This is a genomic window from Streptomyces sporangiiformans (assembly GCF_005768555.2).
GTDB lineage: Bacteria > Actinomycetota > Actinomycetes > Streptomycetales > Streptomycetaceae > Streptomyces > Streptomyces sporangiiformans.
Map to the genome: position 1 here is coordinate 1 of NZ_VCHX02000175.1, position 55358 is coordinate 55358.

57 protein-coding genes, 2 pseudogenes and 1 riboswitch (1 of these 60 running past the window's edge) are annotated in these 55358 nt (G+C 70.5%); of the genes and pseudogenes, 23 read left to right on the plus strand and 36 right to left on the minus strand.

Going from position 1 to position 55358, the window contains the following annotated elements; genetic code table 11:
* Positions 1-90: 90 nt before the first annotated feature.
* Positions 91-1545, minus strand: coding sequence for a MocR-like pyridoxine biosynthesis transcription factor PdxR (gene pdxR, locus FGD71_RS30610; protein WP_119103793.1), 1455 nt, complete (start codon positions 1543-1545; stop codon positions 91-93).
* A 95-nt stretch (positions 1546-1640) separates the two neighbouring features.
* On the opposite strand from pdxR, the pseudogene FGD71_RS30615 reads away from it, so the two are divergent.
* Positions 1641-2414 (plus strand): annotated as a pseudogene (locus tag FGD71_RS30615) (DMT family transporter); the annotation flags it as partial.
* A gap of 93 nt (positions 2415-2507) precedes the next feature.
* Here FGD71_RS30615 and FGD71_RS30620 read toward each other — a convergent pair.
* Positions 2508-3338, minus strand: a complete 831-nt coding sequence (locus FGD71_RS30620) for an alpha/beta fold hydrolase (protein WP_119103794.1) — start codon at positions 3336-3338, stop codon at positions 2508-2510.
* A 242-nt stretch (positions 3339-3580) separates the two neighbouring features.
* On the opposite strand from FGD71_RS30620, the gene FGD71_RS30625 reads away from it, so the two are divergent.
* Positions 3581-4471: an RNA polymerase sigma-70 factor gene (locus tag FGD71_RS30625; RefSeq protein WP_276147167.1), complete on the plus strand. Its 891-nt coding sequence runs from the start codon at positions 3581-3583 to the stop codon at positions 4469-4471.
* Positions 4472-4660: 189 nt separating this feature from the next.
* On the plus strand, positions 4661-5422 hold the full coding sequence (locus FGD71_RS30630; RefSeq protein ID WP_119103796.1) for a GntR family transcriptional regulator: 762 nt from the start codon (positions 4661-4663) through the stop codon (positions 5420-5422).
* 138 nt (positions 5423-5560) lie between these two features.
* Here the strand turns inward: FGD71_RS30630 and FGD71_RS30635 are convergent, their stop codons facing one another.
* The 3 genes from FGD71_RS30635 to FGD71_RS30645 form a co-directional block, all read right to left on the minus strand.
* The gene (locus FGD71_RS30635) at positions 5561-6718 is read right to left on the minus strand and encodes an ROK family transcriptional regulator (RefSeq protein ID WP_119103861.1); all 1158 of its coding nucleotides are present in this window, start codon (positions 6716-6718) and stop codon (positions 5561-5563) included.
* 101 nt (positions 6719-6819) lie between these two features.
* Positions 6820-7488 carry a response regulator transcription factor gene (locus FGD71_RS30640; RefSeq protein ID WP_119103797.1) on the minus strand — a complete coding sequence of 223 codons (669 nt, stop codon included), beginning with the start codon at positions 7486-7488 and terminating at the stop codon, positions 6820-6822.
* Between the two features lie 14 nt (positions 7489-7502).
* Positions 7503-8666: a sensor histidine kinase gene (locus tag FGD71_RS30645; RefSeq protein WP_119103798.1), complete on the minus strand. Its 1164-nt coding sequence runs from the start codon at positions 8664-8666 to the stop codon at positions 7503-7505.
* A 108-nt stretch (positions 8667-8774) separates the two neighbouring features.
* Here FGD71_RS30645 and FGD71_RS30650 point away from each other — a divergent pair, with 108 nt between their 5' ends.
* From FGD71_RS30650 to FGD71_RS30660, 3 genes are all read left to right on the plus strand, one after another.
* A complete protein-coding gene (locus tag FGD71_RS30650) occupies positions 8775-9737 on the plus strand; it encodes an ABC transporter ATP-binding protein (RefSeq protein WP_119103799.1) in 963 nt (320 codons plus the stop codon).
* A gap of 2 nt (positions 9738-9739) precedes the next feature.
* A complete protein-coding gene (locus FGD71_RS30655; protein WP_119103800.1) occupies positions 9740-10462 on the plus strand; it encodes an ABC transporter permease subunit in 723 nt (240 codons plus the stop codon).
* A 61-nt stretch (positions 10463-10523) separates the two neighbouring features.
* Entirely contained in the window at positions 10524-10967 is a 444-nt protein-coding gene (locus tag FGD71_RS30660) for a hypothetical protein (RefSeq protein ID WP_119103801.1), read from the plus strand.
* Between the two features lie 29 nt (positions 10968-10996).
* On the opposite strand, the gene mug is transcribed toward FGD71_RS30660, so the two are convergent.
* From mug to FGD71_RS30720, 13 genes are all read right to left on the minus strand, one after another.
* A complete protein-coding gene (gene mug / locus FGD71_RS30665) occupies positions 10997-11494 on the minus strand; it encodes a G/U mismatch-specific DNA glycosylase (protein WP_119103802.1) in 498 nt (165 codons plus the stop codon).
* Between the two features lie 44 nt (positions 11495-11538).
* Complete coding sequence (purB, locus tag FGD71_RS30670; RefSeq protein WP_119103862.1) at positions 11539-12981, minus strand: adenylosuccinate lyase; 1443 nt, start codon at positions 12979-12981, stop codon at positions 11539-11541.
* A gap of 134 nt (positions 12982-13115) precedes the next feature.
* Positions 13116-13622, minus strand: a complete 507-nt coding sequence (locus FGD71_RS30675; RefSeq protein ID WP_119103863.1) for a DUF6624 domain-containing protein — start codon at positions 13620-13622, stop codon at positions 13116-13118.
* Positions 13623-13669: 47 nt separating this feature from the next.
* Positions 13670-14008, minus strand: coding sequence for a DUF4326 domain-containing protein (locus FGD71_RS30680; protein ID WP_119103803.1), 339 nt, complete (start codon positions 14006-14008; stop codon positions 13670-13672).
* A gap of 128 nt (positions 14009-14136) precedes the next feature.
* Entirely contained in the window at positions 14137-14919 is a 783-nt protein-coding gene (locus FGD71_RS30685) for an SGNH/GDSL hydrolase family protein (protein WP_119103804.1), read from the minus strand.
* An 83-nt stretch (positions 14920-15002) separates the two neighbouring features.
* Positions 15003-16016 carry a hemolysin family protein gene (locus tag FGD71_RS30690; protein ID WP_119103805.1) on the minus strand — a complete coding sequence of 338 codons (1014 nt, stop codon included), beginning with the start codon at positions 16014-16016 and terminating at the stop codon, positions 15003-15005.
* Positions 16013-17416 carry a hemolysin family protein gene (locus tag FGD71_RS30695; protein ID WP_119103806.1) on the minus strand — a complete coding sequence of 468 codons (1404 nt, stop codon included), beginning with the start codon at positions 17414-17416 and terminating at the stop codon, positions 16013-16015. Before FGD71_RS30695 ends, FGD71_RS30690 begins: the two co-directional genes overlap by 4 nt.
* Positions 17417-17548: 132 nt before the next feature.
* Entirely contained in the window at positions 17549-17974 is a 426-nt protein-coding gene (locus FGD71_RS30700; RefSeq protein ID WP_119103807.1) for a GNAT family N-acetyltransferase, read from the minus strand.
* Between the two features lie 190 nt (positions 17975-18164).
* Positions 18165-19769: a solute symporter family protein gene (locus tag FGD71_RS30705; protein WP_162931269.1), complete on the minus strand. Its 1605-nt coding sequence runs from the start codon at positions 19767-19769 to the stop codon at positions 18165-18167.
* Positions 19766-20047, minus strand: a complete 282-nt coding sequence (locus FGD71_RS47585) for a DUF485 domain-containing protein (RefSeq protein WP_162931270.1) — start codon at positions 20045-20047, stop codon at positions 19766-19768. Before FGD71_RS47585 ends, FGD71_RS30705 begins: the two co-directional genes overlap by 4 nt.
* Positions 20044-20457: a hypothetical protein gene (locus FGD71_RS30710; protein WP_119103809.1), complete on the minus strand. Its 414-nt coding sequence runs from the start codon at positions 20455-20457 to the stop codon at positions 20044-20046. Before FGD71_RS30710 ends, FGD71_RS47585 begins: the two co-directional genes overlap by 4 nt.
* 425 nt (positions 20458-20882) lie before the next feature.
* A complete protein-coding gene (locus tag FGD71_RS30715; protein WP_119103810.1) occupies positions 20883-23450 on the minus strand; it encodes an ABC transporter permease in 2568 nt (855 codons plus the stop codon).
* An 11-nt stretch (positions 23451-23461) separates the two neighbouring features.
* Positions 23462-24333, minus strand: an 872-nt coding sequence (locus tag FGD71_RS30720; protein WP_244951227.1) for an ABC transporter ATP-binding protein, incomplete at its 5' end; no start/stop codon positions are given.
* 321 nt (positions 24334-24654) lie between these two features.
* On the opposite strand from FGD71_RS30720, the gene FGD71_RS30725 reads away from it, so the two are divergent.
* Positions 24655-24882 carry an antitoxin gene (locus FGD71_RS30725; RefSeq protein WP_119103811.1) on the plus strand — a complete coding sequence of 76 codons (228 nt, stop codon included), beginning with the start codon at positions 24655-24657 and terminating at the stop codon, positions 24880-24882.
* Positions 24883-24919: 37 nt separating this feature from the next.
* Complete coding sequence (locus FGD71_RS30730) at positions 24920-25258, plus strand: fic family toxin-antitoxin system, toxin component (RefSeq protein ID WP_119103865.1); 339 nt, start codon at positions 24920-24922, stop codon at positions 25256-25258.
* A 60-nt stretch (positions 25259-25318) separates the two neighbouring features.
* Here the strand turns inward: FGD71_RS30730 and FGD71_RS30735 are convergent, their stop codons facing one another.
* The 4 genes from FGD71_RS30735 to bioB are packed head-to-tail and all read right to left on the minus strand — an operon-like array spanning position 25319 to position 29375.
* The gene (locus FGD71_RS30735) at positions 25319-26068 is read right to left on the minus strand and encodes a class I SAM-dependent methyltransferase (RefSeq protein ID WP_119103812.1); all 750 of its coding nucleotides are present in this window, start codon (positions 26066-26068) and stop codon (positions 25319-25321) included.
* Between the two features lie 56 nt (positions 26069-26124).
* Entirely contained in the window at positions 26125-26910 is a 786-nt protein-coding gene (bioD, locus tag FGD71_RS30740; protein WP_119103813.1) for a dethiobiotin synthase, read from the minus strand.
* 1 nt (position 26911) lies between these two features.
* Complete coding sequence (locus tag FGD71_RS30745; protein ID WP_119103814.1) at positions 26912-28216, minus strand: adenosylmethionine--8-amino-7-oxononanoate transaminase; 1305 nt, start codon at positions 28214-28216, stop codon at positions 26912-26914.
* On the minus strand, positions 28209-29375 hold the full coding sequence (bioB, locus tag FGD71_RS30750; protein WP_119103815.1) for a biotin synthase BioB: 1167 nt from the start codon (positions 29373-29375) through the stop codon (positions 28209-28211). Before bioB ends, FGD71_RS30745 begins: the two co-directional genes overlap by 8 nt.
* A gap of 160 nt (positions 29376-29535) precedes the next feature.
* Here bioB and FGD71_RS30755 point away from each other — a divergent pair, with 160 nt between their 5' ends.
* The gene (locus FGD71_RS30755; protein WP_119103816.1) at positions 29536-30672 is read left to right on the plus strand and encodes an 8-amino-7-oxononanoate synthase; all 1137 of its coding nucleotides are present in this window, start codon (positions 29536-29538) and stop codon (positions 30670-30672) included.
* Here the strand turns inward: FGD71_RS30755 and FGD71_RS30760 are convergent.
* Positions 30653-30877 carry a DUF397 domain-containing protein gene (locus FGD71_RS30760; protein ID WP_119103817.1) on the minus strand — a complete coding sequence of 75 codons (225 nt, stop codon included), beginning with the start codon at positions 30875-30877 and terminating at the stop codon, positions 30653-30655. The genes FGD71_RS30755 and FGD71_RS30760 overlap by 20 nt on opposite strands.
* 10 nt (positions 30878-30887) lie before the next feature.
* A complete protein-coding gene (locus FGD71_RS30765; RefSeq protein WP_119103818.1) occupies positions 30888-31745 on the minus strand; it encodes a helix-turn-helix domain-containing protein in 858 nt (285 codons plus the stop codon).
* 288 nt (positions 31746-32033) lie between these two features.
* Here FGD71_RS30765 and FGD71_RS30770 point away from each other — a divergent pair, with 288 nt between their 5' ends.
* On the plus strand, positions 32034-32477 hold the full coding sequence (locus FGD71_RS30770; RefSeq protein ID WP_119103819.1) for an ATP-binding protein: 444 nt from the start codon (positions 32034-32036) through the stop codon (positions 32475-32477).
* Between the two features lie 59 nt (positions 32478-32536).
* Here FGD71_RS30770 and FGD71_RS30775 read toward each other — a convergent pair whose 3' ends face one another.
* From FGD71_RS30775 to FGD71_RS30790, 4 genes are all read right to left on the minus strand, one after another.
* Positions 32537-32959 (minus strand): DUF6328 family protein, encoded by a 423-nt coding sequence (locus FGD71_RS30775; RefSeq protein ID WP_119103866.1) that lies wholly within the window; start codon positions 32957-32959, stop codon positions 32537-32539.
* 247 nt (positions 32960-33206) lie between these two features.
* Entirely contained in the window at positions 33207-33680 is a 474-nt protein-coding gene (locus FGD71_RS30780; RefSeq protein WP_119103820.1) for a C40 family peptidase, read from the minus strand.
* A gap of 3 nt (positions 33681-33683) precedes the next feature.
* Positions 33684-33848, minus strand: a riboswitch (cyclic di-AMP (ydaO/yuaA leader).
* Positions 33849-34217: 369 nt separating this feature from the next.
* Entirely contained in the window at positions 34218-34526 is a 309-nt protein-coding gene (locus tag FGD71_RS30785) for a hypothetical protein (protein ID WP_119103821.1), read from the minus strand.
* A 7-nt stretch (positions 34527-34533) separates the two neighbouring features.
* Entirely contained in the window at positions 34534-35169 is a 636-nt protein-coding gene (locus tag FGD71_RS30790) for an ATP-dependent Clp protease proteolytic subunit (RefSeq protein ID WP_119103822.1), read from the minus strand.
* A gap of 330 nt (positions 35170-35499) precedes the next feature.
* On the opposite strand from FGD71_RS30790, the pseudogene FGD71_RS30795 reads away from it, so the two are divergent.
* The 9 genes and pseudogenes from FGD71_RS30795 to FGD71_RS30835 all read left to right on the plus strand — a co-directional run bounded on the left by FGD71_RS30795 (position 35500) and on the right by FGD71_RS30835 (position 43246).
* Positions 35500-36005 (plus strand): annotated as a pseudogene (locus FGD71_RS30795) (CatB-related O-acetyltransferase).
* Positions 36006-36152: 147 nt separating this feature from the next.
* A complete protein-coding gene (locus FGD71_RS30800; RefSeq protein WP_119103823.1) occupies positions 36153-36431 on the plus strand; it encodes a type II toxin-antitoxin system Phd/YefM family antitoxin in 279 nt (92 codons plus the stop codon).
* 387 nt (positions 36432-36818) lie between these two features.
* A complete protein-coding gene (locus FGD71_RS30805) occupies positions 36819-37121 on the plus strand; it encodes an urease subunit gamma (RefSeq protein WP_055614092.1) in 303 nt (100 codons plus the stop codon).
* Positions 37122-37137: 16 nt separating this feature from the next.
* Complete coding sequence (locus FGD71_RS30810) at positions 37138-37449, plus strand: urease subunit beta (RefSeq protein WP_054228979.1); 312 nt, start codon at positions 37138-37140, stop codon at positions 37447-37449.
* Positions 37442-39163: an urease subunit alpha gene (locus FGD71_RS30815; RefSeq protein WP_119103824.1), complete on the plus strand. Its 1722-nt coding sequence runs from the start codon at positions 37442-37444 to the stop codon at positions 39161-39163. Before FGD71_RS30810 ends, FGD71_RS30815 begins: the two co-directional genes overlap by 8 nt.
* 19 nt (positions 39164-39182) lie before the next feature.
* Positions 39183-39857 carry an urease accessory protein UreF gene (locus FGD71_RS30820; RefSeq protein ID WP_119103825.1) on the plus strand — a complete coding sequence of 225 codons (675 nt, stop codon included), beginning with the start codon at positions 39183-39185 and terminating at the stop codon, positions 39855-39857.
* A 210-nt stretch (positions 39858-40067) separates the two neighbouring features.
* A complete protein-coding gene (ureG, locus tag FGD71_RS30825; RefSeq protein ID WP_119103826.1) occupies positions 40068-40745 on the plus strand; it encodes an urease accessory protein UreG in 678 nt (225 codons plus the stop codon).
* Entirely contained in the window at positions 40742-41515 is a 774-nt protein-coding gene (locus FGD71_RS30830; protein WP_119103867.1) for an urease accessory protein UreD, read from the plus strand. The genes ureG and FGD71_RS30830 overlap by 4 nt, the downstream gene beginning before the upstream one ends.
* A gap of 144 nt (positions 41516-41659) precedes the next feature.
* Positions 41660-43246 (plus strand): alpha/beta hydrolase, encoded by a 1587-nt coding sequence (locus FGD71_RS30835; RefSeq protein WP_119103827.1) that lies wholly within the window; start codon positions 41660-41662, stop codon positions 43244-43246.
* A gap of 40 nt (positions 43247-43286) precedes the next feature.
* Here the strand turns inward: FGD71_RS30835 and FGD71_RS30840 are convergent, their stop codons facing one another.
* The 6 genes from FGD71_RS30840 to FGD71_RS30865 form a co-directional block, all read right to left on the minus strand.
* The gene (locus FGD71_RS30840; protein WP_162931272.1) at positions 43287-44336 is read right to left on the minus strand and encodes an NAD-dependent epimerase/dehydratase family protein; all 1050 of its coding nucleotides are present in this window, start codon (positions 44334-44336) and stop codon (positions 43287-43289) included.
* A 142-nt stretch (positions 44337-44478) separates the two neighbouring features.
* The gene (locus tag FGD71_RS30845; protein WP_119103829.1) at positions 44479-45204 is read right to left on the minus strand and encodes a lysophospholipid acyltransferase family protein; all 726 of its coding nucleotides are present in this window, start codon (positions 45202-45204) and stop codon (positions 44479-44481) included.
* 133 nt (positions 45205-45337) lie between these two features.
* Positions 45338-46162 carry an SAM-dependent methyltransferase gene (locus tag FGD71_RS30850; RefSeq protein ID WP_119103830.1) on the minus strand — a complete coding sequence of 275 codons (825 nt, stop codon included), beginning with the start codon at positions 46160-46162 and terminating at the stop codon, positions 45338-45340.
* A 173-nt stretch (positions 46163-46335) separates the two neighbouring features.
* A complete protein-coding gene (rocD, locus tag FGD71_RS30855) occupies positions 46336-47598 on the minus strand; it encodes an ornithine--oxo-acid transaminase (protein ID WP_119103831.1) in 1263 nt (420 codons plus the stop codon).
* Entirely contained in the window at positions 47595-48416 is an 822-nt protein-coding gene (gene ddaH, locus FGD71_RS30860; protein WP_119103832.1) for a dimethylargininase, read from the minus strand. The genes rocD and ddaH overlap by 4 nt, the downstream gene beginning before the upstream one ends.
* Positions 48417-48581: 165 nt before the next feature.
* On the minus strand, positions 48582-49076 hold the full coding sequence (locus FGD71_RS30865) for an Lrp/AsnC family transcriptional regulator (protein ID WP_119103833.1): 495 nt from the start codon (positions 49074-49076) through the stop codon (positions 48582-48584).
* 134 nt (positions 49077-49210) lie between these two features.
* Between FGD71_RS30865 and FGD71_RS30870 the strand changes: the two genes are divergently transcribed.
* Genes FGD71_RS30870 through FGD71_RS30885 form a run of 4 tightly spaced genes read left to right on the plus strand, consistent with a single transcriptional unit; the run spans position 49211 to position 53373 of the window.
* Positions 49211-49966 (plus strand): LytR/AlgR family response regulator transcription factor, encoded by a 756-nt coding sequence (locus tag FGD71_RS30870; protein ID WP_119103834.1) that lies wholly within the window; start codon positions 49211-49213, stop codon positions 49964-49966.
* 12 nt (positions 49967-49978) lie between these two features.
* Positions 49979-50335 carry a hypothetical protein gene (locus FGD71_RS30875; RefSeq protein ID WP_119103835.1) on the plus strand — a complete coding sequence of 119 codons (357 nt, stop codon included), beginning with the start codon at positions 49979-49981 and terminating at the stop codon, positions 50333-50335.
* Between the two features lie 40 nt (positions 50336-50375).
* On the plus strand, positions 50376-52118 hold the full coding sequence (locus FGD71_RS30880) for a sodium/solute symporter (RefSeq protein ID WP_119103836.1): 1743 nt from the start codon (positions 50376-50378) through the stop codon (positions 52116-52118).
* Positions 52119-52134: 16 nt separating this feature from the next.
* Complete coding sequence (locus FGD71_RS30885; protein WP_119103837.1) at positions 52135-53373, plus strand: sensor histidine kinase; 1239 nt, start codon at positions 52135-52137, stop codon at positions 53371-53373.
* 42 nt (positions 53374-53415) lie between these two features.
* Here FGD71_RS30885 and FGD71_RS30890 read toward each other — a convergent pair whose 3' ends face one another.
* On the minus strand, positions 53416-53574 hold the full coding sequence (locus FGD71_RS30890; protein ID WP_119103838.1) for a hypothetical protein: 159 nt from the start codon (positions 53572-53574) through the stop codon (positions 53416-53418).
* A gap of 13 nt (positions 53575-53587) precedes the next feature.
* Positions 53588-55358: the 3' portion of a serine/threonine-protein kinase gene (locus FGD71_RS30895; protein ID WP_240436850.1), read on the minus strand. The gene runs 143 nt beyond the window's last position; the window shows 1771 of its 1914 coding nt (coding positions 144-1914); its start codon lies beyond the right edge, outside the window; its stop codon occupies positions 53588-53590.

The window sequence follows — 55358 nt, forward strand, 5'->3', positions numbered from 1 at the left end:
GAGGCCGTTCAGGCCGATAGCGGGGGTCTGGGGGCGCAGCCCCCAGGAACGGGATGGGACGGGTAGGGGCGGCGGGGGCGAAAAAACCCGTCAACCGCCCGCCCGTCGACCACCAACCGCCTCAGCCATCAGCCGCACCCCCTCCCTGATCCGCGCAGGCGACACATGCGCGTACCCCAGTACCAGCCGCACCGACTCCTCCTCGGCAGGCGTCTGCGTGAAGTCCCTCAGAGGGCGTACGGCGACACCGGCCGCGGCCACGCGTTCCAGGAAAAGGTCCGGTGGGCCGTACCGGAGGGGCAGCGCGGCGATGGCATGCAGCCCGGCGGCGATCCCGGACACCCGGGTGCCGGGAAAGTGCTCCTCCAGTGCGGCTACGAGGGTGTCACGCCGTTCCCTGTAGGCGCGTTGGCAGCGGCGCAGCTGGCGGTCGTAGTCGCCGCGTTCCATGAAGCGGGCGAGGAGCGCCTGGTCGACGACCGGATTGCCGAGGTCCATAGTGCGCTTGCGTTCGACGACCTCCTCGGTGAGCGACGCGGGCACCAGCAGCCAGCCGAGCCGCAGCCCTGGCGCCAGCGACTTGCTGACGGACCCCGTGTACGCCACGTGCTCGGGGTCGAGCCCCTGGAGGGCGCCCACCGGCGCCCGGTCGTACCGGAAGTCGCCGTCGTAGTCGTCCTCGATGACGATTCCGTCCGCGGAGCGCGCCCAGTCGAGGAGTTCCGCCCGCCGCCGCGCCGAGTACGCGATCCCCGACGGGAACTGGTGCGCGGGCGTCGTCACGACCGCCCGTACACCCGAGTCCCGAAGCGGCCCGGTCGCCAGCCCCTCGTCGTCCAGGGGCAGCGGCACGGTGCCGATGCCGGCCGACGTGTACAGGGAGTCGTGCTCGGGGCTTCCGGGGTCCTCCACGCCGATGGTGCGCATCCCGCGCGCGTGGAGCACGAATCCGAGCAGCGTCGTCGCCTGCGCCACGCCCGAGACGACCAGGACCCGTTCCGGGTCCGCGACCACGCCCCGGCGTCGGACCAGCAGTTCCGCGAGGGCCGTACGCAACCGGGGCAGCCCGCGCGGATCGGGATAACCCAGCGTGTGGTGCGGCAGTTCGGCGAGCACTCCGCGCTGCGCGGCCGCCCAGGCCGCGCGCGGGAACAGCGACAGGTCCGGGGTGCCGGGAAGGAAGTCGGCACGGGTGCCCAGGGAGCGGGGCGCGCGATCACGCGCGCGCGGATGGGCGGCCCGCACGGCGCCGCCCACCCAGGTTCCGGCGCCCCGGCCGCTGCGCAGATAGCCCTCCGCGGTCAACTGCTCGTACGCCTCCGTGACCAGCCCCCTGGACACCCCCAGATCGGCGGCGAGTTCACGGCTGGACGGAAGCCGGGTGCCGGGCACCAGTCGCCCGGAGCGCACCGCCTCGCGCAGCGCCGCCTGCAGGGAACGGCCACGCGCGCGTGCCGGTGCCGCGGCGGCCGGCAGGAGCAACTCCCAGGCGGCGGCCCAGGCCGCTGATCCGGACGCGGCCGGATTGGTCCCCGATGGCGTCATGAAAGTGGACCTTAAACCGGACCGGTGTCCTTCATAGCGTCGCCTCCATGAACGCCACCACCACCAGCGCCACGAGTGGCTCCGCGAGCGGGAGAATGAGCGGGTCGCTGCTCGCGGCCACCGCCTGTCTCCTCGTCGGAGGCTCCTTCACGGCCAACAGCGTCCTGGTCCACTACCCGTACGCGGGCGGTCAGTTCCTGCGCTACGCGGTGGCCTGCCTGCTGCTCCTGCCCGTGGTCGGACGAGGCGGCGCGGCTCCGCTGCGGGAGCTGACCCGGCGCCAGTGGATACGGCTCGCGCTGCTCGCGGCTGTCGGCATGGTCGGCTTCAACCTCGCCGTGCTCGCGGCCGAACGCACCGCGGAGCCCGCGGTTCCGGGGGTTTTCGTGGGCTGTGCACCGGTGGTTGTGGCCGTTCTCGTGCCTCTCATGGACGGTCGTCGGCCCCAACGCCTGGTTCTGTACGGCGCGTTGCTCGTCGCGGTCGGCGCTTTCGCGATCCAGGGGTGGGGGCGCACCGACGGGATGGGCATCACCTTCTCCTTGTGCGCGCTCTTCGGAGAGGTGGGCTTCGCGGTTCTGGCCGTGCCCGTGCTGCGGCCGCTCGGACCACGGCTGATGTCGGCCACGGTGTGCGGACTCGCGGCGGCCGAATCGGCGGTGGCCGGGGTGATCGTCGACGGCCGCGCCTGGCTGCGTACGCCGGACACCGGCGAACTCGCCGCGCTGCTGTGGCAGGCGGCGGTTGTCACGGTCATCGGCTTCGTCTGCTGGTACATGGGCATGCAGCGGATCGGCGCGGAGCGCGCCACGCTCTTCTCCGGCCTCATCCCCGTCGCCGCGGCCTGCACCGCCCCGCTCGTCGGAACCGGCTCCTACGGGGTGGCACAGGCCGCGGGCAGCGCGCTGGTGGGCGCCGGAGTCGCCCTGGGATCGGGTGCGTCGACCCTGCGGGCGCGGAGGTCAGCGGCTGCCGTCCAGGATGACCCGCGCGACGAGCGCCGGGTCGTCGTTCATCGGGACGTGCCCGCAGTCGGGCAGCCGGACCAGCCGGGCGTGCGGGATGACGTACTTGGCACGGACCCCCTGGCGGCGCACCAGGATCCGGTCCCGAGTGCCCCACGCCACCGTGACCGGCAGCCCGGGGATGTCCTCCGTGAACTGGACGGCAGTGCCCGTCCTCAGCGTCTCGGAGAATCCCTCGGCCCTGGCCAGCGCGAGCGTCTCGGCGACGACCGCCTCCGGTGAACGCCGCCCGGGGCGGGCGTAGATGGTGCTGGTCAGCATCGCGCGCCCGGCCGCCGAACGCGACAACCGCTCGACCACCGGCAGCGGCATGTTCCGCGCGGCCTGTCGCATCGCCACCAGGACGCCGAAGGCGTACCGCCGCTCGACCGGCGACCAGAAGCCCGCGGGCGCCAGCGCGGTGACGGACCGTACGAGCTTCTCGCGGCCCAGCGACAGGGCCAGCAGCCCACCCAGGGAGTTGCCCGCGACATGCGGGCGTTCCAGCTCCAGGGCCTCGCACAACGCACCGAGCACGGTGTTCATCGTCGGCAGATCGTGGGCGAAGTCGTCGGGGAGGGCGGGGGAGTCGCCGCAGCCGGGCAGGTCCACCGCGATCACGTCGCGCTCGGCCGCCAGGATGTCCACGACCGGGTCCCAGGCCTGACGGTGGTGGCCTATCCCGTGCAGCAGCAGAAGCGGTTCGCCGGTCCCCACGCGCGCGTACGAGAGAGGCAAGGACCGCGGGCCGCGCGGGGAAGGGACGGTGAGGGTGACCGTGGCGGACATGGAACTGCTCCTAGTCTGGGGACAGGGCCGAGTTGTAGACAGCTTGTCAGCAATTGCTACCGGCGGGTAGCCCCAGGGGTCGTCGACCTGATGGCCGTTCGCACTCAACGCGTCCTGCGCACACCCAGGTTGCCCTCGGTTCGACCCGCGTACGGCCGGAGTTGGACCTGCTTACGGCCGGATCCGCCGGGCGCGGCCGGTATCGCCTGGACACGACCGGTCTCGTCGGATGGGATGGTGCCGTGGCTCCCGACATCGACACCGCGACCGAGGTCTTCGAAAAGCACCGTCCCGTCCTGATGGGCGTCGCCTACCGCATGCTCGGCCGGGTGGCCGACGCGGAGGACGTGGTCCAGGACGCGTGGCTGCGCTGGTCGGGCGCCGACCGTACCGAGGTGCGCGAGCCCCGCGGCTACCTGGTGCGCGTCACCACCCGGCTCGCCATCGACCGGCTGCGTCAGATCCAGTCGCGCAACGAGTCCTATGTGGGGCCGTGGCTGCCGGAGCCGTACGTCACCGACTTCGGCGACGCCGTGCCGGACGCGGCGGAGCGGACCGTGCTCGCCGACTCCGTCTCGCTGGCGGTGCTCGTCGTCCTGGAGTCCCTGTCGCCACTGGAGCGCGCGGTATTCGTGCTCCGGGAGGCCTTCGGGTATCCGTACGCGGACATCGCCGCCATCCTGGAACGCGGTGAGCCCGCGGTGCGGCAGTTGGCCGGGCGGGCCCGCAGGCACGTCGACGAGAAGCGGCCGCGCTACGAGGTCGACCCCTCCCTGCAGCGCGACCTCACCGAGCGGTTCCTCGCCGCGGCGCTCGAGGGCGACCTGGAGGGGCTGATGTCCCTGCTGGCCCCGGACGCGAGGCTGGTGGGCGACAGCGGCGGCCGTGCCAAGGCTCCGCTGCACGTCATCGAGTCGGCAGACAAGGTGGGCCGGTTCCTTCTGGGTGTCTCCCGCAAGCGCATCCCGGACATGTCGTTCCGCTTCCTGGAGATCAACGGCGGCGCCGCGCTGCTGACCCTGTCCGCGGGCAAGCCCGACAGCGTGTTCCAGGTGGCCGTCGTCGACGGCCGGATCCAGTGCGTCTACATCGTGCGCAACCCGGAGAAGCTGTTGGCCCTCGCCGACGCCTGATCCGTCGTTTCGTAAGCAGCCGCATGAACGCTCAGCGGCACCGCTCCTGTGCGATCCGTAACGGGTGGGATCGTGGATTGGTCTTGACCAAGGGTGGGGGCCGTCCTATGGTCGCAAGGCATAGTGCAGGAACCTTTAATAAATAAGGCCTTTAAAAACAGCCGAGTTACGGGGATTGCGGAGGACAGGGTGGGGACCACGCAGTTGGATACGGTGCCGGAGCCGAAGTACTGGCATCTCAGGACCGTGCTCAGTGAGGCGCTGGACTCCGAGTTCTCGGTGGGCGAGATCCTTCCCAATGAGCGTGATCTCGCCGCACGCTTCGGAGTCGCCCGAGCCACGCTCCGTCAGGCTCTGGAGCAGCTCGAACTCGAAGGCCGGCTGCAGCGCCGTCGCGGTGTCGGCACGACCGTGGCCCCGCCGCGCATGGGCGTGGCCGTGGAATCCGAGCAGCACGCGTGGCCGGGCGCGTTCGGCGACGCCTGGCAGCCCATCGACTGCACGGCGGCGGTTCCGCCCACGGCGGTGGCCGACATCCTGGAGACCGTCCACGACGAGCAGGTACTCACCGTGCGCCGCTCCCGGGTGACGCACGGCCAGCCCGTCGCCGCCGAACTGCTCTACATCCCGGCCTCGTCGGTGCCCGAGCTCTCCGGCATCGACGCGCCCTCGGGAGTGGCACGCGCGCGTGCCGTGCTCCGCGAACTCCAGCGGCTGGAGTTGGAGGGCCAGGACCGTGCGGTGGAACTCGGCTCGGCCCGCGCGGAGGACGCCAAGGAACTCGACCGGCTCCCGGGCGCCCCCGTCCTCGTCGTCACCACCCGCTTCCTCGCTCAGGGACACACCGCGGCGCTCTCCGTCGCCACGTACCGCGCCGACACCTGCCGACTGACCTTCGGCGACACGGGCGGCGTGGAGATCCACCACGACGCCGAGCGCCGGGCCTCCTGAGAGCCGCACCGACCGAACCGCTCACGCTCGCGAGCCTCTCGCTCACTCTCGCGCCCCGGAGGATCTCCGGGGCGTGACGGATCGCGGCGTGATGGATCCCAGCGTGGCGCACCGAGGCGCGGCGGATCGCGGTGCCCCTCAGCGACGTGCTGTCACCGTGCCCTCCACCGCGAACAGTTGCTCCTCCACGTGGTCGAGTGCGAGGCGCAGCGCCCCCGTCGCCACGGCGGCCTCGCCCAGGAGGGACAGCACGACCCGCGGCGGCCGCAGACAGTAGCGCGCCAACTCCTTGCGCAGCGGCTCCAGTACACCGTCCATGCCCGCCGCCCAGCCGCCGATCACGACGAGCTCCGGGTCCAGGGCCAGAACGAGCGCGGCCACGTCGTGCACCAGACGCTGCATGAAGCGGTCGACGGCTGCCCGGGCGCGCTGGTCGCCCTCACGCGCTTGCGCGAAGACCGCCGCGACCGCCTGCTCATCCAGCGGATGCAACGGCTCGCCGGTCGTGGACAGCAAGGTCTCCGGAGTCGCCTCGCGCCCCAGCAGATGCAGCGCGCCGATCTCGCCGGCCGCGCCCCCGTAACCCCGGTGCAGACGTCCGCCGATCAGCGACCCGGCGCCCGGGCTCAGCCCGGCGAGCACGAACACCACGTCGTCGGACTCGGTGGCCGCGCCTTTCCAGTGCTCGGCGACCGCCGCGGCGTTGGCGTCGTTCTCTACCAGGACCGGGCATTTGAAAGAGCGGCGCAGCCGCTCGCCCAGGGGCAGGCCCGTCCACTCCGGCAGCGCCGTGCCCAGACGCACGGTGCCGTCCGCCTCGACGATGCCGGGTGTGCCCACGCCGACAGCCCGCAGGGAACCGCGGGCGACGCCCGCGCGGCGCAGCAGCTCGGCGACGGCGGCACGCAGCCGGTCGAGCCGTTCGTCCGCCGAAGCCGTCTCGTCGACTTCCTTGGCCGTGGTGCCCAGGATCCGGCCGTCCAGGTCCGCGAGGAGCACGGCCACCTGGTGCGGCCCGACATCGAGGCCCAGCAGATGGCCCGCCTCCGCACGGAAACGGTACCGGCGCGCGGGCCGGCCCTGGCGCCGGGCGGCGCCCTCCTCGGCCGCCGTCTCGACGACGAGACCGGCCTCGACGAGCCCCTCGACGACGCCCTCGACGGTGGGCCGGGACAGTCCGGTCACACGGGTGATCTCGGTGAGGGTCGCGAAGTCCGTGGCGCGCAGCGCGTGCAGCACCACCGCGGAGTTGATCCTGCGCAGCAGAGAGGGATCCCCACCGGTCAGCCGTCCCACAGCCCCGTCCTCCCAGCTCGTGCGCGTGTTGGCGGGGATCGTACTCGGCGCGGCCGACCCCGGCGAGTGCAGGCAGGCGGCCTCCTGGCCGCCGACCATGATCAGCCGGGCGCCACGAACCCCGACTCGTACGCCGCGATCACCGCCTGCGTCCGGTCCCGGGCCCCCAACTTCGCCAGTACGGCGCTGACGTGGGACTTCACCGTCTCGGTCCCGACGATCAGCTGCGCGGCGATCTCCGCGTTCGACAGCCCCCGGGTCATCAGCCGCAGCACCTCGGCCTCGCGCTCGGTCAGCGACGCCCGCTCCAGCGCCGCTCGGGCCGCTGGATTCCCGTCCCTCTCACCGTCCCCGTACTCGGCGGCGAGCTGCCGCACCGAGGCCGGGAACAGCAGCGACTCGCCCTCGGCGACCAGCCGCACCGCGTGCACGATCTCCGCGGGCCGCGCCCGCTTCAGCAGGAACCCGTCCGCGCCCGCGCGCAGCGCCTCGTAGACGTACTCGTCGTTCTCGAAGGTCGTCACCACGAGGATCTTCGGTGGCGGGTCCACGGTCCGCAGCACAGCGCGCGTGGCCTCGATGCCGTCCAGGAGCGGCATGCGCACATCCATGGCGACGACGTCCGGGCGCAGCTGCCGCACCAGCGGGATCACCGCGGCGCCGTCGGCAGCCTCGCCGACGACCTCGATGTCGGGCTGCGCCGACAGGACGGCACGCAGACCCGCTCGTACGAGAGGTTCGTCGTCGACGAGCAGAACGGTGATCGGCACCCGGCCAGGGTAGATCAGCGCATCGGCAGCTGGACATGCACCTGCCAGTCGCCCTCGTCCGGGCCGGTCCGAGCCTCGCCGCCGAGCAGCGCGGCGCGCTCCCTCATACCCCGCAGACCGCTGCCCGCGCCTGCCCCGTATATCTCCGCCGTCAGCGGATTGCGCACCTCAAGAGACAGGGCCTGGTCCTTGACCGCGATACGGACCCGGACGGGCACGGCCCCCGCATGCCGCAGCACATTGGTGAGCGACTCCTGCAGGATGCGATAGCCCTCGCGCGAGACCGGGCCCGGCACGCTCGCCAAAGGCCCCGTCACCTCGGCGTCGACCTTCGCCCCGGAGGCGCGCGCCGACTCCAGGAGCCGGTCGGCCTCGGCCAGCGTCGGGCGGCCGCTCACGGGCCGCTCCGACTCGCGCAGCACGCTCAGCACCCGCTCCAGGTCCTCCAGCGCGGCTCGGCCCGTGTCCTCGATGGCGCCCAGGGCCCGGTCGGTGAACGCAGGGTCGCCCGCCGCCCGCGCGGCACCCGCCTGCACCACGGCCACGGTCAGCGCGTGGCCGATCGAGTCGTGCAACTCCCGGGCGATGCGTGTGCGCTCCAAAAGCCGCTCGGTGCGTTCCTCCAGAGCCGTCAGCCGCTCGGCGGCCGAGGGCCCGAGGAGACGCCGCGCGATGGCCGTGATCAGCTCGCCGAGACCGACCACCGTCCCGTACAGGACGATGAGCGGCAACGGCACGAACAGCGCGTATGCCCAGTGAGGCCGCGCGTCCGAGAGGATCGGGACATCGTCCGGCACATGGCCGAAGGGGAGCTGGGCCAGCACCAGGGCGAGGACCGGCAGCCAGACGCTGGCTATTCCGGCCACCCACCCGAGGGCCATGCGCGCTTCCAGCCACACCACGGTCCGCAGCCGGTCCCGCCAGGTGGCAGAGGGCGCGACCGTGATCGACGCGTCCTGGCGGCCCTGTTCGCCCGGCGTCAGCAGTAACTGCGCCTGCACACCCTCGCCCAGGCGCACGGCCGGGATCAGGCCCAGCGGAAGCAGCACGAGCGCGGGCACCCATGGCTTGGTCTGGTCGATGAACATCCACACGCTGACGAACAGCATGGGAACCCACAGGTGCAGCAGACGGGTGTACGTCGTCCCGCTGATCAGCGGGCGCAGCAGGCGGGTCATTCCGTCATCGTGACAGCCGCCACTGACAACGGGCCTCCCCCGAGCGAGGGAGGCGCTCTCCTCGGGCGGGGGAGGCCCCGACCCCGGCCCGACCGCCAGCCTTGAGCCATGACCAGCATCGACGTCCAAGACCTCACCAAGGAGTACGGCGCCACACGCGCCGTGGACCGGCTGACCTTCAGCGTCGCGCCGGGCCGGGTCACCGGCTTCCTCGGCCCCAACGGCGCCGGCAAGTCCACGACCATGCGCCTGGTGCTCGGCCTGGACCGGCCGACGTCCGGAACCGCCACCCTCGGCGGCCGCCCGTACACGACCTTCGACGAGCCGCTGCGCCACGTCGGATCGCTGCTCGACGCGCAGGCCGCGCACGGATCGCGCACCGCCCGCGACCATCTGCGCGCCCTCGCCGCGAGCAACCGCATCCCGGAACCCCGTGTGGACGAGGTCCTGGAGGAGGCGGGGCTCGCGTCGGTCGCCCGGCGCCGCGTCAAGACGTACTCCCTGGGCATGCGCCAGCGCCTGGGCATCGCCGCCGCTCTCCTGGGCGACCCACCGGTGGTACTGCTCGACGAGCCGTCGAACGGGCTCGACCCCGAAGGCATCATCTGGATCCGGGAGTTGATGCGGGGGCTGGCCCGCGAGGGCCGCACCGTGCTCGTCTCCAGCCATCTGATGAACGAGACCGCCTCCTTCGCCGACCACCTCGTCGTCCTCGGCCGCGGCCGCCTGCTGGCCGACATGCCGATGCGGGAGTTCATCCACGCGCGCGTACAGCCCCGCGTACGAGTGCGCACCACGGACGGCGCGGCGCTGCGGGACGTGCTCGCCCGGCACGGATACGACGCCGTGGAGGGCGAGGGTGACGGAGACGGCGAGCGGTGGATCGTGCACCACGCGCGCGTGGCCGACATCGGCCGTCTCACCTCGGCGGCGGGTGTGCCCATTCTCGAACTCGCGGCGGAGGAAGGCACGTTGGAGCAGGCCTACCTCGATCTGACGGCCTCGGCAGCCGAGTTCTCCGCCCAGTCCCCCTCCCAGTGCCCGTCTCCGACCCAGCCGCAGGAGGCCTGACCGTGCCGTTCGCACCCGTACTCCACTCGGAGTGGATCAAGATCCGTACGCTGCGGTCGCTGGTCGCGGGGCTGTGCGCGATCCTCGTCGTCACCGCGGCCTTCTCCGCTCTCGCCGCGCTCGACACCGACGGCACGGATTTCGACCCGCTGTTCTCGGCGCTCTTCGGAGTCAGCTTCGGGCAGACCGCGGCGATCGCGTTCGGCGCGCTGGCCGTCTCGTCCGAGTTCCAGGGGGGTGCGCTGCGGGTATCGCTGGCCGCAGTGCCCCACCGGGGGCGGTGGTACGCGGCGAAGGCGACGGTGGTCGGCGTCGCGGTCCTGGGCGTCGGCCTTCTCACCGGATGCGTCAGCCTCGCCGTGGGCAAGGCCGTCCTCGGTGACAAGGGGAGCGGGTTGAGCTGGGGCGAGGGGCTGCGCGGCGCTGTGGGATGCGGGATCTACCTCGCCCTGATGGCCTTGTTCGCGGCCGGGCTGACCGCCCTGCTCCGCAGCGGCGTGGCCACGCTGAGCATCCTCGTCCCGTTCCTGCTGCTCGTCTCCTTCGTCATCGGGGATCTCTCCGGCAGCGTCGCCGACTTCCTGCCCGACAAGGCGGGGCAGGTGGTGCTCCACGAGACGTCCGAGGGAGCCCTGGGGCCGTGGACCGGGCTGGCGGTGACCGCCTGCTGGACGGCGGCCGCGCTGCTGGCGGGGGCGTGGAGCGTGCGCCGCCGCGATGCGTGAGTGAGCGTCACCCCTGCTGAGGCGCTGCCCATTGTCAGTGGGACGGGCTTTACTGGATCACATGAGCATCGCGCGGCACCTCGCCACGATCGACCTGTTGTGCACCCGGGACTTCCCCGCGGAGCACGGCAGGTCGGACGTGGGCACCGAAGGCCCCGGGTACTACATAGCGGAGTTACAAACGAGCGCCGACTTCTGGGAGGACGACGGTACGGAACGGGAGGAGACCGAGACGCAGTACGAGCTGGACAGGGACGGCCTGTCGGAGCGGCTGACCGAACGCTGGGGAGCGCCGCAGGTCTTCAGCCTGTGGAGTGTCTTCAACCGGTCCATGGACGGCGAGGACATACCTGAGCCCTGGGCGGTGCTCAGCTCGCATGTGCCGGTCGTACACCTGTGGAAGGAAGACGGCCGCGGACGCTATGTCGGCCTGGGCGTCTCGCAGTGGGACAAGGAGCTGCCCTTCCAACTCGTGGCCGTGGTCACGGAGATGGACCCGCCCTGAGCGTTCGCCCTGAGCGTCCGCCCTGCGCGTCAGGCCTCGGCGGCCACGCGCAGCCGCGCGAACTCCTCCGCCATCGTCGCCGCCGTCCAATGCGCGTTCAGTCCACTCGGGTTGGGCAGCACCCACACGCGCGTTTCACCGATCGCCCGCACCTGAGGGCCGACCTCGGCCTTGCGGTCGCTGAACGCCGCCCGGTAGGCGGTGATGCCCACCACGGCCAGCCACCGCGGCCGCAGCAGCTCGACCTTGGCGGTGAGCAGGCGCCCACCCTCGGCGTACTCCTCGTTCGTCAGCTCATCGGCGCGAGCGGTCGCCCGCGCCACCACGTTCGTGATCCCGAGCCCGTGCGACAGCAACTCGCCCTGCTCCGACGGCTTCAGCAGCCGTGGCGTGAACCCGGACAGATGCAGTACCGGCCAGAACCGGTTGCCGGGCCGAGCGAAGTGGTGGCCCGTGGCCGCTGTCATCAACCCCGGATTGATGCCGCAGAACAGAACGCGGAGACCGTCCGCGACGACATCCGGCACGAGCCGGTCGCGGGCGGCCTCCAGGTCCGCGGAGGTCAGACGCGTCAGAGGATCGCCCCCGGCGTGTAGCCCGCGGCCTCCGGGTGCTGCTTCACGATGGCCTCGATCCGGCCGACGACCGCGGTCACCTGGCCGGCGGCCGCGCCGGTGAAGGACAGTTTGTCGGCCATCAGTGCCTCGAGCCCGGCCCGGTCCAGCGGGATCCGGTCGTCGGCGGCGAGCTTGTCCAGCAGTTCGTTGCGCTCGGCGCCCCGCTCGCGCATCGCGAGGGCGGAGGCGACGGCGTTCTCCTTGATGGCCTCGTGCGCGACCTCACGCCCGACACCCGCTCGTACCGCACCCATCAGCACCTTCGTCGTGGCGAGGAACGGCAGATAGCGGTCCAGTTCGCGGGCCACGACCGCGGGGAAGGCACCGAACTCGTCCAGCACCGTGAGGAACGTCTCCAGCAGGCCGTCCAGCGCGAAGAACGCGTCGGGCAGCGCGACACGGCGCACCACCGAGCAGGACACGTCGCCCTCGTTCCACTGGTCGCCCGCCAGCTCGCCCGTCATCGAGGCATAGCCGCGCAGGATCACCATCAGGCCGTTGACACGCTCGCAGGAGCGGGTGTTCATCTTGTGCGGCATCGCCGAGGAGCCGACCTGACCCGGCTTGAAACCCTCGGTCACCAGCTCGTGCCCGGCCATCAGACGGATCGTCTTCGCGAGCGAGGACGGAGCCGCGGCCACCTGCACCAGGGCGGTGACGACCTCGTAGTCGAGCGAGCGCGGGTAGACCTGGCCGACCGAGGTGAACGCCTGCGTGAAGCCCAGGTGCCGGGCGATCCGCTGCTCCAGCTCGTCGAGCTTCGAGGCGTCGCCGCCCAGCAGGTCGAGCATGTCCTGAGCCGTTCCGACCGGGCCCTTGATGCCCCGCAGCGGGTAGCGGCCGAGCAGCTCCTCGACCCGGCCGTACGCGACGAGCAGCTCGTCGGCGGCGGTCGCGAAGCGCTTGCCGAGCGTGGTGGCCTGCGCGGCGACATTGTGCGAGCGGCCGGCCATGACCAGCTCGCCGTACTCACCGGCCAGCTTGCCGAGCCGTGCCAGGACGGCCACCGTGCGGTCGCGCATCAGTTCCAGCGAGAGCCGGATCTGCAGCTGCTCGACGTTCTCCGTGAGATCGCGGGAGGTCATGCCCTTGTGCACGTGCTCGTGCCCGGCGAGGTCGTTGAACTCCTCGATCCGCGCCTTCACATCGTGCCGCGTGACCTTCTCACGCTCGGCGATCGAAGCCAGGTCGACCTGGTCGAGGACGCGCTCGTAGTCGGCGAGGGCGGCATCCGGCACCTCGATCCCGAGGTCCTTCTGCGACCGCAGCACAGCGAGCCAGAGCTGACGCTCCAGCCGCACCTTCTGCTCGGGGGACCACAAGGTGGCGAGCTCGGCCGAGGCATAGCGGCCGGCGAGGACGTTCGGGATACGGGGCTTTGCGGGCGCGGGAGTCACGTGTACGGAGTTTACCTGCCGGCCGGCGCGGCCCATGCACGCCCACTCACTCCATAAGGTGCAGGTCAGAGGCCCGCGGCCGGTGGGCGGTGGGGCGGCCGGTCCTGTGGGCCGCCCCACTGCCCACCGGTTGTTCAGGCCACCGAGAACTTGGCGACGTACTCGTCGAAGGGCTCGATGCCGACTTCCGTGCGCCGCTCGTCCATGCGCTCCGGGGCTTCACAGGGCCACGGAACGGGCGAGCCGTCCCGTACGCCGGCGATCTGTGTGCCGTAGACCTGCTTGTGACCCTCGTTGACCAATGTGCGGTCGCGCAGGAAGGCCAGTTCGCGGGGGCCTGCCGCACCCGCCGCCACAGCCTGCTCCATCAGGCGGAGCGCGCGTCGCTGGACGTCGAGCTGCCGGTCGGAGTGCTGTGCGATCAGCCACGCCGCGCGTGCGGCCTCCTCGCCGACCAGTTCCGCCGTCGGCCAGCCGATCTCGTCCATGATCTCGTTCAGCCGGTCGCCGTGCTCCGCCGTCAGGCGGCGCCATGCCAACTGCGCCTGCGGGTCCTCGCTGTTCGCCTGGACTGAGGTCTGGTTGTCCGCCGCAGCCATGCTCACGAGCTCCTCCGCCAGCGCGGCAACATCGTGCGTCACTTTCAACTCCCAGGTCAGGTCGGTGCGTTGGGCTTCCGCCCGCAACCCTAGGAGGCGTCGGCGAGCTCGGCGAGGATGTCGGCGTGGCACAGTTCGGGGGTGCACCAGCAGGCCAGCGTCTTGCCGCGCAGCTCGGGCACCAGGTCGAGGAGTTCGGGGCGTTCGAGGAGGTACGCCCGGTACTTGGCCATGACCTCGGCGCGGGTGCCGTCCCGCTTCTTCTTGGCGCTGTCGGGGTTGAACGGGTTGTTGAGCGGGTGCTCGGGAAGGTCCCAGCCGCCCCTGGTCCAGCGGCGGCCGACGTAGACGAGGTCAGCGGGGGCGTGCTCCAGTCGGGGGCCGAAGTCCTGCATGCGGCCCTTGAGGTTGATCACGGTGGTGGTCACGCGAGGCTCCCTTCGCTGCGCCGGGCGACGAGCCGATCATGCGACACGTGGTCCGCCCGCGCCACCGGGTCCTTCGTGGGGCGGGCCGCCGACCCCTTCCTGGCCGGTCCCTCCCTCGTCGTCCCTGCCTACGCCGTCGGCCCGTCGTACGGCAGCAGGTCGGGGCGCTTGGGCGGGCGGCCGTCTCCCGAGGAGCGGCCGGTGAGACGTCGTCCGATCCATGGCAGCAGATACTGCCGGGCGAAGCGGACGTCGGCGGTCAGGCGGGCGCTCCACCCGGGCGGCGCCGTGGGCGGCATCGGGGTACGCCAGTCGGCGTCCTGCGCTTCGTACCCGAGCGTCTGCCACACCGCCTCCGCGACCCGCCGGTGCCCTTCGGACGTCAGATGCAGCCGGTCCACGTCCCACATGCGCGGATCGGTGAGCGAGGGCGCTCCGTAGAGGTCGACCACCAGGGCGCCGTGCCGGGACGCAAGGTCGTCGACGCAGGCGAACAGCTCCTCCATGCGCGGCCGGAACCGTTCCAGTACCGGACCCTGGCGTCCCGGACTGCGCATCAGGACGAGTTGCTTGCACGAGGGGGCGAGACGCTCGACGGCCTCCTCCAGAAGCCCACGGACCCGGCCCATGTCGCACTTGGGCCGCAACGTGTCATTGAGCCCGCCCACCAGCGTGATCACGTCCGGCTGCATCGCCGCCGCCACGTCCACCTGGTCGGCGACGATCTGCCCGATCAGCTTGCCGCGCACCGCGAGATTGGCATACCGGAAGCCGGGCGCCCGCGCGGCCATCCGCCCCGCGAGCAGATCGGCCCAGCCGCGATAAGAGCCGTCGGGCAACCGGTCCGACATGCCCTCGGTGAAGGAGTCGCCGATTGCGACAAGACTGGTGTAGGTGGCATTCGTCTCCATGGCGACAGAGATGGTATCTGATTCACATACCCATCGGTCGGCCGGCTGCCTGTCATGTCAGGGACTTGCCAGGCCTGTCCCGATCACGCCGACTGCCCGAACAGCTCCCGCAGGACGTCCTCCATCGTCACCAGCCCCGCGAGGAGCCCGTCGCCCCCCAGCACGGCCGCCAGATGCGTACGGCTGCGGCGCATCGCCGTGAGGACGTCGTCGAGTGGCGTGCTCTCGCGGACCTGCGGGATGGAACGCATGTCCGGGATGCGGAACGGGAGGTCGCGGGGCATGGCGTCCAGGGCGTCCTTGACATGGAGGTAGCCGACGATGCGGCGGCCGTCGTCCACGACGGGGAAGCGGGAGAAGCCGGACTCGGCGGACAGGGCTTCCAGCTCCTCCGGTGTGACGCCCACGCGCGCGTAGACCACGCCTTCCAGCGGGAGCACGACGTCCCGGACAGGGCGGCGCCCCAGTTCCAGGGCGTCGTGGAGCCTCTCCTGGGCGCGGTCGTCGATCAGGCCCGCCTCAGTGGAGTCCCGGACCAGGCGGGCGAGTTCGTCGTCCGAGAAGGTCGCGGACACCTCGCCCCGCACTTTGACGCGCAACAGCTTCAGCAGCCCGTTCGCGAAGGCGTTGATCGTGAAGATCACCGGACGCAGCGCCAGGGACAGCGCGACCAGCGGCGGGCCCAGCAGCAGCGCCGTGCGCACCGGCTCGGCGAGCGCGATGTTCTTCGGCACCATCTCGCCGAGGAGCATGTGCAGATACGTCGCCAGGGTGAGCGCGATGACGAACGACACCGCGTGTCCGGCGCCCTCCGGCACGCCCACCGCGTGGAACACAGGCTCCAGCAGATGCGCGATCGAAGGCTCCGCGACCACACCCAGGACCAGCGTGCACAGCGTGATCCCGAGTTGTGCGGCCGCCATCAGGGCGGATACGTGCTCCAACCCCCACAACACGCTGTGCGCACGGCGATCGCCCTTATCCGCATGCGGCTCGATCTGACTGCGCCGCACCGAGATCAGGGCGAACTCGGCGCCCACGAAGAAGGCGTTCACGACGAGCGTCGCCAGACCGATCAACAGTTGTACGGCGGTCATCGCGTCTCCTCCTCCTTCTTCTTCTTCTTCTCTTCCTGCTCCGTCGGCCCTTGCCGCTCCTCCCGCTCCTCCCGCTCCTCCCGCTCCTCCTGCTCCTCGGCGAGCGGCGCGTGGAGCAGCACCCGAGCGGCCCGGTGCCCGGAGGCGTCCGTCACGTCGAGCCGCCAGCCGACGATCTCCAGGGAGTCGCCGACAGCGGGAATGCGGCCGAGCTCGGTCGCGACGAGGCCGGCCAGCGTCTCGTAGGGCCCCTCGGGCACCCGCAGTCCGACCCGCGCGAGCTGGTCGGTGCGGACCGCGCCGTCGGCCGAGTACAGCGCCCGGTCGTCGTCCGTGCCGACCGGGGCCAGATCGGGCGTCTCGTGCGGGTCGTGCTCGTCCCGCACCTCACCGACGACCTCCTCGACGATGTCCTCCAGGGTGGCGACCCCGGCGGTGCCGCCGTACTCGTCGATGACGACGGCCATCGTGCGCTTCCCGGACAGCCGGTCCAGGAGCCGGTCGACGGTCAGTGACTCCGGTACGAGGAGGGGTTCGCGCATCAGCTGCGAGACGGGGCAGCGCGCCCGGTGCTCGGCGGGTACGGCCACGACGTCCTTGATGTGCGCGACGCCCACGACCGAGTCGAGGGTGCCGCGGTAGACGGGGAAGCGGGACAGTCCCGTCGCCCGCGTCGCGTTCGCCACGTCCTCGCAGGTCGCCTGGACATCGAGGGCCATGACCTGCACCCGCGGCGTCATCACGTTCTCCGCGGTGAGATCCGCCAGGTTCAGCGTGCGCACGAACAGCTCGGCGGTGTCGGGCTCCAGAGCGCCCAGTTTGGCGGAGTGCCGGGCGAGGGCCATGAGCTCCTGCGGTCCGCGGGCCGAGGCCAGCTCCTCCGAGGGCTCGATGCCGAAGCGGCGTACGACACGGTTCGCGGTGCTGTTGAGGTGAGTGATGAACGGGTGGAACGCGGTGCTGAACCAGCGCTGCGGCGTCGCCACCCGCTTGGCCACGGCGAGCGGTGAGGAGATCGCCCAGTTCTTGGGTACGAGCTCGCCGACGACCATCAGCAGGACCGTCGAGAAAATCGTCCCGAGCACCAGCGCGATGGACGGGACCGCGGAGGGCGGCACGCCGAGCGCCTCCAGCGGACGCGCGATCAGCTTGGAGATGGACGGTTCGGCGAGCATACCGACGACCAGGTTGGTGACGGTGATGCCGAGCTGAGCGCCGGACAGCTGGAAGGTGAGATTTCGTACGGCCTTGAGGGCGCCCGCAGCGCCCACCTCGCCGCGCTCGACGGCCCGCTCCAGCTCGCTGCGCTCGACCGTGGTCAGCGAGAACTCGGCCGCGACGAAAGCGCCACAAGCCAGCGAGAGCAGGATGGCCACGGCGAGGAGGAGTACTTCGGTCATCGGGTCACCTCCGTCCCATGGTCGGCCAGGGGCGGAAGGATCGCACGGTGCCGGCGGGGCGGGATGCCGTGCTGCCGGGTACCGGAGGGCTCGCCCATGGGCGGACGATCACACCTTTCGTCGGGGGTGGACTCACTCACCGAGCGGCTTCACCCACCGCCGCCACCGCTCCTCGGGTGTGTACCCCGCCGCTCGCCACGCATGTTGGGCTGTCTCGTTCCGCTGCAGCACCATGGCGTCGCCACGGCGCCCGCCGAGGCGTACGAATCGCTCCTCCGCCGCGGCGAGGAGCGCCGAACCGACGCCCCGCCGCCGCTGCTGCGGATGCACCGCGAGCCGGTACAGATGACAGCGCCATCCGTCGAAGCCGGCTATCACGGTCCCCACGAGGAGGTCGTCACGCTCTGCGAGGAGCAGGGCTTCGGGGTCTGTCCTGATGAGGCGGGCGACTCCGTCCTGGTCGTCGCTGATGCTCGTTCCTTCGGCGGCTTCGCCCCAGAACCGCAACACGGTGTCGAGGTCGGAGAGGGTGGCGCAGCGGATGTGGAGATCGCTCATGGGGCGAGCCAAGCAGAGCGCCGGCTCGTCTGGCGAACGGTTTGCCGTTCCGAGGATGCCGAAGTGGCGCTCGGTCACGCTCATTTGACGCTCGATTCTGCGTCCGGCACCCGGCTCGGGTGGCTGGGCGCGATCGTCGTCGTGCTCAGGGCGTGTCCTGTGCCGCCCGAGCGCGGCGCGAGCCACTGGGTCAACTGTCGCGACGTCCCGTGCCTGCGCCGGTGAGAACACGGATCTCGGTCTCCGTGTAGTCGGCCCCGCCCGGCTGGCGCCGGTCGAGAACCGACCCGGCCCAGCCGAGCAGGAATCCCACGGGAATGGAGATGAGACCGGGGTTTCGCAAGGGGAACACCGCGAAATCCGTGCCGGGCAGCAGCGCCGTCGGGTTCCCCGAGACCGCCGGGGACAGCGTCGTCAGCAGCACGGCGACCAGCAGGCCGCCGTACATGCTCCAGACCGCTCCCCTGGTCGTGAAGCCCTTCCACCACAGGTTGAACAGCAGCGCGGGCAGGATCGCGGAGGCCGCGATGGCGAAGGCGAGGCTGACCAGGAAGGCGATGTTGAGGTGCTGGGCGATCATCGACAGGGCGATCGCCGCCACACCGATCAGCCCCACGCCCAGCCGGGCCACGACGAGTTCGCTCTTCTCGGATGCTCTTCCCTTCATGATCGTCGCACCGTAGACGTCATGGGCCAGGGACGTCGCCGCGGTGAGCGTGAGAGCGGCGACGACGGCCATGATCGTGACGAAGGCGACGCAGGAGACCACGGTGAGCAGGAACGATCCGCCCAGGTGCTCCGCCAGCAGGAGTACGGCCGTGTTGCCGGAGGCAGCGTCTTCGGCGATGGACTTCGAGCCGATCAGCGCCGCGGAACCCAGACCCGTCACCACCTCGAACAGGGTGAAGACGATGACCAGGCAGGCCGCCCACGCGGCCGACTTACGGGCTCTGCGTCCGCTGGAGACCGTTCCGATACGCATCAGGACGTGTGGCAGGGCGGCCGCCCCGAGCACGAACGCCAGTTGCAGGCTGACCGAGTCGATCTTGTTGGTGCGGTCGTGGAAGCGAATGCCGGGTTCCAGGAAGGGGTCACCGAAGCCGCTCCGCAGGACGGCCGCGTCCAGCAAGCGGGCCGGGCTCCAGCCGAACTCCGACAGGACGGCCAGTACGACGAACAGACCTGTGGCGAGGAGTACTACGGCTTTGATGCCCTGCACCAGGGTCGCTGCCCGCATGCCGCCGATGATGACGTAGAGAACCATCAGAAGACCGAGTCCGGCCACGACGATCCGCTGGGCGCCGTCTCCGTCCATGCCCAGGACCGTCGCCGCGAGCGTTCCCGCTCCGACGAGCTGGGCGGTCAGATAGAGCAGGCAGACGACCACGCTTGTGATGCCTGCCGCCAGGTGCGCGGGCCGGGCGTGCAGCCGCAGAGCAAGGGAGTCGCCGATGGTGAACCGGGAGGTGCTGTGGTACGGCTGGGCGACCAGCAGCACCAGTACGGACCAGGCGACCATCGGCGCAAGCACGTAGGCGATGCCGTCGTAACCCGTGAGTGCGATCAGACCGGGATTGCCCAGCATCCCCGCCGCGGACATGTAGGCGCCGAAGATCGCCAGCCCGTTGATCAGCGACGACAGTCGCCGCTGACCGAGGTAGAACCCGCTCAGTTCGTCCTCTTCGGGGAGGATCGACCCGATCGACAGAAACAGCGTAAGGACGACGCAGAGCACGAAGGCGGCGAGGACGGGGAAGATGCCACCGGAACCGGAGAGCGCGAGGAAGGAGTTCACCGGTGGCTCTCCAACTGCGTGAAGGAGGCGCTGTGACGCGCGGCCATGGGGTCCAGCGAGTTCCGCGCATACCGGGTGTACCACAGGACCGCCGAGCCGGTGATCACCACTTGCACCAGGACCAGCGTGAGCCCGAGGTTCAGCGGACCCGCCCAGGAGACCGCCATGAGACCGGGCGCCTCGTTGGCCAGGACGACGCCGGCCATCTGGGCGCCGACGACCGCGACCGCGACCCGGGCGGGGCGGCGGCGTGCGGCACGCAGTTCGCGCAGCGTCATGGTCTGACGGGGGCCGGGGAGGTCCCCGAGTCTCCCTGATCGGACGGTGACGTCTCATACCTGCGCGGGGGCAGCTCGGAGAAGGCCATGACGGGCTCCTCCCAGGCCGCCCGCGCCCGCGCCGGAGCCGCGGCCAAGGGCCGGTCGTCGTCCAGGCCCAGGTGCCGGGCCATGCGAAGGGCCCAGGATCTTCGTTGCGCCCGGACATCCAGCTCGGCGGTGTGGGCCTCCTGCACGGACCGTCGGTACAGGTCCAGGAGTGCGGCCGGTTGGCCGACGGCCGCGTGGGCGCGGGAGACGGCCTGCCGCAACTCCGCATCGGAGTAGAGGTGTTCGTGGTCGAGAGCACTGAGATAGAGGGCGGCAGCGGCGGGAGGGTCTTGATCGGGGAAGGGCGTGCGGGAATCCATGAGTCCACCTCGGCAAGGAGTGGCGCGGAAGAGGGAGAGCGCGGCATACGAGGGCTTGTGGCCGCACGCGTTCTCCGGGCCCGCTGATGGGGGCCGGTGTCAGTGACGAAGACGCTCGACAAGGAGTGAGACCGAAACGGACCGGACCTGCCCCGAAACGATGCGCTCAGTTCGCCGGCCGAGCCGTGTCAGGCCCATCCGGCGTCCTCGCTTCATCGGCGCCAACCGTGCCGCAATGATCACTGGGCCGACAAGGGCGTGGACGGCAACGATCCGAGGTACTTGCGTACTTTGCGTTCCCCATCACGCGCAGTGCCTCATTCGGGTGGCACTGGCCGTCCAAGGACCCCATGAGGACGACCAGCCGCTCACCCCGCCATGAAATCTCCTCGCTGCCAGGGCACTTGAGGACGAAGGCGAGCCGATCACTCGTGTGCGATGGCCGCCAGCACGTTCATGCGCGAGGCACGCAACGCGGGCAGCAGCGCCGCCACGATGCCCACGACCGCCGAGCCCACCACGACCGCGATGATGGTGCCCCACGGGATCGCGAGCGCCTTCATGCCCTGCAGTGCCAGGACCTGTTGCACGCACACGCCCCACACCAGCCCGAGCGCGAGCCCGAGCACCGCGCCGAACACGGCGATCACCACCGACTCCAGACGGATCATCCGCCGCAACTGCCTCCGAGACAGGCCGATCGCCCGCAGCAGCCCGATCTCGCGCGTGCGCTCCACGACCGACAGGGCCAGGGTGTTGACCACACCGAGTACCGCGATCACGATCGCCAGACCCAGCAGGGCGTAGACCAGATAGAGCAGCACGGCGATCTGGTCACGGACCAGCTGCTTGTAGTCGGCCTGGTCGCGCACCTGCACCTGCGGATACGGATCGAGCGTCTTCTCCAGGCGAGAGCGCAGCGTGTCGACGGAGGTGCCCGAGGCCGCGTTCACGTACAGCGCGGAGTCCTGCCCGCCGGGCACGTACCGCTCGATCGTCTCGAAGCCGAAGTACAGCCCGCCCTGCATTCCGAAGCCCTCGGCGGAGTCCTGGTCGGTGAGCGCGGCCACCGTCAGTTCGGCCTTCCGGCCGGCCGGGAAGTCGACGCGGATCGTGCTGCCGACGCGTACGTCGTGGTCCTTGGCGAAGCCGGCGTCCATGGCGATGTTCCCGGGCGCAAGCGCGTCCGCCGTGTCGCCCCGCGCGTAGGTGACGTGGGCGACGTCGTCGAGCTGTGCGTCGTAGCCCGCGGCGGTCGTCTTGACGCGCTTGCCGTCCGGCAGGCGGACCGCGACCGGTGCGAACCGCTGGCGCACGACGAGTCCCGCGCCGTCCGTGTCGCGCACCTTCTGGGTGACCTCCTGCGGGAACGGCAGGAAGTTGCTGTTCTGTACGACGAAGTCGGCGCCCAGCGTCTTGTCGATCTGCTGGTCGAAGGACTCGGTCATGGACGCGCTCGCCACGGACATCCCCCCGACCAGGGCGAGGCCGACCATCAGCGCCGCCGCGGTGGCACCCGTGCGGCGCGGATTGCGCAGCGCGTTGCGCTGGCTCATCCGGCCGATCGAACCGAACACCGCTGGGAACAGTCCGCCGAGGACACGGATCACCGGACGTACGAGGAGTGGCCCCGCGATCACCGTCGCGACCAGCGTCAGCACGACGCCGAGGAGCAGCAGGGAGGAGGCGGACGCGGTCTCCTTGGCGGTCACGCATCCGACCAGGGCGGCGGCGCCGAGCGCGCCGACGATCAGTCCCACCACGGCGCGGACCCGCAAGGGCCGTCCCATGCCGGCGATTTCGGCGTCCGCCAGCGCGGCCATGGGCGACACCCCGGCCGCCCGCCGAGCCGGCAGATAGGCCGCGACGAAGGTGACGCCGACCCCGACGACGTACGCCGAGAAGGGAGTCACCCAGCCGATGACCATCTCGGTGGACTTGAGGTTCATGCCGAACACGCCCATGAGCTCGATCAGCCCGAGCGCGAGCCCGATCCCCGCGGCCAGGCCGAGCGTGGAGCCCACGAGGCCCAGCAGGGTCGCCTCCGTGAGCACCGACCGGCGCACCTGCCGCCGGTCGGCGCCGAGGGCGCGCAACAGGCCCAGCTCACGGGTGCGTTGGGCGATCAGCATGGAGAAGGTGTTGACGATCAGGAACACCCCGACCAGCACCGCGATGCCGGCGAATCCGAGCATCACGTACTTGATGACATCGAGGAATCCGCCGAGTTGGGCGGTGGCGGATTCGGCCTGTTCGCCGGCGGTCTCCACCTCATAGGTTCCGGCGCCGAGTTCGGAGGTGATGCGCTGCTTGAGGACCGCGTCGCTCACGCCGTCCTCCGCGTCGACCGCGATGCTGGTGGCCACGCCTGTCCGGCCCAGCAGCTCCTTCTGCGCGGTCGGGATGTCGAGGAAGACGAGCGCCGCACCGGGGTTGGTGGTGGTGAAGGTGGCGATGCCGACGATCTTCACCTTGAACGAACCCGGCTGCGCGATCACGGTCAGCGTGTCACCGATGCCCACGTCCTTCTTGTCGGCCGTGTCCGCGTCGATCAGCGCCTCGCCAGGGCTCTTCGGCGCGTGGCCCGACGTCAGCTCCACTGGGCTGCGCTCGGTGACGTACCAGCCGGTGGCGATCGTGGGCGCGCCCGTGGTGGGGCCCACCGACTCGTTGTCGCGGTCGACGACGGTGACGTTCTCGACGGACACGTCCAGATGTGTGTCGGCGACCCCGTCCACCCGGGCGATGCGGTCCGCGAGGCTCGCGGGCACGGTTTCGGTGGCCCCGGAGGGGATCTGCGAGTCGAGGTCGTCCCGAGGCAGCACGGTCACGTCGGCCGACGTCGACGCGAAGAGCCGGTCGAAGGTACGGGTCACCGTGTCCGAGAAGATCAGGCTGCCCGCGACGAACGCCACGGACAGGGTGACGGCCAGCGCCGAGAGCAGCAGCCGTCCTTTGTGCGCGAGGAAACTCCGGAGTGTCGCCTTCAGCACGACGGCCTGCCTCAGTCCTTGTCGGGGGCGATGTCGCGGACGGGATCCTGGTGGGGCTCGGCGGCCCGGTCAGGGGCGGTGCTCTCGGTGCCCTCGGTGCTCTCCTCGAACGGCCCCCGGATCGTGTCGAACCTCTTCATGCGCTCCAGCACGGCCTCCGCCGACGGCCGCGCCATCTCGTCCACGATCCGCCCGTCCCCGAGGAAGAGGACCAGGTCGGAGTGGGCGGCCGCGCCCGGGTCATGGGTGACCATGACGACGGTCTGGCCGAGGTTGTCGACCGCGTCACGCAGGAAGCCGAGCACTTCGAGCCCGGCCCGGGAGTCGAGGTTGCCGGTCGGCTCGTCCGCGAAGATCAGCTCGGGGCGCGAGGCGAGGGCGCGGGCGCAGGCGACGCGCTGCTGCTGCCCGCCGGACAGCTGCGCGGGCCGGTGCTTGAGGCGGTCGCGCAGGCCCAGGGTGTCGATGACCTGGTTCAGCCAGTTCTCGTCGGGCTTCTGGCCGGCGATGTCCATGGGCAGCGTGATGTTCTCGGCCGCGTTCAGTGTCGGGATCAGGTTGAACGACTGGAACATGAAGCCGATCCGGTCCCGGCGCAGCCGCGTCAGCTCGCGTTCCTTGAGCCCGGTGATCTCGGTGTCGCCCAGCCACACCTGGCCGGCCGAGACGGTGTCGAGGCCCGCCAGGCAGTGCATCAACGTGGACTTGCCGGAGCCCGAGGGGCCCATGACCGCGGTGAAGCGCCCGCGTGCGATGTCCACGTCGACCGAGTCGAGGGCGAGCACGGTGGTCTCGCCCGAGCCGTACGCCTTCGTCAGGCCGCGGGCCCGGGCCGCGATGTCCCCGGCATCGGTGCGGCCGAGGGCGTGCTCCGCAGCAGGTGNGGCCGCGATGTCCCCGGCATCGGTGCGGCCGAGGGCGTGCTCCGCAGCAGGTGTGGACAAGGCCGCCTCCTATGTCGGACTTCGGTGTCCGCAGCGAGCCTAATGTGATCCGGGGCACACCCGGTATCCCTCAGAAGTCCCTACCGGTCTCCATCGCAGGTCGGTGCCCCCGAGATGCATGTAAGGGGCACCCTTAGGTGCCCTGAGGGGGTTCGAGGGGGGACTGAGGAGGGCTGAGGGGGTCTGGCGCGTCGCGACGGCGGCCGACGGGAGGCCCTTCCCTCTTGCCTCTGATAGCACCTTGGCGCTAGCTTCGAAGTATGGCGAAGACCCAACTGAACGTACGCGTGGACGAGGGCACAGCCCGCGCCGCGCGCGAACGCGCCCTGGCCCGCGGCATGAGCGTCAACCGCTATATCGAAGAGCTGGTCAGACAGGACACCGGGGAAGCGGGCCACACCTTCGTGGAGGCCGCCGCCGACTTCATGAAGCAGTACGAGTCCGTGTTCGCCGAGGAGTTCGGCCCGGAGCGAGAAGGCCGTCGCTGAACCCTTGAACGTCAGAGTCGAACTCGCCTGGCTGCTCATGGTCGCCGAACAGAAGACTCCCGGAGATCCCCAGGTCACCGACTGGGGAGCCCTCGTCGCCGCGGTCAGCCGGCACGAGGCGGAGATATTCGGCGTCCCCGTCTACGACACCCCGCACGCCCGCGCCGCCGCCCTGCTCCAGCTACTGCTGCACGTCCCGGCGCTCGAACGCTCCAACGTGATGTTCGCGATGGCCGTCGCGTACGGCTATCTCGTCGCCAGCGGCCTGAAGGTCGTCACCTCGCCCGAACAGGTCCGCGAGCTCGCCCGCCTGGTCAAGACGGGCGACGCCACCGTGCAGGACATCACCCGCGAACTGCGCCAGTGGAGCCTGTAGGTCCTGTCGTCGAACTCCCGTCTGCCCTTCGGGCGGATGACGGGAGTTCGACGACAGGACCTAGGGGGCGTCTGTCCCCGAGGGCTCCTCGGCCTCCGCCTGCTTCTCCCTCCCCTTCTCCTTCTCCATGAGGTCGGGGCGACGCGCAGCACCGAGCACGCAGTAAGAAGTCGGCAGGCGCGGTCCCTTCTCGGGCACCAGCAGCCGCCGGTACGGGCCCAGTTCGTACCCCGCGTCCCGCAGCGCGCCGACGATGTCCCGGCTCACGTGACAGCCGCCGAACAGCAGGGGCCACACGGTGTGGTCCAGGGCGCGCTGGGTGGCGGCCATCGCCGCGCCGCCGCCCTTTCCATGCTCGAAGAAGCGCAGTTCGCCGCCCGGGCGCAGGACGCGGCGGACCTCGGCGAGGGCCCTCGGCAGATTTCGTACGCTGCACAGCACCAGGGACAGGACCGCCGCGTCGAACGCCTCGCTCTTGACCGGCAGCCCCTCCGCGACGCCCGGGACCACGTCGACCGGCACGTCGGAGCGCATGGCCGCGGTCACCGCCAACTGCCGCAGCCTGCGCTCCGGTTCGATCGCCACGACCTCCGAGACGGTGCTCGGATAGTGCGCGAAGTTCAGTCCGTTGCCGGCGCCGATCTCGATGACGCGGCCGGAGAGCCTGGCGAGCAGGTGGTCGCGATGGGCGCCGATCGTGGGCTCGGCGGCCACGCTGGCCTTGGCGTAGAAACGGGCGAACAGCGGGTGATGAACGGAATCAGGAGGAATTCGGCCGGACGGTGTGGTCCGGAAGCCGCGTGGTCGCATGGAGACCTCCCCTGGGCGACTGGGGTTATCGCGATTCTCCCCCAGGACGCCCTCGCTCACCCGTCCATCGCGGAGCCGGCCGCTTCGTGGGCGGGCGCGTTGCAGCCGGGCGAGTCGGCGGCCCACGGCGCGGCCTGCTCCGCCGCGAACGTGTCCGCGTCCCACGTCCCACCCAGCGGCGGCGCGAGCCAGTCCGGCGCCCCGGCCCGGAAGGCGGCGGGCCGCAGCCGTCCGGCCCCTTCGGGAACGGCCCCGAGCAGCGATTCCCCCGCGACCACCGGAAGGTCCGCGAGGTTGCAGCGTGAGGCGAGGTCCGGGTCGCGCGGCCAGCTCCCCAGGACGACGCCGAGCAGGTCGAGCCGGCGGGCGCGCAGTTCGCGGGCGGTCAGTTCCGTCGTGTTGAGCGTGCCGAGTCCGGCGGAGGCGACCACCAGGAGCGGCGCGTCCAGCAGGCGTGCCGCGTCCGCCAACGTGCTGCCCTCGTCGTCGAACCGTACGAGCAGCCCGCCCGCCCCCTCGACCAGCACAAGATCGTGTTCGGCGGCCAACTTGGCCGCCGCCTCCGCCACTTCGTACAGCCGTACCGGCGCCAGCCCGGCCCGGCGCGCGGCCGTGGCGGGGGCCAACGGGTCGGGATAGCGGGCGAGTTCGACCGCCGTCACCGCGCCCGCGAGCCGGGCCACCTCGGCTGCGTCCCCGCGCTCACCCGGCAGGACACCGGTCTGCGCGGGCTTGAGCACGGCCACGGAGCGTCCGGCGGCGACCGCCGCGGCGGCGACGGCGGCCGTCGTCACGGTCTTGCCGACCTCCGTGCCCGTGCCCGTGATCACCAGTACCGACATGTCACCCTTCCCGTGCCGCCGCGCACACCGCGGCCGCGATCCTTGCCACGTCGCCATCCCCGGTGACGTAGGGAGGCATCGTGTACACGAGGTCCCGGAACGGCCGAAGCCACACCCCCTCGCGCACCGCCGCCCGCGTCGCCGCGGCCATGTCGACGGCGTGGTCCAGCTGCACGACACCGATGGCACCGAGGACACGTACGTCCCGAACGCCCGGAAGGTCCGCGGCCGGAGCCAGCCCTTCCCGCAGCCCGGTCTCGATCCGCTTGACCTCGGTCTGCCAGTCCTGGCCGAGGAGCAGCTCGATGGAGGCGCAGGCGACTGCGGCGGCGAGCGGATTGCCCATGAAGGTCGGGCCATGGGCGAGCACCGGGACCTCGCCCCGAGAGATCCCCTCCGCGACCCCTGACGTGCACAACGTGGCCGCCATCGTCATGTAACCGCCGGTCAGCGCCTTGCCCACACACATCACATCGGGCGTCACGCCCGCGTGGTCGGCCGCGAACAGCGCACCCGTGCGCCCGAACCCGGTCGCGATCTCGTCGAACACGAGCAGTACGCCGTGGGCGTCGCACGCCTCGCGCAGCACCCGCAGATACGCGGGGGAGTGGAACCGCATCCCGCCCGCGCCCTGGACCACCGGCTCCACGATCACCGCGGCCAGCTCGTCGGCGTGGGACTCGATCAGCGCGCGCAGACGGTCCGCGTACGACTCCTCGTACTCGACCGGAGGCGGATCCGCGAACACCTGCCGGGGCAGTACCCCCTGCCACAGCTCGTGCATCCCGCCCTCGGGGTCGCACACCGACATGGGCTGCCAGGTGTCGCCGTGGTAGCCGCCGCGCCAGGTCAGCAGGCGCTGCTTGCGCGGGCGGCCGAGGGAACGCCAGTACTGGAGGCACATCTTGACCGCGACCTCGACCGAGACCGAGCCGGAGTCGGCGAGGAACACATGCTCCAGACCCTGAGGCGACATGTCGACAAGGTGCTTCGCCAGCCGCACGGCGGGCTCGTGCGTGAGCCCGCCGAACATGACGTGGCTCATCCGCCCGAGCTGGTCGCGCGCCGCGTCGTTGAGCACGGGGTGGTTGTAGCCGTGGATGGCGGACCACCAGGACGACATGCCGTCCACGACTTCGACTCCGTCGTCGACGCCATCCGCCGTGCGCAGCTTCAGACGTACCCCGCTCGCCGACTCCACGACGAGCGGTTCCTGCCGACCGGGCATCGGTCCGTAGGGGTGCCAGACGTGCCGCCGGTCCAGGTCGAGCAGCTCGCGTACGGGAAGGACGGGCAGGTCAGGCATTGGGCGCGAGATCCGTTCCGGCACCCCGGCGGCGTACGGAGACCAGGTCCGTACGCGCCTCGGAGACCTTCTCGGCGGGAACGGAACCGCACACACCGCCCCCGTCGTGCGCACCGCAGCCCGCGCTCTCCGAAGAGCCGCAGGCGCCCGCCGCCGCCCGGTGCTCCGGCAGCGTCACCTGGTCCGTCCCCTCCACCTCGAACCCGGCGTCCGCGATCATCTCCAGGTCGGCCTTGCCCGCCTGGCCCTCACTGGTCAGATAGTCGCCGAGGAAGATCGAGTTGGCGAGGTGCAGGGCGAGCGGCTGCATCGTACGGAGATGAACCTCGCGGCCGCCCGCGATGCGCACCTCGACGTCCGGGCAGACGAAACGGACCATCGCGAGGATGCGCAGACAGCGCTGCGGGGTGAGGTTCCACTCCTTGGCGAGCGGAGTGCCCTCGAAGGGGATCAGAAAGTTCACCGGAACGGAGTCCGGATCCAGCTCGCGCAACGCGAAGACGACGTCGACGAGGTCCTCGTCCGTCTCACCCATGCCCGCGATCAGGCCCGAGCAGGCGGAAAGGCCCGCCCCGTGTGCCTTCTGGACCGTGTCCACACGGTCGGCGTAGGTGTGGGTGGTCGTGATGTCCCCATACGTCCCCTCGGACGTGTTGAGGTTGTGGTTGTACGCGTCCGCACCCGCAGCGCGCAGCCGCTCGGCCTGGCCGTCGGAGAGCAGACCGAGACAGGCGCAGACCTCGACACCCTCGTTCTGGTCCTTGATCGCCTTGATGGTGTCCGAGACCCGGTCGACGTCCCGGTCCGTCGGGCCGCGCCCGCTCGCCACCAGGCATACCCGCTTGGCGCCTCCCGCGAGCCCGGCGGCCGCGGCATCGGAGGCCTGGTCGGGCTTCAGCCAGGTGTACTTGAGGATCTCCGCCTTGGAGCCGAGGCGCTGCGAGCAGTAGGAGCAGTCCTCGGGGCAGAGCCCCGACTTCAGGTTGACCAGATAGTTGAGTTTCACTCGTCGGCCGAACCACTGCCGCCTCACCTTGCCGGCCGCGGCCACCACATCGAGGAGTTCGTCGTCGGAGGTGGCCAGAACGGCCAGTGCCTCGTCGCGCGTCGGCAGCTCGCGTCGAAGCCCCTTGTCCACCAGTGTGTTCAGCAGGTTCATGGGGTCCGATCCTGGCCTATCCGACCGTGCCGGGCAAAGGAGAGTTCGTACAACAGAGGTGGTTCGACGTGTGGTTTTTTCCACACCCTGGGCGGCTGGTCAGCCCGCTAGGGTCTGTGCACTGCCTACAAAAAGCGCATCTTCAAGGCCCGGAGGACACATGGCGGAATCGCCGTTCGCGTGGATCGACGAGCAGGCGCGAGCGCGTCGCCGGGCCGGACTCGTCCGCACCCTGCGCCCGCGCCCCGCCGACACACCGCTCCTCGACCTCGCGAGCAACGACTACCTGGGCCTGGCCAGGCACCCCGAGATCACCGAGGCCGCCGCGCGGGCCGCGCGGGTGTGGGGCGGTGGCGCCACGGGCTCCCGGCTCGTCACGGGCTCCACGGAACTGCACGCCGAACTCGAGCGTGAGCTGGCCGAGTTCTGCGGCTTCGAATCCGCGCTCGTCTTCTCCTCGGGCTACGCCGCCAATCTCGCCGCCGTCACCGCGCTGGCGCCGCACGGCTCCTTGATCGTCTCGGACGCGGGGAACCACGCCTCGCTGATCGACGGCTGCCGTCTCGCGCGCGGCGCCACGCAGGTCGTCGCCCATGCCGACCCCGAGGCGGTGCGCAAGGCGCTGGGCACGCACTCCGGTCCCGCCGTCGTCGTGTCCGACACGGTCTTCTCGGTGGACGGCGACGCGGCGCCGCTCACCGGACTCGCGGGCGTCTGCCGGGAGTCCGGCGCCGGACTGGTCGTCGACGACGCGCACGGCCTGGGTGTCCTCGGTGAGGGGGGCCGGGGCGCGCCGCACGCGGCCGGGCTCGCGGGCGCGGCCGATGTCGTCGCCACCGTCACGCTGTCGAAGTCGTTCGGCAGCCAGGGCGGTGCCGTCCTCGGTCCGGCCCGCGTGATCGAGCACCTGGTCAACGCCGCCCGTACGTTCATCTTCGACACCGGTCTGGCCCCCGCGGCGGCGGGCGCCGCCCTCGCGGCCCTTCGTCTGCTGCGCCGGGAGCCCGAACGGGCGGCACGCGCGCGTGCCGTGGCGACGGAACTGCACACCCGCCTGACGGCCGAGGGCCTCGAGGCGGTGCGGCCGGACGCCGCCGTCGTCTCCGTGCGCGCACCGTCCCCGGAGCAGGCCGTGCGCTGGGCCGCGGACTGCCGCGAGGCGGGACTGGCCGTCGGCTGCTTCCGTCCCCCGTCGGTGCCGGACGGTATCTCACGGCTGCGGCTGACCGCCCGCGCGGACCTCACCGGCGGGCAGATCGACCGTGCCGTGCGTGTGATCAGTGAAGCGCGGCGATAAAGCCCTCCCAGGCCGAGGGGGCGAAGAGCAGGGCGGGACCCGAGGTGTTCTTCGAGTCGCGCACGGCGATGAGACCGGTCCACGGGCCGGAGCCCGGCCGGGCCGTCTCGACGCAGTTGTTCATTCCGGTGCTGTGGCTGCTGCGCTGCCACAGCACACCGGGCAGATGGATGCTCGAAGGTACGTACCGAGGCAGGGCGGACATGGTGCCTCCTTTATGCGGCGTCAGCTATCCCGTCGATGAAACCCAACGATTCTTCGGGGGAAAGGGCGTTCACCTGAAGGGAGTTGAAGGCCTCGCTGTAGGCATGGAGGTCTTCTTTCCGTTCGAGATGGAGACTACTCGTCAAGTGGTCGAGAACAACCACATCCAGATCAGATGTGTTCGGAAAAGAGAAGATAACGAAAGGTCCAGTCACCCCGACGTGGGCCCCAACACCGAACGGCAGCACCTGAATCCGCACGTGAGGCAGGTGCGCGGCCTCCCGCAGGTGCTTCAACTGCCGTGCCATCACCTCGGGTCCGCCGACCGTACGGCGCAGCACCGCCTCGTCCAGGACCGCGCTCAGGTGGAGCGGTGGGTTCGAACGCAGCACGTCCTGGCGGGCGAGACGTACCTCCACGAGCGCGTCGACCTTGCCGTCCGGCAGCCCGTCCACGGCGGCCCGCGTCACCTCGCGCGCGTACTCCGGGGTCTGCAACAGCCCCGGGACCACGGAGTTCTCCAGCGTGCGCATCGCGCAGGCCTGCGACTCCAGGCTGATGAAGTCGCGGTACGTGGGCGGCAGTACGCCCCGGTAGGCGTGCCACCAGTGGTCCCGGCCGCCCTCGCCGGAGCCCGCCAGGACGACGAGCAACTCACGCAGATCAGGGTCCTGGACGTCGTAGGCGTCCAGGAGCAGTCGTACGTCGGCCGGTTTGACCTTGCTGCGGCCGGTCTCGATCCGGCTCACCTTCGACTGGTGCCAGCCGACCAGCCTGGCCGCCTCGCTGCTCGTGAGGCCCGCATGGGCACGCAGAGCGCGTAGTTCCGCGCCGAGCTTTCGGCGGCGTACCGCGGGCCCGCACTTCATGGCCGTCTCCTTCCGACCGTCGAGCCGACGCTATAACGTCCGGTGTCACGCCGACGGTAAAAGAACCCCCCGGTCACCCGTCCGAAAGGTGCCCCGGTCACCCGCCCAAATACGGTCGGCCGTCGCAGAGTTCACCGCTTCGAGCGACAGATATATGCATATCTCGGTGGATCGCCACCGAGACCCGCGCGGTAGTGGCAGTGTGGCGCGCAGCACCAGTCCGGGACCGTACTCGAATCATCCGCTCCGTGTCGGACTCCGGTCCCGTGGGAAAGGGACGACGACGCCATGGCAGACCACCTGGAAGCATCCGTCACTCTGCCGAGCGATCCCGCCTCGGTCTCCGCCGCCCGTACCTTCGTCGCCAACGTCCTTGCCGAATGGGGCCTTCCACCCGAGACCGAGGTCGCCGACACCGTCCGGCTCATCGTGTCCGAACTCGCCACCAACGCCGTGCAGCACACCCTCGGGCAGTCGCCCACCTTCACGGTGGACGTCACGCTCGACCGTGACGAACAGTTGCGCATCGGCGTGACGGACAGCCATCCCCGCTTTCCGAAGCGTCTGCCCGCGGCCGTCCAGCAGGACAACGGCCGCGGCATGGTGATCATCCGCTGGCTGACCGCCGAGTGCGGCGGCAAACTGACCATCCGGCCCACCCGCGAAGGCGGCAAGACGGTGTCGATCATGCTGCCGTGGGAGGCGCCGGTCCAGCCCGCGACGGCCGACTAGGTGTGCTGTCCGGCGGACCAGGGTCGGACAGGCCCAGGCCCGTCCGGCGTCGCAGGGCCTCAGTCCTCCGGGTTCCGGCCGGTGCGACGTCGCATCACGTCAGGCACCAGCGCCCACAGTCCGAGGCACACCACCAGCGTGCCCGCACCGGCCACGATCCCTCCGACCCGGCCCACCGCCACATCCACGACCAGGAGGACCGACCCGGCGAGCGCGAGCGCGAGCACCGCCATCCCGAGCTGGGCGAGGTGTGACGAGACGGTCACGAGCTGCGGCTTGGCCCCCTGCTGGAAGAGCCGGCGGTGCAGCGCGGCGGGGGCGGTGAAGAGCATGGCGGCCAGCACGGAGAGCAGCAGCGTGGTGACGTACGTGGCGCGCTGCATGGTGTCGAGGGACGGGAAGCGCGGGGTGAACGCGAGGGTCAGCAGGAAGGCGAAGAGGATCTGTACGCCGGTCTGGGTGACCCTCAGTTCCTGGAGCAGTTCGTTGAAGTTGCGGTCGGCGCGTTCGAGCCGCGTCTCGCGCCGCTCCTGGGCGGCCTGTCTGTCGGTGGCCGGTCCGTCGGTGGGATGACGGCCGGTGGCCGGTCCGTCGGTGGGATGACGGTCGCTGGGGTCGCTGGCGTGACGGTCGGTCATACGTGAATGAGTAACCAATCAACGGCCGACATCACGCCCGCCGCGTGGGGTGGCGGCGTCGAAGCTGAACCGCCGCCACCCCACGGGCGCGTCACCTGACCCGGCCGTACCAGACGCTCCTCGTCCAGATCTTCTGCAGCCTCACCACGTCCCCGGTCTTCGGGGAGTGCCAGATCCGTCCCTTCCCGGCGTAGATGCCGACGTGGTACACGTTCCGGCCCGAGTGGAAGAACACGAGGTCTCCCTGCTTACGGCTCGAAGCGGAGATGTGGCGCGTCTTGTTGTACTGCGCCGCGGCGGTGCGGGGCAGTGACTTGCCGGCCTTCTTGAACGAGTACAGCGTGAGGCCGGAGCAGTCGAAGCGCTTGGGCCCCGTGGCTCCCCACTTGTACGGGGAACCCTTCTTGGAGGCCGCCACCTGAAGTGCCTTCGTCGCGGGGGTGGCCGCTTCGGCGTCGGACGCGAAGCCGGGGGCCACAATGCCGCCGCCAACGGCGGCGATGGTGAGAGCCGATGCGGTACCGGCCCTGGTCAGCAGCGACGGGACTCGATTGAGCGCAGTCATGCGCAACCCTTCGTCAGCCGCCTGTGAAGGATGACCTGTCGGATTCGGGCTGGCGAAGTTGCCCGGCCGCGTGTGCGGCTTCACCCCAAGGGCCACTCGGATCTCTCCGGCGGCCCGTCGTGCTTGGGTCCTCCACTCCTGCCGATCCACTTCTGTCGACCCGTCATCCGGGCGGCGGCAGGACTCGGCGTCCGCCCGGACCGCCCCGCCGCTGTGGCGGGGGCTTGTCGTCGGAAGGGATCTTGACGCACGAACGTCGGAAAAGCCGAACAGAATCGGTGTTTTGTGGGGTTACTCACCACTCACCTGTTCGGGTGGACACCCCCGTTTCGGTGAGGGCGTCGAGAGGGTCAAGGGCCCCCGTACCAGCACTGGAATGCCTGATTCCGTCTCAGCGATACGCGCGCTGAGCAACTCGCATGGGTCTGTGGAACGACTCCCGGCTACGACGTTCGGGGGTACACCATTTGGTGCGTTTCAAACCTTGCCCGGACGCCTCGACAGACACCTGTGGGGCTCCGGGCCGGTCCGTGTGCGTCAACTGTCGGAGTCGGACGGCAAGGCGACGCGAGCCGCGCGGCGTTCGCCGTCGAGGACCCGCAGTGCCCGAGCCAGGGTGGGGGCGTGCACCTCGTGCTCACCCCGCTGGTGCATCAGCGCCAGCGCTTCGCGCAGCGCGGTGGCCTTGCTGACCAGTGCCTGCGCGGCACGCAGTCCGCGGTAGGTGTCGCCGGGGCGCGCGGGATTGATCCGGCCCAGGAGGTCGACCACCTCCAGGTAACGGTCGATCAGTTCACCCTCCGCGCGGGTCAGGGCCGGTATCGGGGGCAACTCCGGTGGGAGCATCAGCGGTTCACCTCGCGCCGGGGGCGGGGCGCGAGGCCTTGCGGCTCGGGATGATCTGGTCGACGAGCCCGTACTCCACAGCCGCCGGCGCGTCCAGGATCTTGTCGCGCTCGATGTCCGCGCTGATCCGCTCCTGGCTCCGGCCCGTGTGCCGGGCGAGCATCTCCTCCAGCAGCCTGCGGGTGCGCATCATTTCCTCGGCCTGGATGGCGAGATCGGACGCCTGGCCCTGCACGGGCTCGGACAGAGACGGCTGGTGGATCAGCATGCGTGCGTCCGGCAGCGCGGATCGCTTGCCCGGCGCGCCTGCCGCCAGCAGCACCGCCGCGGCCGACGCCGCCTGCCCCAGGCAGACCGTCTCCACCTCGCAGGTGATGTACCGCATCGTGTCGTAGATGGCCGTCATCGCGCTGAACGAGCCGCCGGGGGAGTTGATGTACAGCGAGATGTCCCGGTCCGGCGACTGGTGCTCGAGGTGGATGAACTGAGCCATCACGTCGTTCGCTGACGTGTTGTCGATCGGCGTCCCGAGGAAGACGATCCGTTCCTCCAGCAGCCTCGCGTACGGATCCATGGTCCGCTGCCCCGAACTCGTGTGTTCGGTGAACTCGGGCAGGACGTAGCGGGCGGACGGTCGGGTCATGGCATGCCTCCTCCGAGTGCGTCCTGCAAAAAAATGTACAGGACGTACAAGACGTTATGTGGGGAGCATGGCCCACGAGTTGGCGATGAGCAACAGGTCAAAGGCGGTTTCGCTCTCGGCTTGAGAGTTCGTCCGTATCGGAGTCCGGCGGCATCCTGCCGCTGATCCCAACTCCTGCTCGGCCGGAGCGAGGTGGACACGTCCGTACCCGTCCGCATTGTGGTGCTCGGGTGCGGCAGGTCTGCGATCACCGGGCGGTTCATCCGTCGCACATGAGAAGGGCGAACCGTGGTGTCACCCGTTCCCGCCGATCCGACCGTTGTGCATCCGATGCCGGGGCAGCCGCGTGTGGTGCTGCTCAAGCCGCTCATCACCTCACCGCTGACCGAGGTCGGAGAGTTCTCGTACTACGACGACCCGGACGACCCGACCGCGTTCGAAACCCGTTCCCGTTCCCGATCATGGGCGGCTCATGGGCGGTTCATGGGCGGAGCACTTCGACCTCATCACCGGTCTGCCCGGCCGTGGCGACACCGTGGTCGGCAATGACGTCTGGTTCGGTTACCAGGCCAGGGTGATGCCCGGCGTGCGCATCGGTCACGGAGCGATCGTCGCCTCCGGCTCGGTCGTCGTCGACGACCGAGCCGGACTACGGCGTCATCGGCGGAAACCCGGCCCGTCTCATCCGCTACCGCCACAGTGCCGAGGGCATCGCCCGACTGCTGGCCATCGCCTGGTGGGACTGGCCGGCCCAGCACCTCACCGAGCACATCCGGGCCATCATGTCCGGGAGCATCGACGACCTTGAGGCATCGGCTCCGAATAACCTCGGGTAGCAACCTCGGTGCCCGTGCACGTACGTTGCGTTGAGAGGCCCTCCACCGCCGCTTCAGGGAGGTCTTGCCCGATGGCTGATCGACCTCGTTCTCAGGCGCTTGTCTCGCGCCTCATGGACGTCAGGGAGGCGCCGTAAGCTGGAGAACATGGCCTATGAGATTCCGGTGACGCAAGCCAGGGCTGAGCTCGCCGACCTGATCAACCGGGTGGTGTACGGCGGTGAGCGCGTCGTCGTGACGCGGCACGGGAAGCCCCTCGTCGCCCTCGTCTCCGCCGCTGACCTGGAACGACTCGAGGAGTTGCAGGACACGGCGGAGGAGCAGGTGATCAGCGCCGTCTCCAGCGTCCGCGAGGTCGCGCCCGCTCCACGGGGAGGGCCGCGGTTCGGTATCGCGGCGGAACACCGGGGGCCCAACGCCTCGTAGGGATGCGGTGCTTGCCCGCCAGGGTGAGCACGGGGCCTGACGCGGCGGCTCCGTCGAGAACGAGATCGACCGCTCCGTATACGGTCCGGTCCCCTTCGGGCTGCCTCTGCACCTGGGCCGTCGCGGTGGCGGGGCCTGCCAGGCCCGGGGGCGGATCGCGGTGAGCGGTGCGGACCCCGCCCGGACGTAAGGGATATTTGGGTCCTGTGTCGGGTGCCCGGCATGAAGCCGACATGCGCGACACCGGGGAGGCGGGCCAAGGCCGGTTAACGTCGCTGAAACGCCACCCAATTAGCCTGCGCCTTCCACGCCACCAGGGATTTTGCCCGGAGGCTGCGGCAACCGGACCCCGCACGGTCCGGAGCGAGGACTGTGAGGTGGGACGCCGTGCAACTGACACCGCACGAGCAAGAGAGGCTGCTCATTCATGTGGCCGCCGACGTGGCCGAGAAGCGCCGGGCCCGGGGGCTGAAACTGAACCACCCCGAAGCCGTCGCCCTGATCACCTCGCACATCCTCGAAGGCGCGCGCGACGGCCGCACGGTGGCCGAACTGATGGCCTCCGGGCGCAAGATCCTGACCCGCGAGGACGTCATGGAGGGCATCCCCGAGATGATCCACGACGTCCAGGTGGAGGCCACCTTCCCCGACGGCACCAAGCTCGTCACCGTCCATGACCCGATCGTCTGACGGGGGAGCCGCCGCCATGATTCCCGGAGAGATCCTCTTCGCCGACGGACCCGTCGCCTTCAACGAAGGCCGCGAGGTCACCCGGCTCACCGTGCTCAACGCCGCCGACCGGCCCGTCCAGGTCGGCTCCCACTACCACTTCGCCGAGGCCAACCCCGGTCTGGACTTCGACCGCGCCGCCGCGCGCGGCAAGCGGCTGAACGTCGCCGCCGGCACCGCCGTGCGCTTCGAGCCCGGGATCCCTGTCGACGTCGAACTCGTTCCGCTCACCGGCGCCCGTGTCGTGCCCGGACTGCGCGGTGAGACCGGAGGTGCCCTCGATGCCTGAGATCTCGCGTGCCGCGTACGCCGATCTGTTCGGCCCCACCACAGGCGACCGGATCCGCCTCGCCGACACCGATCTGCTGATCGAGATCGAGGAGGACCGTTCCGGCGGCCCCGGGCTCGCCGGTGACGAGGCCGTCTTCGGTGGCGGCAAGGTCATCCGGGAATCCATGGGCCAGTCCCGTGCCACGCGCGCGGAGGGCACCCCGGACACCGTCATCACCGGCGTCGTGATCGTCGACCACTGGGGCGTCGTCAAGGCCGACGTCGGCATCCGCGACGGCCGGATCACCGGTATCGGCAAGGCGGGCAACCCGGACACGATGGACGGGGTGCACCCGGATCTGGTGATCGGTCCCGAGACCGAGATCATCGCGGGCAACGGGCGGATTCTGACGGCCGGTGCCATCGACGCGCATGTGCATCTGATCTGTCCGCAGATCGCCGACGAGGCGCTCGCGTCCGGCATCACGACGCTCGTCGGCGGCGGCACCGGCCCGGCCGAGGGGTCGAAGGCGACGACCGTCACCCCCGGCCCCTGGCATCTGGCGCGGATGCTGGAGGCGATGGAGGAGTACCCGCTCAACTTCGGGCTGCTCGGCAAGGGCAACACCGTCTCGCACGAGGCGATGCTGTCGCAGATCCGCGGGGGCGCACTGGGCCTGAAGATTCACGAGGACTGGGGTTCCACGCCCGCCGCGATCGACGCCGCGCTGACCGTGGCCGACCGGACGGGCACGCAGATCGCCATCCACACGGACACACTGAACGAGGCCGGTTTCGTGGCGGACACGCTCGCCGCGATCGCGGGGCGCACGATCCACGCGTACCACACGGAGGGTGCGGGCGGCGGGCACGCGCCGGACATCATGACCGTGGTCTCCGAGCCGCACGTCCTGCCGAGCTCCACCAACCCGACCCGGCCCTACACCGTCAACACCGCCGAGGAACACCTCGACATGCTGATGGTGTGCCATCACCTGAATCCCGCGGTGCCCGAGGACCTGGCCTTCGCCGAGTCCCGGATCCGGCCGTCCACCATCGGGGCCGAGGACATCCTGCACGACCTGGGCGCGATCTCGATCATCTCGTCCGACGCCCAGGCGATGGGGCGGGTGGGCGAGGTCATCATGCGCACGTGGCAGACGGCGCACGTGATGAAGCGTCGGCGCGGAGCGCTCCCCGGTGACGGGCGTGCCGACAATCATCGGGTACGTCGCTATGTCGCCAAATACACCATCAACCCGGCCCTCGCCCAGGGCCTCGCCCGCGAGGTCGGCTCCGTCGAGACCGGCAAACTCGCCGACCTCGTGCTCTGGGAGCCCGCCTTCTTCGGAGTCAAGCCGCATCTCGTCGTCAAGGGCGGACAGATCGCGTACGCGCAGATGGGCGACGCCAACGCGTCGATTCCGACCCCGCAGCCGATTCTGCCCCGGCCGATGTACGGGGCGATCGGGCGGGCCCCCGCCTCCAACTCCTTCAACTTCGTCGCGCCGCTCGCGATCGAGGACGCGCTTCCGGAGCGGCTCCAGCTCGGGAAGCGGTTCGTGCCGATCGAGTCGACACGGGGGGTGACCAAGGCGGACATGCGGGAGAACGACGCGAGGCCGCAGGTGCGGGTCGATCCGGACAGCTTCGCCGTGCACATCGACGGGGAGCTGGTGGAGGCCACTCCTGCCGCCGAACTGCCCATGGCCCAGCGCTACTTCCTCTTCTGACGGCCGGGACAGGTATCCGATGTCGCGAGCCGCGCTCCTTGTTCTGGCCGATGGCCGCTTCCCCGCCGGAGGGCACGCCCACTCCGGCGGGGCCGAGGCGGCCGTCAAGGCCGGGCGGATCACCGGGGCCAAGAGTCTGGAGGAGTTCTGCCGGGGGCGGTTGCACACAACAGGGCTGGTGTCGGCCTCGCTGGCCGCGGCGGCCGCGCTCGGACTCGATCCGGTGGCGCTCGACGAGGCCGCGGACGCGCGGACACCGTCGGTCGCCCTGCGGGTCGCCGCGCGGAAGCTCGGGCGGCAGTTGATGCGGGCCGCTCGGGCGACCTGGCCGTCCGCCGAGCTCGACGCGTTGGCACGGGAGTTTCCCAAGGGGGCTCATCAGCCGGTTGTCCTGGGGGTGGCCGCTCGGGCCGCGGGGCTCGGGGCGGTGGATGCCGCGTACTGCTCCGCGTACGAGAGTGTCGGTGGGCCGGCTACCGCGACGGTGCGGTTGCTGAGTCTTGACCCCTTCGAGGCCACCGGGGTGCTGGCTCGGCTGGCGCCCGATCTCGATCGTGTCGCGGACCGGGCGGGCGAAGTCGCGCGGTGTGCGGTGGAGGAGGGAGTCGATGTGCTGCCTGCTGTCTCGGCGCCGCTGCTGGAGATCAGTGCGGAGGCGCATGCCGCTTGGCCTGTACGGCTGTTTGCCTCCTGAGGAGATTTCTCGCCCCCGCCGCCCCTACCCGTCCCATTCCCTGGGGCTCCGCCCCAGGCCCCGCCAGGGGGCTCCGCCCTCAGACCCCCATCGGCCTGAACGGCCTCGTCCTCAAACGCCGGACGGGCTGGATGATGCCGGCCCGGGTCTGAAAAGGGCCGCCGACTGGCACGCAAGGCACCGCTACCCGAACGCTTTGGAGCCGCCCCCATGCACCTCGATCACACCCACGACGGACCGTCAGCCATAAGCGCCGACGCCCACCGCCCCGACGGCACCCGCCGTGCCCTCCGTATCGGACTCGGTGGTCCCGTCGGGTCCGGTAAGACCGCGACCGTGGCCGCGCTCTGCCGTGCGCTGCGCGATGAGATCTCCCTCGCCGTCGTCACCAATGACATCTACACGCGCGAGGACGCGGACTTCCTTCTACGGGAGGCCGTGCTGCCGCCCGAGCGGATCACCGCCGTCGAGACGGGGGCATGCCCGCACACGGCGATCCGGGACGACATCTCCGCGAACCTCGAAGCCGTCGAGGATCTGGAGGACGAGGTCGGGCCGCTGGATCTCATCCTCGTCGAGTCCGGTGGCGACAACCTCACCGCGACCTTCTCCAAGGGGCTCGTCGACGCGCAGATCTTCGTGATCGACGTGGCCGGTGGTGACGACATTCCCCGCAAGGGCGGGCCCGGCGTCACCACGGCCGATCTGCTGGTCGTCAACAAGACCGATCTCGCGCCGTTCGTCGGCTCCGACCTCGGGCGGATGGCCACAGACGCGAAGGCGCAGCGGGCCGAACTGCCGGTCGTCTTCCAGTCGTTGCGGGCCGAGGGCGGGGTCACGGACGTGGCCGCGTGGGTGCGCGGACAGCTCGCCGCGTGGACGGCATGACGGGCGGCGCAGCCGGGGTACGGGCCACCGCACGGATCGCCGCCCGCTCCGACGGCCGGGGCGGCACCGCGCTGCCCACCCTCGAAGGTGAGGGACCGCTCGCGCTGCGCCGCACCCGGGGGAGCGGCGCCGAGGCGCGGGTGATGCTGGTCGGCGCGATGAGCGGCCCGCTGGGCGGCGACCACTTCACCGTCGAGGCGGCGGCCGCCGAGGGCGCCGCTCTGCACATCGGGTCGGCTGCCGCCACCATCGCCCTGCCCGGGCAGGCCAAGGGCGAGGCACGCTACGACGTACGCCTCACCGTCGCAGCGGGCGCCGAACTGCGCTGGCTGCCCGAGCAGTTGATCTCCGCGAACGGCAGTGATCTGTACGTCACCACACACGTCGACCTCGTGCCGGGCGCCAGGCTCGTGCTGCGCGAGGAACAGGTCCTCGGGCGTGCCCACGAGGAGCCCGGCCGTCTCACCAGCCGTCTCACCGTTCGTCTTCGCGGGCGCCCGTTTCTCGATCAGGAACTGTGCTGCGGGCCCGGCGCGTCCGGCGGCTGGGACGGCCCCGCCGTACTGGCGGGGCATCGTGCGGTGGGGCAACTCCTCGTCGTACGACCGGAGTTCGCGGAGGCGCTGCCGAGCCCGCAGCTGCTGGGGGAGTGCGCGGCGCTCACCCCGCTCGCCGGTCCCGGTGTCCTCGTGACCGCGCTCGCCCCCAACGCGCTGCGGCTGCGCCGGACTCTCGACGAGGCGCTGCGCACACTCGACGGCAGGGTTTAGCACCCACTCTCCGCTCAACGGGCAAACGCGTACCGGTTATCGGATTGGCAAAGAAGCCAAGTACCCCCTGTTCTCAGGTGGGTCACAGCCGGAAAGATCCCGTACCGACCGCAACGATGTACGGGGAGGTCCCACTTGAGGGGTATGCGTCCGCAGAGAAGGGTGACAGCGCTCGGTTCCGCCGGAGTGTTCGTCACGGCCACACTGATAGCCGGCGCCGTCGCGGCGCCGTCGGCCAGCGCGGACACCCGCCACGGCCAGGACCGTGAGGCGCGCGGCACGGCGATCGCGGCGGCACGGGCCGCGAAGGCCGGGATCGACTGGCAGGACTGCCCGGCCGACTGGGGGCTGGAGAAGCCCATCAAGTGCGGCTGGGTCACCGTGCCGCTCGACTACGCGAAGCCGAACGGCAAGCAGATCAAGCTCGCCGTCGACCGCATCGGCAACACGGGAACGAAGGAGGAGCGGCAGGGCGCGCTCATCTACAACCCGGGCGGACCGGGCGGCTCAGGCCTGCGTTTCCCGCGCCGCGTCACCACGAAGAGCCCCATCTGGGCCAACACGGCGAAGGCGTACGACTTCGTCGGGTTCGACCCGCGTGGCGTCGGCCACTCGGCGCCCATCTCCTGCGTCGATCCGCAGGAGTTCGTGAAGGCGCCCAAGATGGACCCGGTGCCGGACTCCGAGGCCGACAAGCGGGCCCAGCGCAAGCTCGCCGCCGAGTACGCGGCGGGCTGTGCCGAGCGCAGCGGCGAGATGCTGCCGCACATGACGACGCCCAACACCGCACGCGACCTGGACGTCATCCGGGCCGCGCTCGGCGAGAAGAAGCTCAACTTCCTGGGTGTCTCCTACGGCACGTACATCGCCGCCGTGTACGGCACGCTCTTCCCGACCCATGTCCGCCGCATGGTCGCGGACAGCGTCGTCAACCCGTCGCGCGAGAAGATCTGGTACCAGGCCAACCTGGACCAGGACGTCGCCTTCGAGATGCGCTGGAAGGACTGGACGGCCTGGGTCGCGAAGAACGACGCGGCCTTCCATCTCGGTGACACCCAGGCCAAGGTCCAGGACCAGTGGCTCAAGCTGCGCGCCGAGGCCAAGAAGAGCCCCATCGGCGGGGTCGTCGGCCCGGCCGAGCTCATCTCGTTCTTCCAGAGCGCGCCGTACTACGACTCCTCCTGGGTGCCGGTCGCGACGGTGTTCAGCAAGTACGTCGCCGGTGACACCCAGGCGCTCGTCGACGCCGCCGCGCCCGATCTGTCGGACACCGCGGGCAACATCGCCGCGGAGAACGGCAACGCCGTCTATACGGCCGTCGAGTGCACGGACGCCAAGTGGCCCACCAGCTGGAAGAAGTGGGACCGCGACAACACGCGGCTGCACAAGGACTACCCGTTCATGACCTGGGCCAACGCCTGGATGAACCTGCCGTGTGCCACCTGGCCGGGCAAGCAGCAGACCCCGCTGAACGTGAAGACCGGCAAGGGGCTGCCGCCCGTGCTGATCGTGCAGGCCACGCGTGACGCCGCCACCCCGTACGAGGGCGGCGTCGAACTGCACAAGCGGTTCAAGGGCTCGCGTCTGATCACCGAGAAGGACGCGGGTTCGCACGGGGTCACCGGACTGACCAATCCGTGCATCAACGAGCGGGTGGACACCTACCTGCTCACCGGCAAGGTCGACGCGGCCGACGTGACGTGCGCACCGCACGCCACGCCGAAGCCGTAACACGCCGAACAAGAGGGGCGGCCGGACTCCCGGCCGCCCCTCACGCGTTCCGCGCCGCCAGCCAGGCGTCCTCCGCCGCGTAGTCGAAGAGGTCCCCGTACGCCTCCGACATCTTGGGGTACGCCTCGCGCCAGTCCCGTCCGGCCCCTCCGCCCGGTCCGGCCCCTCCGGCCAGTTGCCGCTCGATCCACGCGACGGTCTCCGGCAGGGTCTCGGCGTACCGTGTCACCTCCTCGTACCCCAGCTCCCGCCGGGCCGCGGACATGTCGCAGATCACCGGGTGCGGTACCGACCACGGAGTGTCGCCCACGCACTCCGCGGGAGGAGGGCCGTCGACCAGGACGGTCTCGGTCTCGACACCCATCACGGCGTCGATCGCCGAGGCGATCTCCGCCACCGTGGGGGCCTCGTCGTCACAGGCGTTGAGGACGCGCGCACCGGGCTTCGCCGCGGCGAGCCGTATGAGTTCCGCGATGTTGTGGACGCTCGCCGGGTGGAAGCGGCTCTCCCCGCCGAAGGCGACGATCCGCCTGCGGCGCCCGTCCAAGTTGCGTTTCACGAAGTACAGTTCGCGCGGTGTGCGGCAGCGCGGGCCGTGGATCGCGCCTGCCCGCAGCAGCGTCGTCGGCAACGTGTCGGCGGCGGCGAGGAGTTCGCGCTCGAGGGCCGCCTTGCGGGTGCTGTAGGAGGCATCGCCCGGCGCGACCGTGCGCAGGCTCTCCGGGATGGGCACCGGGTACTGGGGGAACCCGTCCGGCTCCGCCTGTGTGTCGAAGCCCCGGCCCTTGTCGTCCTCGTACACCGACACACTGGAGATCACCACGGCCGAGCCGACGCGACCGGCGAGCCCCGTCAACTGCCGTGCGTGCTCCGGCCCGAAGGCCACCATGTCCACCAGTACGTCACAGCCGTCGCCGACCACGGCGGTCAGGGCCGCGTCGTCCTCGCGGTCCGCCCGCGCCGTCCGTACCTCCCCGGGCCACGACTCGTCCCGCCGGCCGCCCCGCGACACGGCCGTCACCTGCCAGCCGTCCCGGGCCAGGGCGCCCACGGCCACGCGCCCGATCTGTCCTGTCGCTCCGATCACCACTGCATGTCTCATGACGTGACCGTACGGCCGGGCCGCCCGCCGCCCCAGGGGGTTCTGCTCTCCGCAGACTTCTCCGAGCGCGTACGAGGGACGGCGCGAGCGCCATGGCCCTGGCCCTGGCCCTGGGCCCTGGCGAGGAGCGTCAACTCAGCGGCATGCGCGGGAACTTACGGGCCTTCTCCGCCTTCTCGGCGGCTTCCTCGGCCTTGACGACGGCCGCGTACCGGTCGACGTACTCCTGCTCGGAGAGGCTGAGGATCGCGTACATGATCTCGTCGGTGATGGCGCGCAGGATGGCCTTCTCGTTCTCCATGCCGGCATAGCGGGAGAAGTCGAGGGGTTTGCCGAAGCGGATCACCACGGGGTGGATGTTCGGGATGACCTTGCCCGGCGGCTGGGCCTCGAACGTGCCGATCATCGCGCACGGGATGACCGGTACCTGGGCCTTGAGGGCCATGACCGCGACGCCCACCTTGCCCTTGTAGAGGCGGCCGTCGTGCGAGCGTGTTCCCTCCGGGTAGATGCCGAGGAGTTCGTCCTTGCTCAGCACGCCGAGACCTTCGCGGATGGCGGCCTGACCCGCGTCCTTGCCGGAGCGGTCCACCGGGATCTGACCGGCGCTGCGGAAGAAGGCGGCTGTCAGCCGGCCCTTGATTCCGGGACCGGTGAAGTACTCGGCCTTCGCCAGGAAGGTGATCCGCCGTTTGAGGATCGCGGGCATCAGAAAGTGGTCCGAGAAGGACAGATGGTTGCCGGCGACGATGGCCGCGCCCGTCGCCGGTACGTGCTCGAGGCCCTCGATCCGTGGGCGGAAAACCAGCCTCAACAGCGGTCCCAGGATCACGTACTTGAGCACGTAGTAGAACATGGGGTCGCTCCTCATTACGACGGGTCAGCTCAACCGCCGCGTTCTCGCAGGTCAACAGGCGTGCCAGGGAGACGCCAGTGTATGTGCGGGCGCGGTTTTGTGTAACTGGGCCGGTCGGACCCCTTGCTGAGTTCTACGGCTTGCGTCCCACCCCGCAGAAGTGGGTGACGTCGACGATCTCGTCCGGCGAGATGTCGGGGCGCCAGCGTGAGCAGGTGACGACGCCGGGGTCGACGAGGTCGAGGCGGTCGAAGAACCGTAGGAGTTCCTCGCGTGTGCGCAGCGTCATCGGGGCCGATCCCTGGTTGTTCCAGTAACGGACCGCCTGGGTCATCGCCGGGCCGTCGACTTCCGTGGTGGGGTGGGAGACCACCAGGTAGCTGCCGGACGGCACGGCGTCCAGGAGCCGGTGCACGATGGACTGGGCCTCATCGGTGTCGAGAACGAAGTTGAGGATGCCCAGCATCGTGATCGCGACGGGTTGGCTGAAATCCAGAGTCCCGGCGGCGCCCTGCAGGATCGTGTCGGGCGCGTGGACGTCGGCGTCGATGTAGTCCGTCGCGCCTTCGGGCGTGCTGGTGAGCAGGGCGCGGGCGTGGCTGAGCACGACGGGGTCGTTGTCCACGTAGACGACCCTGCTGGTGGGCGCGACCCGCTGGGCGACTTCGTGGGTGTTGTCGACGATCGGCAGGCCGGTGCCGATGTCCAGGAACTGCCGGATTCCCGCCTCACCGGCGAGGTGATTCACGGCCCGCGCCAGGAACTGCCGGTCCGCGATGGCCGACCGGGGAATCTCCGGCACGAAGCTCAGGATGTGGTCGCCCACTTCCTGGTCGATCTGGTAGTTGTCCCTGCCTCCCAGCCAGTAGTTCCAGATGCGCGCCGAGTGCGATACGCGGGTCCGGAGCTTGGGAATCCGCACGGCGCCTTCGGAGCGTGAAGTGGAGAGGTCGGACATCCCTGCGCTCTTTTCGCTCATTGCTGACAAGGCCAGTGCACAATCTAGCCCGCCTGGCCGGAACCAATCCCCGTCAAGCGTAAAGCAGTTACGGGTGCTGGAACCTGCTGGGAAGGGGGCTGGGCCTGACCGGCGCGCCCCCATCCCTCAATCTTGGGCCCGCATCAGACCCCTCAAACCCCTTCCGTAACTCCTTTATCAGCTCCTTGTGTCAGCACCTTCTCCAATGCCCCGAGAGCCGAGCGGAGTTCCCCGGCGGTGATGGTCAGCGGCGGGGCGAGGCGGATGGTCGAGCCGTGGGTGTCCTTGACGAGAATCCCCTCGCGCATGAGGCGTTCGCTGATGTCGCGGCCCGTGCCGATGGCGGGGTCGATGTCCACGCCCGCCCACAGCCCGCGCGCCCGGAATCCCCGCACGCCCACGCCCTTGTCCTGAAGGGACGTCAGGCCGTCGCGCAGCACCAAGCCCAGTTCGGTGGCCGTGCGCTGGAATTCACCGGTCGACAGGAGTTCCACGACGGCGGAGCCGACCGCCGCGGCGAGCGGGTTTCCGCCGAACGTCGACCCGTGCTCGCCGGGACGCAGCACGCGGAGCACCTCGCGGCGCGCGACGACCGCGGAGACCGGCACGATGCCACCGCCGAGCGCTTTGCCGAGCAGCAGTACGTCCGGGACGACCGCCTCGTGCTCGACGGCGAGCGTGCGGCCCGTACGCCCGAGGCCCGACTGGATCTCGTCCGCGATGAACAGGCAGCCGGCCCGCCGGGTCAGTTCGCGGACGCCGGTGAGATAGCCGTCGTCCGGGATGACGACACCCGCCTCGCCCTGGATCGGTTCGATCAAAACGGCCGCCGTCGTCTCGTCGACGGCCGCCTCCAGCGCGGCGAGGTCGTTGTACGGGACGACGCGGAAGCCCGGCGTGAACGGGCCGAAGCCCGCGCGGGCCGTCTCGTCGGTGGAGAAGCTGACGATCGTCGTCGTCCGGCCGTGGAAGTTGTCGGCCGCCACCACGATCGTCGCCCGGTCCGCGGGGACGCCCTTCACCTCGTACGCCCATTTGCGGGCGACCTTGATGCCGCTCTCCACGGCCTCGGCACCCGTGTTCATCGGCAGCACCATGTCCAGGCCGGTCAGCTCGGCCAGGGATTCGGCGAACTCGGCGAGCCGGTCGTTGTGGAAGGCGCGCGAGGTGAGCGTCAGCTGGTCGAGCTGGCGGTGCGCCGCCTCGATCAGCGCCGGGTGGCGGTGCCCGAAGTTGAGGGCCGAGTAGCCGGCCAGCATGTCGAGGTAGCGGCGGCCCTCGACGTCCTCGACCCAGGTGCCCTCGGCGTGCGCGACGACCACGGGCAGCGGATGGTAGTTGTGCGCCAGGACGGGCTCCTCGGCACGGATCAGCTCGGCGGACGAACGGAGCGAACGGCTGGGGGCGACGGTCATGAGCGGATCTCCTGGGTGCAGCACTTGATGCCCCCGCCTGCCTTGTGGAACTCCGACAGGTCGACGGGGACGGGAACATAGCCGTGACGGCTCAGCCGGCCGGCGAGCGCTTCGGCCCGCGGTGAGATGAACACATGACGGCCGTCCGAGACGGAGTTGAGGCCGAACGCCATCGCGTCCTCGTGCGTGGCGATGACCGCGTCAGGAAACAGCCGCCTGAGCACCTCACGACTTCCCGGGGAGAAGGCCTCGGGGTAGTACGCGATGTTCGCTTCGGGCCCGTCGTCGAGCGCGAACAGCGCGGTGTCCAGGTGGTAGAAGTACGGGTCCACCAGCTGCAGGCTGACCGTCGGGACGCCGAAGAACTCCTGCACCTCCTGGTGGGCGGCCCGCGTCGTACGAAAGCCGGTGCCGGCCAGGACGTAGCCTCCGACCGGGACCAGATCGCCCTCGCCCTCGCACACCGACTCGGGGCGGTGGACGTCAAAGCCCGCGCCCTTGAACCAGGTCTCGTAGGCGGTCGACTCCGGTCGCCGCTGGGGCGCGTGGAACAACGAGCCGAAGACCCGGCCCGCCACGACCAGCGCCGAGTTCGCGGCGAAGACCATGTCCGGCAGACCCGCGACCGGCTCCACGCTGTCGACCACGTGGTCGTGGGCACGGTAGGCGCGGATCAGCTCCGCCCACTGCCCTTGGGCCAGATCGACGTCGACCTGTGTGTCCTGGTGCATCCAGGGATTGATGGCGTACTGCACGGCGAAGTGTCTGGGTTCGCAGACAAGAAAGCGCCTGGGGCGCGGCACACGGCTGTGGGACACAGAGGGATACCTCCGCTTCGTGCGGTGACACTGGGGGATGCCTCAACGGTAAGGAAGCGGGAGAAGCGGCGACAAGCAGGGACAATTGCGCGTCGGCGCAGGGATGATGCGTGTGGAGAGGGCGCGGCGCACGATCAGTGCGCGAACAGGACGGGAGCCGCCCGCTCACTCCTCCGGGGCCGGGGCCGGCTGGTTCGCGCCCGCCTCCGGACTCTCCGGCAGCAGATGGGAGAGGACCATGTAGCTGATCGTCTTCCGGATGAACGGCTCCGTGCGGATCCGTTCCAGCACCTTCTCGAAGTGGTCCACATCCCGGGCCCGTACGTGCAGCAGCGCGTCCGCGCCCCCGGTCACCGTCATCGCGGCGGCGATCTCCGGATGGTTGCGCACCACCTCCGCGAGCCGTCGCGGCGGGGCCGCGCCTTCGCAGTACACCTCGACGTACGCCTCCGTACGCCAGCCGAGCGCGGCCGGTTTCACCGTGGCCGTGAACCCGGTGACCACACCCGTCTCACGCATCCGGTCGACGCGGCGCTTGACCGCGGTGGCCGACAGACCGATCGCCGCACCGATCACGGCGAAACTGGTCCGGGCGTTCGCCATCAGGGCGGTGACGATCTTGCGGTCGAGCTCGTCGAACGGCGCGGACTTGGTCGTCATGCGGGCACTGTATCCAGCGGGTCCGGCCACGCCCGCGGAACTACGGGGACCTGCGTCATGGAGGGCGCGCCCCAGTGGTCACAGCGCCGCACGCGCATGGGCAGGCGTGCGGATTCCTTTTACACTCCAGCCTCATGCTGCGCGCTCTCGCCGTCGATGACGAACAACCATCCCTCGAAGAGCTGCTCTACCTGCTGGAGGCCGACCCGCGGGTGAGCAGTGTCGAGGGTGCCAGTGACGCGACGGCGGCGCTGCGCCGGATCAACCGCGCGCTGGAATGCGGTCCCGGGGGCGACGACGCGATCGATGTGATCTTCCTCGACATCCACATGCCCGGGCTGGACGGTCTGGACGTGGCGCGGCTGCTCGCCGGTCTCGCCAAACCACCGCTCGTCGTGTTCGTCACCGCCCACGAGGACTTCGCCGTGCAGGCCTTCGATCTCAAGGCGGTCGACTACGTACTGAAGCCCGTACGCCGGGAACGGCTGGCCGAGGCCGTCCGCCGGGCCGCCGAGCTGAAGGACGCGGCTCCACTGATATCCGTGCACGAGCCCGACCTGGACCATATATCGGTCGAATTGGGGGGAGTCACCCGTTTTGTCGCCGTCGAGGACATCACGCATGTCGAGGCCCAGGGCGACTACGCAAGGCTGCACACCGCCCAGGGCAGCCACCTGCTGCGCATCCCGCTGTCCACGCTGGAGGAGCGCTGGCGCTCGCGCGGGTTCGTCCGCATCCACCGGCGTCATCTCGTCGCCCTGGGCCACATCAGCGAGCTCCGGCTGGACGCGGGTACCGTGAGCGTTCTGGTCGGCTCCGTCGAACTGCAGGTCAGCCGCCGTCACGCCCGCGAGCTGCGCGACCTGCTGATGCGCCGGACCGCGAGCTGAGGAGGCCCGAAGGTGCCACAGGATCCGACCGAGCGCCGCGTCGTCGTCACCGGGCCGCCCCGCCGCACCCGCAGGCTGAACGGCTACCGGCCCCGCACCGAGATCGACGAGCAGACGACCCTCGGCCACGCCTACGTCCGGTCCCTCATCCGCAGCCAACTGCGCGCCGCGCTCACGGTGTTCGCCGTACTCGTCCTGCTCGTGGGCCCGCTCCCGCTGGTCTTCACCTCGATGCGCGACGGCGCGGACCTCGAATGGATCGTCCTGGGCTTCTGCGTGTATCCGCCGCTTGTGCTGCTCGCCCGCTGGTACGTACGCCGGGCCGACCGCAACGAGAAGGACTTCGTCCGCCTCGTCGAAGACCGCTGAGCCGCGCAGACAAGCGCACGAGACCGAGGACCGCCGAGCAGTGAACGAGAACTACGCCGTCCCCGCGGTCGCCCTCGTCGTCGTGGCGACCGTCTTCGTCGGCGCGTTCGGCCTGCGCATCTCACGTACCACCTCGGACTTCTACGTGGCCTCGCGCACGGTCGGGCCCCGGCTGAACGCGGCCGCCATCAGCGGCGAGTACCTCTCCGCCGCCTCGTTCCTCGGCATAGCGGGCCTCGTCCTCGTCCAGGGCCCCGACATGCTCTGGTACCCGGTCGGCTACACCGCGGGCTATCTCGTCCTGCTGCTGTTCGTGGCGGCCCCGCTGCGCCGCTCCGGCGCCTACACGCTGCCCGACTTCGCCGAGGCGCGGCTCGCTTCCCCGGCGGTCCGGCGACTGGCCGGGGCCTTCGTCGTCGGAGTCGGCTGGCTGTACCTGCTGCCCCAGTTGCAGGGTGCGGGGCTGACGTTGAACGTGCTGACCGGAGCCTCCAAGTCGCTCGGCGGGATCATCGTCGCCGTCGTCGTGGTCGCGACCGTCGCCGCGGGCGGCATGCGCAGCATCACCTTCGTGCAGGCCTTCCAGTACTGGCTCAAGCTCACCGCCCTGCTCGTCCCCGCGCTCTTCCTGGTCCTCGCCTGGCAGGGCGACGGAGGGCCGCGCCACGCCTTCGACGAACCGGCCACGTTCCGCGAGCACCGTGTCGTCCGCGTCGACGGCAGCCTCGACCTGAAGCTCGTGGAACCACTGACCGTCACCGCGACCGGCACGGTGGACGGCGAGCGGTACGAGGACGAACCGGTCCGGCTCCCCGCCGGGGTGCACCACATTCAGCAGGGCACCCGGCTGGCCTTCAGCAAGGGCGACCACGTGCCCGCCGCCGACCGCGGCAGCAACGGCGGCATGTCCACCTCGCTCGCCGAGGGACGCGAGGACCGCCCGCTGTACGCCACGTACGGACTGATCCTCGCCACCTTCCTCGGCACCATGGGGCTGCCGCACGTGGTCGTCCGCTTCTACACCAGCCCGCACGGCGTCGCCGCCCGCCGCACCACCGTCGTCGTACTCGGCCTGATCGGCGCGTTCTATCTGCTGCCACCGCTCTACGGCGCCCTGGGGCGCCTGTACGCTCCCGAGCTCACCCTCAGCGGAGACGCGGACGCCGCCGTACTGCTGCTGCCCGACCGGATGATCGGCGGGCTCGGCGGGGACCTACTGGGAGCGCTGGTCGCGGGCGGGGCCTTCGCCGCGTTCCTGTCCACCGCGTCCGGGCTGACCATGGCGGTGGCGGGTGTGCTCACCCAGGATGTGCTCCCCTCGCGCGGCGTACGGCACTTCCGGCTCGGTACGGTGCTGGCGATGCTCGTGCCGCTGGTCGCGAGCGGACTCGTGGGCGGACTGCCTGTCGCGGACGCCGTGGGCCTCGCCTTCGCCGTGTCCGCGTCGTCGTTCTGCCCGCTCCTCGTCCTCGGCATCTGGTGGCGCCGGCTCACCCCGCACGGCGCCGCGGCCGGGATGCTGGTCGGCGGCGGCTCGGCGCTGCTCGCGGTCGCCGCGACCATGGCGGGCTTCTCGCGCACGGGCCCGCTGCACGCCCTGCTCGCCTGGCCCGCGCTGTGGTCGGTGCCGTTGGGCTTCCTCACCATGGTGCTGGTGTCGCTGGCCACACCCGGGCGGGTACCGGCGGGTACGGCCGCGATCCTCGCCCGCTTCCATCTGCCGGAAGAGCTGTCCGGCGGGCCGGTACGGACGGCCGTGAGCGCGAAGGAAGTTGAGGCATGAGCTTCGTGACCGAGGCATGAGCGGTTTCCTGGCCGGGTTCTGCGTGGCCGTACTTCCGCTGCTGGCGGCCGGCTTCTGGCTCGGCCGGCGCACCACGCGCCCGCGGAGCCTCGGCGGCCTCGGCACCCCCGTCGAGCACGCCACCTTCGAGACCCTGCACACCGCTTCGCTCGCCGCGCCCCCGCTCCGGGCCGGGCTCACCGAGGAGACGGCGCGCAAATCGGCACGGCGGCTGCGCACCCTGCTGGGCACCGACGCGCTCTGCCTCACCGACCAGGACACCGTCCTGGCCTGGGAGGGCGTCGGCGAGCACCACCGCACGCAGATCATGGACCGGCTCGGCGGCCCACTGGAGAGCGGCCGCGGCGAGGCCTTCCGCCTCGACTGTGTCGAACCGGACTGCCCACTGCGCTGGGCCGTCGTCGCCCCGCTCACCGTCGACGACCGCGTGCACGGGGCGCTCGTCGCCTGCGCGCCCCGTGAGTCCGCCGTCCTGGTCCGGGCCGCCGGCGAGGTCGCCCGCTGGGTCTCGGTCCAGTTGGAGCTCGCCGATCTCGACCAGTCCCGTACCCGGCTGATCGAGGCCGAGATCAAGGCCCTGCGCGCCCAGATCTCGCCGCACTTCATCTTCAACTCGCTCGCCGTGATCGCCTCGTTCGTCCGCACCGACCCGGAGCGTGCGCGCGAACTCCTCCTGGAGTTCGCCGACTTCACCCGCTACTCGTTCCGCCGGCACGGCGACTTCACCACGCTCGCCGATGAGCTGCACGCCATCGACCACTACTTGGCCCTGGTCCGGGCCCGCTTCGGGGACCGGCTGTCGGTCACCCTGCAGATAGCCCCCGAAGTACTCCCGGTGACGCTGCCCTTCCTGTGCCTGCAGCCGCTCGTGGAGAACGCCGTGAAACACGGCCTGGAGGGTCCGGGCGGGACGGGCAAGGTCGACAAGAGCCACATCAGCATCACCGCGCAGGACGCGGGAGCCGAGGCGCTCGTCGTGATCGAGGACGACGGCCCCGGCATGGACCCCGACTGGCTGCGTCGCATCCTGGCCGGGGAGGTCAGCCCGTCGGGCGGCATCGGACTGTCGAACGTCGACCACCGGCTGCGCCAGGTCTACGGGGACGACCACGGCCTCGTCATCGAGACCGCCCTGGGCGCGGGCATGAAGATCACCGCCCGGCTGCCGAAATACCAGCCGGGGGTGCACTCGGCGGGCCCCCGTGCAGGGGACCGCGACCGAGGGCGCGCATGAGAGCCCCCGGACGGCTGTCCGGGGGAGGAGGAGCGGAGGACGTCAGGTGCTGCGCGACGCCACCATTCCCAGGGTGATCAGACCGAGTACGACCCAGCCGAACCACAGCCAGCCGTTACTGCCGAGCGCCACCGTGTAGGCCGTCACCATCACCAGGCCTCCCACTGTGAGCGCTCCCATGGTTTTCGTAGAACCGGGCATCGCAACACCCTCCTCATGGTTCGTCGCTCTCCATGGTGCCCCCGTCCTGCCTCTTCACGGTGCATACCACGAAATGTGTGCCTGTTTTCCAGGCACTCCGGCTCGCCCAGGCCGCTGTTTCGTAGCGGGCCGGGTCGTAGCCGTACTGGATCGGCGGCACATCCGCCGCACAGGCCTCCAGGGATTGCTGTTTCGCTTCTTCGAGGGTCGTGTCCGGATCCAGCCGGGTGAAGCCGAGCACCCGCTGGTCGTGCGGCGCGTCGCAGGAGGCCAGCCGGGCGTCCCGGTCGGACCGTTCGTCCAGGCAGTCCTGCTTCTGCATATTGGCCGTGTCGATGAACGTCAGTCCCGGCCTGCGGTGCTGCCCGAGCGGCCCGTACACCCCTCCGTTCGCGCCCAGGAGGAGACAGGCGGAGCGCCGCCCGGCGGCCTGGAAGCCCGCGTCCGTGGGCAGCACGACGTAGCCGCGTACGTCAGCCAGCTTTTTGCGCGTCTCCTCGGTCCGTTCCTCGCACCGGGCGGGGCCGTTCGCGCGCGCCTCGTCGGCGGATCCGGCCCCGGCCACCGCCATGACCTGGCCGTCGGGTTGTCCTTTGAGGCAGTCTTCGACCTTCAGCCGCGGAGTGCCCTCGAAACGCTCGCCGGACCAGTCGGCGATGACGCAGTCGCCGTCCTTGAGCGGCTTGGCGAGCCCGATGGTCTCCCCGTACGGTTTCGCGCCGCCTCCGCTGCCGGTGCCGCCGTCCGCCCGCTGTCCCATCGCGTACCAGACACCGCCGAGGGCGATGGCCAGGCCGAGGAGGCCGGCGGTCACCGACTGCAGCACGTTCGAGCGCCTGTGGTGCCGCCTGCCTGCCGGCCCGGTTTGCGGCCTGTGCACCTGTCCGGTCTGCGGCGCCTGGACCTGCCCGGCCTGTGGCGCCTGCACCCGCCCGGCCTGTGGCTCGTGCGGCGGTGGCCCGAAACCCGGCCCCGGCGGGGGCAGGGCGGACGCCTCGGTCTCGACCTGGGCCCACGGCGGCTGCGATCCCAGGTCGACTCGCGTGTGCGGATGGGACTGGGGCGTGACGATTGCGGAGAGTGCCGCCTCGGCGTCCTCGGCGGTGATCCGGTGGACCGGGTTCTTCGTGAGCATGGCCGCGAGCAGGGGTTCGAGCGCGCCCGCGCGCAGCGGCGGGCGGGGCTCCTCCAGGACGACCGCGGTGAGCGCGGCCAGCTCGGTGTCGCGGTCGAAGGGGCCGCGGCCTTCCACGCCGTAGTAGAGCGTGCAGCCCAGCGAGAACAGATCGGCGGCAGCGGTCGGCGGCCCGCCCTGGGCCCGTTCGGGCGCCAGGTATCCGGCCGTGCCGACGAGTACGGACGTCAACGTCCAGCGTGTCTCGCTGGAGTCCGGCTGCACGGAGATGCCGTAGTCGGTGAGCAGGACACGCGCGTGAGGGGCTCCCGAGCGGTCCGGAGCCAGCAGGATGTTGGCGGGCTTCACGTCGCGGTGCATGATGCCCCGCTCGTGGCCGGCGGTCAGCGCGTCCAGGACGGCCAGGCCGATGCGGGCGCACTCGGCGGGCGCGAGCGTACCCCGCCGCGTGACCAGGTCGCGCAGGTCGAGCGCGCCCCCGACGTACTCCATCACGATCCACGGCAGGCCCTCGTGCTCCAGCACGTCGTGCACGGTGACCACATGCGGGTGGCCGCGCAGTCCCGCCGCGTGGCGGGCCTCGGCACGGGCGCGGGCGACCCTGGCCGCGCGCTCCTGGGCGGCCTCGGCCGGGTTCCGGAACACGATC

Excerpts from the sequence above, each read along its gene's own strand:
- pdxR (WP_119103793.1), bottom strand. The coding sequence starts at position 1,545 with ATGACGCCATCGGGGACCAATCCGGCCGCGTCCGGATCAGCGGCCTGG.
- FGD71_RS30620 (WP_119103794.1), bottom strand. The coding sequence starts at position 3,338 with ATGTCCGCCACGGTCACCCTCACCGTCCCTTCCCCGCGCGGCCCGCGG.
- FGD71_RS30645 (WP_119103798.1), bottom strand. The coding sequence starts at position 8,666 with ATGACCCGCCTGCTGCGCCCGCTGATCAGCGGGACGACGTACACCCGT.
- FGD71_RS30650 (WP_119103799.1), top strand. The coding sequence starts at position 8,775 with ATGACCAGCATCGACGTCCAAGACCTCACCAAGGAGTACGGCGCCACA.
- FGD71_RS30660 (WP_119103801.1), top strand. The coding sequence starts at position 10,524 with ATGAGCATCGCGCGGCACCTCGCCACGATCGACCTGTTGTGCACCCGG.
- FGD71_RS30685 (WP_119103804.1), bottom strand. The coding sequence starts at position 14,919 with ATGGAGACGAATGCCACCTACACCAGTCTTGTCGCAATCGGCGACTCC.
- FGD71_RS30690 (WP_119103805.1), bottom strand. The coding sequence starts at position 16,016 with ATGACCGCCGTACAACTGTTGATCGGTCTGGCGACGCTCGTCGTGAAC.
- FGD71_RS30695 (WP_119103806.1), bottom strand. The coding sequence starts at position 17,416 with ATGACCGAAGTACTCCTCCTCGCCGTGGCCATCCTGCTCTCGCTGGCT.
- FGD71_RS30700 (WP_119103807.1), bottom strand. The coding sequence starts at position 17,974 with ATGAGCGATCTCCACATCCGCTGCGCCACCCTCTCCGACCTCGACACC.
- FGD71_RS47585 (WP_162931270.1), bottom strand. The coding sequence starts at position 20,047 with ATGACGCTGCGCGAACTGCGTGCCGCACGCCGCCGCCCCGCCCGGGTC.
- FGD71_RS30710 (WP_119103809.1), bottom strand. The coding sequence starts at position 20,457 with ATGGATTCCCGCACGCCCTTCCCCGATCAAGACCCTCCCGCCGCTGCC.
- FGD71_RS30725 (WP_119103811.1), top strand. The coding sequence starts at position 24,655 with ATGGCGAAGACCCAACTGAACGTACGCGTGGACGAGGGCACAGCCCGC.
- FGD71_RS30730 (WP_119103865.1), top strand. The coding sequence starts at position 24,920 with ATGGTCGCCGAACAGAAGACTCCCGGAGATCCCCAGGTCACCGACTGG.
- FGD71_RS30735 (WP_119103812.1), bottom strand. The coding sequence starts at position 26,068 with ATGCGACCACGCGGCTTCCGGACCACACCGTCCGGCCGAATTCCTCCT.
- bioD (WP_119103813.1), bottom strand. The coding sequence starts at position 26,910 with ATGTCGGTACTGGTGATCACGGGCACGGGCACGGAGGTCGGCAAGACC.
- FGD71_RS30745 (WP_119103814.1), bottom strand. The coding sequence starts at position 28,216 with ATGCCTGACCTGCCCGTCCTTCCCGTACGCGAGCTGCTCGACCTGGAC.
- bioB (WP_119103815.1), bottom strand. The coding sequence starts at position 29,375 with ATGAACCTGCTGAACACACTGGTGGACAAGGGGCTTCGACGCGAGCTG.
- FGD71_RS30755 (WP_119103816.1), top strand. The coding sequence starts at position 29,536 with ATGGCGGAATCGCCGTTCGCGTGGATCGACGAGCAGGCGCGAGCGCGT.
- FGD71_RS30760 (WP_119103817.1), bottom strand. The coding sequence starts at position 30,877 with ATGTCCGCCCTGCCTCGGTACGTACCTTCGAGCATCCATCTGCCCGGT.
- FGD71_RS30765 (WP_119103818.1), bottom strand. The coding sequence starts at position 31,745 with ATGAAGTGCGGGCCCGCGGTACGCCGCCGAAAGCTCGGCGCGGAACTA.
- FGD71_RS30770 (WP_119103819.1), top strand. The coding sequence starts at position 32,034 with ATGGCAGACCACCTGGAAGCATCCGTCACTCTGCCGAGCGATCCCGCC.
- FGD71_RS30780 (WP_119103820.1), bottom strand. The coding sequence starts at position 33,680 with ATGACTGCGCTCAATCGAGTCCCGTCGCTGCTGACCAGGGCCGGTACC.
- FGD71_RS30785 (WP_119103821.1), bottom strand. The coding sequence starts at position 34,526 with ATGCTCCCACCGGAGTTGCCCCCGATACCGGCCCTGACCCGCGCGGAG.
- FGD71_RS30790 (WP_119103822.1), bottom strand. The coding sequence starts at position 35,169 with ATGACCCGACCGTCCGCCCGCTACGTCCTGCCCGAGTTCACCGAACAC.
- FGD71_RS30800 (WP_119103823.1), top strand. The coding sequence starts at position 36,153 with ATGGCCTATGAGATTCCGGTGACGCAAGCCAGGGCTGAGCTCGCCGAC.
- FGD71_RS30810 (WP_054228979.1), top strand. The coding sequence starts at position 37,138 with ATGATTCCCGGAGAGATCCTCTTCGCCGACGGACCCGTCGCCTTCAAC.
- FGD71_RS30815 (WP_119103824.1), top strand. The coding sequence starts at position 37,442 with ATGCCTGAGATCTCGCGTGCCGCGTACGCCGATCTGTTCGGCCCCACC.
- FGD71_RS30820 (WP_119103825.1), top strand. The coding sequence starts at position 39,183 with ATGTCGCGAGCCGCGCTCCTTGTTCTGGCCGATGGCCGCTTCCCCGCC.
- ureG (WP_119103826.1), top strand. The coding sequence starts at position 40,068 with ATGCACCTCGATCACACCCACGACGGACCGTCAGCCATAAGCGCCGAC.
- FGD71_RS30830 (WP_119103867.1), top strand. The coding sequence starts at position 40,742 with ATGACGGGCGGCGCAGCCGGGGTACGGGCCACCGCACGGATCGCCGCC.
- FGD71_RS30835 (WP_119103827.1), top strand. The coding sequence starts at position 41,660 with ATGCGTCCGCAGAGAAGGGTGACAGCGCTCGGTTCCGCCGGAGTGTTC.
- FGD71_RS30845 (WP_119103829.1), bottom strand. The coding sequence starts at position 45,204 with ATGTTCTACTACGTGCTCAAGTACGTGATCCTGGGACCGCTGTTGAGG.
- FGD71_RS30850 (WP_119103830.1), bottom strand. The coding sequence starts at position 46,162 with ATGTCCGACCTCTCCACTTCACGCTCCGAAGGCGCCGTGCGGATTCCC.
- rocD (WP_119103831.1), bottom strand. The coding sequence starts at position 47,598 with ATGACCGTCGCCCCCAGCCGTTCGCTCCGTTCGTCCGCCGAGCTGATC.
- FGD71_RS30865 (WP_119103833.1), bottom strand. The coding sequence starts at position 49,076 with ATGACGACCAAGTCCGCGCCGTTCGACGAGCTCGACCGCAAGATCGTC.
- FGD71_RS30870 (WP_119103834.1), top strand. The coding sequence starts at position 49,211 with ATGCTGCGCGCTCTCGCCGTCGATGACGAACAACCATCCCTCGAAGAG.
- FGD71_RS30885 (WP_119103837.1), top strand. The coding sequence starts at position 52,135 with ATGAGCGGTTTCCTGGCCGGGTTCTGCGTGGCCGTACTTCCGCTGCTG.
- FGD71_RS30890 (WP_119103838.1), bottom strand. The coding sequence starts at position 53,574 with ATGCCCGGTTCTACGAAAACCATGGGAGCGCTCACAGTGGGAGGCCTG.